This is a genomic window from Streptomyces sp. NPDC102258 (assembly GCF_055584685.1).
Genome location: NZ_JBVJLO010000029.1, coordinates 1 through 57,671, shown reverse-complemented (window position 1 = coordinate 57,671; position 57,671 = coordinate 1). Strand labels below are relative to the sequence as shown.

General features: G+C 74.7%; 13 protein-coding genes (1 of these 13 running past the window's edge). 6 read left to right on the top strand and 7 right to left on the bottom strand.

Going from position 1 to position 57,671, the window contains the following annotated elements; all coding sequences use genetic code 11:
• From ACZ6ZT_RS32380 to ACZ6ZT_RS32370, 3 genes are all read left to right on the top strand, one after another.
• Positions 1-4,756, top strand: partial view of a type I polyketide synthase gene (locus ACZ6ZT_RS32380; RefSeq protein WP_469723846.1) — the 3' end only. It extends 4,889 nt beyond the left edge of the window; the window shows 4,756 of its 9,645 coding nt (coding positions 4,890-9,645); its start codon lies off the left edge, out of view; the stop codon is at positions 4,754-4,756.
• Positions 4,757-4,792: 36 nt separating this feature from the next.
• Positions 4,793-27,220, top strand: coding sequence for an SDR family NAD(P)-dependent oxidoreductase (locus tag ACZ6ZT_RS32375; protein ID WP_469723845.1), 22,428 nt, complete (start codon positions 4,793-4,795; stop codon positions 27,218-27,220).
• A 67-nt stretch (positions 27,221-27,287) separates the two neighbouring features.
• On the top strand, positions 27,288-44,090 hold the full coding sequence (locus ACZ6ZT_RS32370) for a type I polyketide synthase (protein ID WP_469723843.1): 16,803 nt from the start codon (positions 27,288-27,290) through the stop codon (positions 44,088-44,090).
• A 104-nt stretch (positions 44,091-44,194) separates the two neighbouring features.
• On the opposite strand, the gene ACZ6ZT_RS32365 is transcribed toward ACZ6ZT_RS32370, so the two are convergent.
• The 3 genes from ACZ6ZT_RS32365 to ACZ6ZT_RS32355 all read right to left on the bottom strand — a co-directional run bounded on the left by ACZ6ZT_RS32365 (position 44,195) and on the right by ACZ6ZT_RS32355 (position 47,291).
• Positions 44,195-45,247 carry an ACP S-malonyltransferase gene (locus ACZ6ZT_RS32365; protein ID WP_469723841.1) on the bottom strand — a complete coding sequence of 351 codons (1,053 nt, stop codon included), beginning with the start codon at positions 45,245-45,247 and terminating at the stop codon, positions 44,195-44,197.
• A 152-nt stretch (positions 45,248-45,399) separates the two neighbouring features.
• Positions 45,400-46,272 carry an ABC transporter permease gene (locus ACZ6ZT_RS32360; RefSeq protein ID WP_469723840.1) on the bottom strand — a complete coding sequence of 291 codons (873 nt, stop codon included), beginning with the start codon at positions 46,270-46,272 and terminating at the stop codon, positions 45,400-45,402.
• Positions 46,269-47,291, bottom strand: coding sequence for an ABC transporter ATP-binding protein (locus ACZ6ZT_RS32355; RefSeq protein WP_469723839.1), 1,023 nt, complete (start codon positions 47,289-47,291; stop codon positions 46,269-46,271). Before ACZ6ZT_RS32355 ends, ACZ6ZT_RS32360 begins: the two co-directional genes overlap by 4 nt.
• 313 nt (positions 47,292-47,604) lie before the next feature.
• Between ACZ6ZT_RS32355 and ACZ6ZT_RS32350 the strand changes: the two genes are divergently transcribed.
• The 3 genes from ACZ6ZT_RS32350 to ACZ6ZT_RS32340 all read left to right on the top strand — a co-directional run bounded on the left by ACZ6ZT_RS32350 (position 47,605) and on the right by ACZ6ZT_RS32340 (position 50,513).
• Positions 47,605-48,252 carry a sugar phosphate nucleotidyltransferase gene (locus ACZ6ZT_RS32350; RefSeq protein WP_469723838.1) on the top strand — a complete coding sequence of 216 codons (648 nt, stop codon included), beginning with the start codon at positions 47,605-47,607 and terminating at the stop codon, positions 48,250-48,252.
• Between the two features lie 81 nt (positions 48,253-48,333).
• Entirely contained in the window at positions 48,334-48,978 is a 645-nt protein-coding gene (locus ACZ6ZT_RS32345) for a thioesterase II family protein (RefSeq protein WP_469723837.1), read from the top strand.
• Between the two features lie 125 nt (positions 48,979-49,103).
• Positions 49,104-50,513, top strand: a complete 1,410-nt coding sequence (locus ACZ6ZT_RS32340) for a class I adenylate-forming enzyme family protein (RefSeq protein WP_469723835.1) — start codon at positions 49,104-49,106, stop codon at positions 50,511-50,513.
• Positions 50,514-50,607: 94 nt separating this feature from the next.
• Here ACZ6ZT_RS32340 and ACZ6ZT_RS32335 read toward each other — a convergent pair whose 3' ends face one another.
• The 4 genes from ACZ6ZT_RS32335 to ACZ6ZT_RS32320 form a co-directional block, all read right to left on the bottom strand.
• On the bottom strand, positions 50,608-52,269 hold the full coding sequence (locus ACZ6ZT_RS32335; RefSeq protein WP_469723834.1) for a flavin monoamine oxidase family protein: 1,662 nt from the start codon (positions 52,267-52,269) through the stop codon (positions 50,608-50,610).
• Positions 52,270-52,445: 176 nt separating this feature from the next.
• On the bottom strand, positions 52,446-53,234 hold the full coding sequence (locus ACZ6ZT_RS32330) for a 4'-phosphopantetheinyl transferase family protein (RefSeq protein WP_469723833.1): 789 nt from the start codon (positions 53,232-53,234) through the stop codon (positions 52,446-52,448).
• Positions 53,231-54,151, bottom strand: coding sequence for a metallophosphoesterase family protein (locus ACZ6ZT_RS32325; RefSeq protein ID WP_469723832.1), 921 nt, complete (start codon positions 54,149-54,151; stop codon positions 53,231-53,233). Before ACZ6ZT_RS32325 ends, ACZ6ZT_RS32330 begins: the two co-directional genes overlap by 4 nt.
• Complete coding sequence (locus ACZ6ZT_RS32320; RefSeq protein WP_469723831.1) at positions 54,132-57,065, bottom strand: LuxR C-terminal-related transcriptional regulator; 2,934 nt, start codon at positions 57,063-57,065, stop codon at positions 54,132-54,134. Before ACZ6ZT_RS32320 ends, ACZ6ZT_RS32325 begins: the two co-directional genes overlap by 20 nt.
• Positions 57,066-57,671: the final 606 nt, after the last annotated feature.

Genomic DNA, 57,671 nt, shown 5'->3' with positions numbered 1-57,671 from the left:
CCCGGGCACCTCCTACACCCGCGAGGGCGGCTTCCTCACCGACGCGGCCTCCTTCGACCCGGCGTTCTTCGGGATCTCCCCGCGCGAGGCCCTGGCGATGGACCCGCAGCAGCGGCTGCTGCTGGAGACCTCGTGGGAGACCTTCGAGCGGGCCGGGATCGACCCGGAGACCCTCCGGGGCAGCCAGTCCGGCGTGTTCGTCGGCACCAACGGCTCCGACTACTCCCACCTCGTACGGGGCGCGGCCACCGAGGGCCTCGAAGGCCACCTGGCCACCGGCAGCGCGGGCAGCGTCGTCTCCGGCCGGCTCTCGTACACGTTCGGCCTCGAAGGTCCGGCCGTCACCGTCGACACCGCCTGCTCGGCCTCGCTCGTCGCCCTCCACCTCGCTGTGCAGGCGCTGCGTTCAGGGGAGTGCTCCCTGGCCCTGGCCGGCGGCGTGACGGTCATGTCCACGCCCGGCACCTTCATCGAGTTCAGCCGCCAGCGCGGCCTGTCCACCGACGGCCGCTGCAAGGCCTTCTCCGCCGACGCCGACGGCTTCAGCCCGGCCGAGGGCGTCGGCATGCTGCTCGTGGAACGCCTGTCGGACGCGCGGCGCAACGGCCACCCGGTCCTCGCCGTCATCCGCGGTACGGCCATCAACCAGGACGGTGCCTCCAACGGCCTCACGGCCCCGAACGGCCCCTCCCAGCAGCGCGTCATCCGCCAGGCCCTGGCCAACGCCCGCCTGACCCCGGCCGAGGTCGACGTCGTGGAAGCCCACGGCACCGGGACGACGCTCGGCGACCCGATCGAGGCCCAGGCCCTGCTGGCCACCTACGGCCAGGACCGGCCCGAGGACCGGCCGCTGCTGCTCGGCTCGATCAAGTCCAACATCGGCCACGCGCAGGCCGCCGCCGGCGTCGCCGGTGTGATGAAGGTCGTCCTGGCCATGCGGCACGGCATACTGCCGCAGAGCATCCACATCGCCGAGCCCACCCCGCACGTGGACTGGAGCGCGGGCGAGGTCGCCCTGCTGACCGAGCCGCGGGCCTGGCCCGAGACCGGTGGCCGTCCCTGGCGCGCGGGTGTTTCCTCGTTCGGATTCAGCGGGACGAACGCGCATGCCATCATCGAGCAGGCCCCGGCCGGACAGGGGTCCGGGGACCCCGACGCCCAGGGGACCCCAGTCCCCCCGAAGCCCCACCCCCTACTGGCCGCGACGACCCCCGGGGAGCACGGCACCGAGCACCCGGTCCCGCTGCCCTGGCCGCTGACGGCCAAGACCGACAAGGCGCTCCACGCCCAGGCCGACCGCCTGCTGAACCACCTTGCCACCCGCCCTGACCTGCGCAGCAGCGATATCGGCCACTCCCTGGCCACCACCCGCACGGCCCACGACCGCCGTGCGGTACTGATCGGCCGGGGCCGCGAGCAACACCTCGCGGGCCTGGCCACCCTGACCGCCGGGGGCACCGCCCCCCTGCTCGTCCAGGGGTCGGTCATCGGGGGCAGGACCGCCTTCGTGTTCCCCGGACAGGGGTCGCAATGGGTGGGAATGGCGGAAGCGCTGTTGGACGCTTCACCCGTGTTTGCAACCCGGGTGGAAGAGTGCGCGAAGGCCCTGGAGCCGTTCACCGACTGGTCGTTGGTGGACGTGCTCCGGGCCGTCGACGGCGCGCCCTCCCTCGACCGGGTGGATGTGGTCCAGCCGGCGCTGTTCGCGGTGATGGTGTCGCTGGCCGAGGTGTGGCGGGCGGCCGGTGTCCGGCCGGATGCCGTGATCGGTCACTCGCAGGGCGAGATCGCTGCCGCGTGCGTGGCGGGGATCCTGTCCCTGGAGGACGCGGCGCGTGTGGTGGCGCTGCGCAGTCAGGCCATCGGCCGGGTGCTGGCGGGGCTGGGCGGGATGGTGTCCGTACCGCTCCCGGCCGCCGAGGTACGCGAGCGGATCGCGCCGTGGGGTGAGGAGCGGATTTCCGTCGCCGCCGTGAACGGCCCGTCCTCTGTGGTGATTTCGGGCGCGGCGGAGGCGCTGGACGAGTTCATGGCCGCGTGTGAGGCGGACGGGACGCGCGCCCGGCGGATCGCGGTGGACTACGCCTCGCACTCCGCGCAGGTGGAGTTGCTGCGCGAGGAACTCGACGCGCTCCTCGCCCCGATCGTCCCGCGCGATGCGGAGGTTCCCTTCCTCTCCACCGTCACCGGCGAGTGGGTCAAGGGACCCGAGCTGGACGCGGGTTACTGGTTCCGCAACCTGCGCCAGACCGTCGAGCTGGAGCAGGCCACCCGCACGCTGCTCGACCAGGGCTGCGGCGTCTTCATCGAGTCCAGCCCGCACCCCGTCCTGACGGTCGGCCTTCAGGAGAGCGTGGAGGACGCGGGCCGCGAGGCCGCCGTCCTCGGGTCCCTGCGCCGGGGCGAAGGCGGCCTGGAGCGCTTCTGGCTCTCCCTCGGCGAGGCCTACGTACGCGGTGTGACCGTGGACTGGGACGCGGTGTTCGCCGGAACCGGCGCCCAGCGCGTCGACCTGCCCACGTACGCCTTCCAGTCGCAGCGGTACTGGCCCGAGGCGGCACCCGCCGAACCCGGGGCGCGCCCGGCCGAGAGCGCCTTCGACGCCCGGTTCTGGGACGCCGTCGAACGCGAAGACCTGGCGGCTCTCACCACCGAGCTGCACATCGAGGGCGACCAGCCCCTGACCGCGCTGCTCCCCGCGCTGTCCTCCTGGCGGCGCGAGAGCCGCGAGCAGTCCACCTCCGACGCGTGGCGCTACCGCGTCACCTGGAAGCCGCTGGCCGAACCCGGTGCCGGTCGGCCGTCGGGGGACTGGCTGGTCGTCGTACCCGAGGCCCTCACCGGTCCGGCCGGGGACACGGCCGCCGCCGTGCTGCGTACGCTCGCCGAGCGCGGCGCGGAGGTCCGTACGGTCACCGTGACCGCCGCCACCGGCCACCGCGACGCGCTCACCACCGCCCTCAAGGCCGCCATCGACGGGGCCGCCGCCCCCGCCGGCGTGCTCTCCCTCCTCGCCCTCGGCGACACCGACGGCGCCGCGCTCCGCGCCCACACCGGACTGCTCCACACCGCCGCGCTCGTCCAGGCCCTAGGCGACGCCGAGGCGTCCGCACCGCTGTGGTGCGTCACCCGGGGCGCCGTCGCGGTGACCCGCTCCGAGCGGCTCCAGGATCCGGCGCAGGCACTCCTGTGGGGCTTCGGCCGCACCGTGGCCCTGGAGTTCCCCGACCGCTGGGGCGGCCTCGTCGACCTGCCCGCGCAGGCCGACGAGCGGACCCTCGAACGGCTCGTCGCGGTGCTGGCCGGTGACGGGGCCGAAGACCAGGTGGCGCTGCGCCCCGCCGGAGCGTTCGGCCGGCGCCTGGCGCACGCCTCGCTCGCGGACGCGCCCCCCGCGCCCGCCTGGAAGCCGCACGGCACCACGCTCGTCACCGGCGGTACGGGCGCCCTCGGCGCCCATGTGGCCCGCTGGCTCGCCGAGAACGGCGCCGAGCACCTGATCCTGACCAGCCGCCGCGGCGACGGCGCCCCCGGCGCCGCCGAACTCCGTACGGAACTGGCCGCGCTCGGCGCCCGGGTCACGATCTCCGCCTGCGACATGGCCGACCGGGACGCCGTGGCCGCGCTCCTCGCCTCCGTTCCCGCCGACCTTCCCCTCACCGCCGTCGTGCACACCGCCGGCGTCCTGGACGACGGGGTCATCGACGGGCTGACGCCCGAGCGGTTCGCGACCGTACTCGCCCCCAAGGCGGACGCGGCGCTCACCCTCCACGAACTGACCCGCGATCTCGGCCTGTCGGCGTTCGTCCTGTTCTCCGGAGTCGCCGGCACCCTCGGTGACGCCGGACAGGCCAACTACGCCGCCGCCAACTCCTACCTGGACGCCCTCGCCGAGCAGCGGCACGCCGACGGCCTGCCCGCCACCTCGGTGGCCTGGGGCCGATGGGGTGACAGCGGTCTGGCCGCCGGCGGCGCCATCGGCGAGCGGCTCGACCGCGGCGGTGTCCCCGCCATGGCGCCGCGCACCGCGATCCGGGCGCTCCAGCAGGCCCTGGACCACGGCGACCCGGCCGTCGCCGTCGCCGACATCCAGTGGGAGCGGTTCACGCCCGGCTACACCGCCGTGCGGCCCAGCCCCTTCCTCGGCGACCTGCCCGAGGTGCGCCGGCTCGCGCAGGCGGCCCCGGCCGCCGGTGACGGGGACGCGGGCGCGCCCGGGGCTCCGGGCGAGGCGCTGCGCCGACGGCTGTCGGTGATGCCGCAGACCGAACAGGCGCTGGCCGTACTGGAACTGGTGCGCTCCCACGCGGCGACCGCGCTGGGCCACGCCGGTACCGACGAGGTGGGCGCGGGACGTGCGTTCAAGGAGCTCGGCTTCGACTCCCTGATCGCCCTGGAACTGCGCAACCGGCTGAACGCCGCCACCGGACTGAAGCTGCCGGCCACGCTGGTCTTCGACCACCCGACCCCGGCCGTCCTCGCGGACTTCCTGCGGGCCGAGATCGTCCAGGACGGCAGCGCCGCGGCCGCTCCCGGCATCGCGGAGCTGGAGAAGCTCGAATCCGCGCTCTCCGTCCTCGACCCGGACGACCCGGACGGCCGGACGCGCACCGACATCGCCGTACGCCTCCAGGCCCTCCTGGCGAAGTGGGGTGAACCCCAAGACCGTTCGAGCGGCGAAGCCGTGGCCGAGAAGCTCCAGGAAGCCACGCCCGACGAGCTCTTCGACTTCATCGAGAACGAGCTCGGTATCTAGCACAGCGGACAGCAGGCAGTAACAGCACAAGGGTTTGTGACGAGCATGGGTGAGGTTCCAATGGCGCAGCAGGCAGCGGATCAAGACAAGATCATCGGCTACCTGAAGCGGGTGACGGCCGATCTGCACCAGACGCGGCAGCGCCTGCGCGAGGTCGAGGACCGGGAGCCGGAGCCGATCGCGATCGTCGGCATGGCCTGCAGGTTCCCCGGCGGCATCCAGTCGCCGGAGGACCTGTGGGAGCTGGTCGCGGGCGGCCGGGACGCCGTCACCGACTTCCCGACCGACCGCGGCTGGGACATCGAGTCCCTGTACGACGCCGACCCCGACCAACGGGGCACCTCGTACACCCGCGAGGGCGGATTCCTCGACGGCGTCGGCGAGTTCGACGCCGGTTTCTTCGGGATCAGCCCGCGCGAGACCCTCGGCATGGACCCGCAGCAGCGCCTGCTGCTGGAGACCTCCTGGGAGACCTTCGAACGCGCCGGCATCGACCCGGCGACCCTGCGGGGCAGCAAGGCCGGCGTGTTCATCGGCACCAACGGCCAGGACTACCCCGACCTGCTGCGCGACGGGGTCCCCCAGGGCGTCGAGCAGTACCTCCTCACCGGGAACGCCGCCAGCGTCGTCTCCGGCCGGCTCTCCTACACCTTCGGTCTCGAAGGCCCCGCCGTCACCGTCGACACCGCCTGCTCTGCCTCGCTCGTGGCCCTGCACCTCGCGGTGCAGGCGCTGCGCGGCGGCGAGTGCTCCCTCGCCCTGGCGGGCGGTGTCACCGTCATGTCCAGCCCGCGCGCCTTCGTGCAGTTCAGCCGGCAGCGCGGGCTCGCCCCGGACGGGCGGTGCAAGCCCTTCGCCGACGGCGCCGACGGCACCGGCTGGGGCGAGGGCGTCGGCATGCTCCTCGTGGAGAAGCTCTCCGACGCCCGCCGCAACGGCCACCCCGTCCTCGCCCTGGTGCGGGGCTCCGCGATCAACCAGGACGGCGCCTCCAACGGTCTGACCGCCCCCAACGGTCCGGCCCAGCAGCGCGTCATCCGCCAGGCCCTGACCAACGCCGGGCTCACCCCGGCGCAGGTCGACGTGGTGGAGGCGCACGGCACCGGCACCACCCTCGGCGACCCCATCGAGGCCCAGGCCATCCTGGCCACCTACGGCCAGAACCGGCCCGACGGCCGGCCGCTGTGGCTGGGCTCCATCAAGTCGAACATCGGCCACACCCAGGCCGCCGCCGGTGTCGCGGGCATCATCAAGATGGTCGAGGCGATCCGCCACGGCGTCCTGCCCGAGTCCCTGCACATCGACCGGCCGTCCGGCGCCGTCGACTGGAACACCGGCGCCGTCGCCCTGCTCGACCGGGCCGTCCCGTGGCCCGAGACCGGTCAGCCGCGCCGCGCCGGCGTCTCCTCCTTCGGCGTCAGCGGCACCAACGCCCACACCGTCATCGAGCAGGCCCCGCCCGTCGAGGCACCGGCCGAGGAGGACGGGCCCGGCGGCGCGGACGCGGCGACCGGCCCCGTCCCGCTGCTCGTCTCGGGCCACGGCGACGAGGGCCTGCGCGCCCAGGCGGCCCGGCTCGCCGCCCACCTGCGCGCCCACCCCGCACTCGCCGCCGACGCCGCCTCCATCACCGACCTCGGCCTCTCCCTCGCCACCGGCCGCTCCGCGCTGGACCGCCGGGCCGTCCTCTTCGCCACCGACCGCGACCGGCTCCTCGCCGACCTCGACGCGCTCGCGGCCGGCGAGCAGCCCGCGACCGCGCTCGTCGGCGCCGTCGGCGAGGGCAACACCGCCTTCCTCTTCACCGGTCAGGGCAGCCAGCGCCCCGGCATGGCCCGCGAGCTGTACGCCACCCACCCCGGCTTCGCCCGTGCCCTCGACGCGGTCCGCGACGCCCTGGACCCGCACCTCGAACGGCCCCTCTACGAGGTCCTGTTCGCCGCCGAGGGCAGCCCCGAGGCCGCCCTGATCGATGCCACCGCCCACACCCAGGCCGCCCTGTTCGCCGTCGAGGTCGCCCTCTACCGGCAGCTCGAACAGTGGGGCGTGAGCGCCGACTTCCTCATCGGGCACTCCATCGGCGAACTCGCCGCCGCCCATGTCGCCGGCGTCCTGACCCTCCCCGACGCGGCCGCCCTCGTCGCCGCCCGCGGCCGCCTGATGCAGGCCCTGCCCGCGGGCGGCGCCATGATCGCCGTGGAGGCCACCGAGGACGAGGTCACCCCCCTCCTCACCTCCCGGGTTTCCCTGGCCGCCGTCAACGGGCCCCGCTCCGTGGTCGTCTCCGGCGACGAGGACGCCGCCACGGAACTCGCCGAGACCCTGCGCGCCCGCGGCCGCCGCGTCAAGCGGCTCACCGTCAGCCACGCCTTCCACTCGCCGCTCATGGACGGCATGCTCGACGCCTTCCGCGAGGCCGCCGAAGCCGTCGCCTACGCGCCGCCCGTCATCCCGATCGTCTCCAACCTCACCGGCGCCTCCGTCACCGCCGAGGAGATCTGCACCGCCGACTACTGGGTCCGCCACGTCCGCGAGGCCGTCCGCTTCCACGACGGCGTACGCGGCCTCGCCGCCCTCGGCGTCACCACCTTCATCGAGGTCGGCCCCGGCGGGGTGCTCACCGCCCTCGCCCAGGACTGCCTGAGCGGCCAGGACGGCGAGGACGCCCCCGAGGGCCTCGTCTTCGTTCCCGCCCTGCGCGCCGACCGCCCCGAGCCCGCCGCGTTCGCCGCCGCCGTCGCCCGCGCCCACGTCCACGGCGTCGCGGTGGACTGGTCCGCCGTCTTCGCCGGGCGCGGCGGCAGCCGCGTCGAGCTGCCCACGTACGCCTTCCAGCGCCGGCTGTACTGGCCCGAGCCGCCCACCGCCTGGGCCGGCGACGTCACCGCCGCCGGCATCGGCTCCGCCGACCACCCGCTGCTCGGCGCGGCCATCACCCTGGCCGACGGCGACGGCTTCCTCTTCACCGGCCGGCTCTCCCTGGCCACCCACCCCTGGCTCGCCGACCACACCGTCATGGACACCGTGCTGCTGCCCGGCACGGCCTTCGTGGAACTCGCCCTGCGGGCCGGCGAGCACGCCGGCTGTGAACTCCTCGACGAGCTCACCCTCCAGGCGCCCCTGGCCCTGCCCCCGCACGGCGGCATCCAGATCCAGCTCGCCGTCGGCGCCGCCGACGCCGACGGACGGCGCTCCCTGACCCTGCACTCCCGGCCCGAGGACGCCGCCGACGACACCTGGGGCGAAGGCGCCTGGACCCGGCACGCCACCGGCTTCCTCGCCCCCGCCGCGCGGGACACCGCAGGCACCGGCGCCGACCTCGCCGTCTGGCCCCCGCAGGACGCCACCGCCCTGCCCGTCGACGGCCTCTACGCGCACCTCACCGCCTCCGGCTTCGCCTACGGACCCCTCTTCCAGGGCCTGACCGCCGCCTGGCAGCGCGCCGACGAGGTCTTCGCCGAGGTCCGCCTGCCCGAACAGGGGCACGCCGAAGCGGCCCTCTTCGGCCTGCACCCGGCCCTCCTCGACGCCGCCCTGCACGCCGTCGGCATGGGCTCCCTGCTGGAGGACACCGAACACGGCCGATTGCCGTTCTCCTGGAGCGGCGTCGCCCTGCACGCCGTCGGCGCCCGCGCCCTGCGCGTCCGCCTCGCCCCCGCCGGCCGGGACACCGTCCGCGTCGACCTGGCCGACGAGACCGGCGCGCCCGTCGCCACCGTCGGGGCGCTGCTGCTGCGTCCCGTCACCCCCGACCAGGTACGGGCCTCCCGCACCGCCTTCCACGACGCCCTGTTCCGCGTCGAGTGGACCCCCCTGACCCTGCCGGCCGCGACCACCGTCACCCCCGGCCAGTGGGCCCTGCTCGGCGCCGGGCAGGGGATCGACCCGCGCTTCACCGCCGTGCTGCCCACGGCCGCCGCCCACACCGGGCTCGCCGCTCTCGCGGCCGCGATCGACGCCGGCGGCCCCGTGCCGCAGGCCGTCGTCGTCCCGCTGCCCGCCACCGCGGGACCCTCCCGGACCCCTGTCGACGCCGCCCTGCCCGGCGCCGTCGCCGAAGCCCTCCATCACGCCCTCGGCCTGGCGCAGGACTGGCTGGCCGACGACCGCTTCGCCGCCTCCCGGCTGGTGTTCGTCACCCGGGGCGCCGTCGCCACCGGCCCCGGATCCGACGTGTCCGACCTGGCGCACGCCCCGCTGTGGGGCCTGCTGCGCTCCGCGCAGAACGAACACCCCGACCGGTTCGTCCTGATCGACCTGGACGAGCGCGAGGAGACCCCGCGCGCCCTGCCCGCCGCCCTCGCCACCGGCGAGCCGCAACTCGCCCTGCGCGAGGGCCGCGCCGTCGTCCCCCGCCTCGGCCGGATGCCCGTCCTGCCCGCCGCCGAGGACCACGAGGGCCGCCCGCTCGACACCGAGGGCACCGCCCTGGTCACCGGCGCCACCGGCACCCTCGGCGGGCTCGTCGCCCGCCACCTCGTCACCGCGCACGGTGTGCGCCGCCTGCTGCTGACCAGCCGCCGCGGCGAGGCCGCCGCCGGCGCCGCCGAGCTGCTGGCCGACCTGCGCGCCCTGGGCGCCGAGGTGACCCTCGCCGCCTGCGACGCCGCCGACCGCGAGGCGCTGGCCGCGCTGCTGGCCTCCGTACCGGCCCGGCACCCGCTGACCGCCGTCGTCCACACCGCCGGCGTCCTCGACGACGGCATCCTCGAAGCGCTCACCGCCGAACGCGTCGACCACGTCCTGCCCGCCAAGGTCGACGCCGCCGTTCACCTCCACGAACTGACGAAGGACCTCGACCTCGCGGCGTTCGTCCTGTTCTCCGCCGCCGCCGGCACCCTCGGCGCGGCCGGCCAGGCCAACTACGCCGCCGCCAACGTCTTCCTCGACGCCCTCGCCCACCGCCGCCGCGCCGAAGGCCTCCCCGCCACCGCGCTCGCCTGGGGCCTGTGGGCCGAACGCAGCGGCATGACCGGCGAGCTCGCCGACGCCGACCTGGAGCGCATCTCACGCGCCGGCGTCGCCGCCCTCTCCTCCACCGAGGGCCTCGCCCTCATGGACACCGCCCGCGCCTGCGGCGAAGCCACCGCCGTCCCCATGCACCTCGACCTGGCCGCCCTGCGCCAGGCCGACGCGAGCATGGTCCCGGCGCTGCTGCGCGGCCTGGTCCGGCCCGCCGCCCGCCGCACCGCCGCCGAGCGGAGCGCCGCCCCCGCCGACGGCCTCACCGAGCGACTGCTGCCGCTGACCGCCACCGAACGCGACCGGCTCCTGCTGGCCACCGTCCGCGTCCAGGTCGCCGCCGTCCTCGGCTTCCCCGGCCCGGACGCCGTCGACCCCGGCCGCGCCTTCAAGGAACTCGGCTTCGACTCGCTCACCGCCGTCGAACTGCGCAACCGCCTCGGCTCCGCCACCGGCGTCCGGCTGCCCGCCACCCTGGTCTTCGACTACCCCACCCCGAACGCCCTCGCCGCGTTCCTGCGCACCGAACTCCTCGGCGACCTGGCCGCCCCCGCCGCACGCGCCGCCGCCACCGGCCCCGCCGTCGCCGACGAGCCCATCGCCATCGTCGCCATGGCCTGCCGCTACCCGGGCGGGGTCACCACCCCCGAGGAGCTGTGGCAGCTCGTCGCCGGCTCCGTCGACGCGATCACCCCCTTCCCCACCGACCGCGGCTGGAACCTCGACGGGCTCTACGACGCCGACCCCGGCCGCGCCGGCACCTCGTACACCCGCACCGGCGGCTTCCTGCACGACGCCGCCGACTTCGACCCGGACCTCTTCGGCATCAACCCGCGCGAGGCCCTCGCCATGGACCCGCACCAGCGGCTCCTGCTGGAGACCTCGTGGGAGGCCTTCGAACGGGCCGGCCTCGACCCCTCCTCGCTGCGCGGCAGCCGCACCGGCGTCTTCGCCGGTGTCATGTACCACGACTACCTGACCCGCCTACCCGCCGTCCCCGAGGGCCTGGAGGGCTACCTCGGCACCGGCACCGCCGGCAGCGTCGCCTCCGGCCGCATCTCCTACACCTTCGGCCTGGAGGGCCCGGCCGTCACCATCGACACGGCCTGCTCCTCCTCGCTCGTCGCCCTGCACCTGGCCGCCCAGGCGCTGCGCAGCGGCGAGTGCGACATGGCGCTCGCCGGCGGCGTCACCGTCATGTCCACCCCGGACACCTTCATCGACTTCAGCCGCCAGCGCGGCCTGTCCACCGACGGCCGCTGCAAGTCCTTCTCCGCCGACGCCGACGGCACCGGCTGGGCCGAGGGCGCCGGCATGATCCTCGTCGAACGCCTCTCCGACGCCCGCCGCAACGGCCACCCCGTCCTCGCCGTCGTCCGCGGCACCGCCGTCAACCAGGACGGCGCCTCCAACGGCCTCACGGCCCCCAACGGCCCCTCCCAGCAGCGCGTCATCCGCGAAGCCCTCGCCCACGCCGGCCTGACCCCCGCCGACGTCGACGCCGTCGAGGCCCACGGCACCGGCACCACCCTCGGCGACCCCATCGAAGCCCAGGCGCTCCTCGCCACGTACGGCCAGGACCGGCCCGGGGACCGGCCGCTGCGCCTGGGCTCCATCAAGTCCAACATCGGCCACACCCAGGCCGCGGCCGGCGCCGCGGGCATCATCAAGATGGTCCAGGCGATGCGCCACGGCGTCCTGCCCGCCTCCCTGCACATCGGGGAGCCGTCCCCGCACATCGACTGGACCGCGGGCGCCGTCGAACTGCTGACCGAGGCCGCCGCCTGGCCCGAGACGGACCGTCCCCGCCGCGCCGGCATCTCCTCCTTCGGCGTCAGCGGCACCAACGCGCACGTCATCATCGAGCAGCCGCCGCTGGAAGAGGACACCGCACCGGCCCCGGCCCCCACCACGGCCCCGCTCCCGTTCGTCCTCTCCGGCCGCACCCCCGACGCACTGCGCGCCCAGGCCGCCCGCCTGGCCGGCCACCTCGCCGCGCACCCCGACGCCGCCCCCGCCGACGTGGCGTTCTCCCTGGCCACCACCCGCACCGCCCTGGACCGCCGGGCCGCCGTCATCGCGGCCGACCGGGACGAGCTGCTCACCGGGCTCGCCGCCCTCGCCGACGGCGGAGAGAGTGCCCGGCTCGTCCGGCACGAGACCGGCGACGGCCGGCTCGCCGTCCTCTTCACGGGCCAGGGCAGCCAGCGCCCGGGCATGGGCCGCGAACTGTACGCCGCCCACCCGGTCTTCGCCGCCGCCCTCGACGAGGTCTGCGCCGCGCTCGACCCACACCTCGAACATCCCCTCAAGGAGGCGCTGTTCGCCGAGGACGGCGACCGCCTGAACCGGACGGGCACCACCCAGCCCGCCCTGTTCGCCCTGGAGACCGCGCTCTACCGCCTGGTCGAATCGTGGGGAGTACAGCCCGACTTCGTCGCCGGCCACTCCATCGGCGAGATCACCGCCGCGCACGTCGCGGGCATCCTCACCCTGCCCGACGCGGCGGCCCTGGTCGCCGCGCGCGGGCGCCTCATGGAGGAACTGCCGGCCGGCGGCGCGATGATCGCGCTGAGCGCCACCGAGGACGAGGTACGGCCGCTGCTGTCCGGCCACGAGGACCGGATCGGCCTCGCCGCCGTGAACTCCGCCGACGCCGTCGTCATCTCCGGCGAGGAGAGCCTGGCGCTGGAGATCGCCGCGGAGTTCGAGCGCCGCGGCCGGCGCGCCAAGCGGCTCACCGTCAGCCACGCCTTCCACTCCCCGCTGATGGACGGCATGCTCGACGCCTTCCACGGCGTCGCCGCCTCCCTCACCTACCACGCGCCCACCCTGCCCGTGGTCACCCTCCTCACCGGCGCCCTCGCGGGCGAGGAGCTGCGCACCCCCGAGCACTGGGTCGCCCACGTCCGCGAAGCCGTCCGCTTCCTCGACGGCATCCGCACCCTGGACGCCGAACGCGTCACCACCTACCTCGAACTCGGCCCGCAGGGCGTCCTGTCCGGCCTCGGCGGCGCCTGCCTGGCCGACGCCGGGGCGGGCACCGACGCCGTGTTCGTCCCGGCCCTGCGCCGCGACCGCGGCGAGGCCGAGGCGCTGGTCGCCGCCGTCGCCGCCCTCCACACCCGGGCCGTCCCGCTCGACTGGACCGCCTACTTCACCGCGACCGGTGCCTGCCGCACCGCCCTGCCCACGTACGCCTTCCAGCGGCGCCGGTTCTGGCTCGAAGCGCCCGCCGGATTTATCGGGGACGTCGAATCGGCGGGTCTGGGCGCCGCCCACCACCCGCTGCTCGGCGCCGCCGTACCGCTCGCCGACGGCGAGGGCTTCCTCTTCACCGGCCGGCTCTCCCTCGACACCCACCCCTGGCTGGCGGACCACGCCGTCATGGGCACCGTCCTGCTGCCCGGCACCGCCTTCGTGGAACTCGCCATCCGGGCCGGCGACCAGGCCGGCTGCGACGTCCTGGAGGAACTCACCCTCGAAGCCCCCCTGATCCTGGCCCCGCACACCGCCGTACGCCTCCAGATCGTCGTCGGCGCCCCCGACCGGGACGGCCGCCGCACCCTCGACCTGTACTCCGGCGACCCGGACGCCGCCGACGACGAGCCGTGGACCCGGCACGCCGCGGGCGTCCTCGCCTCCGGCGCCCCGCGCCCGGCCTTCGACCTCACCGCCTGGCCCCCGCCCGGCGCCGAGGCCGTCACCGTGGAGGGGCTGTACGAGCACCTCGGCCAGGGCGGCTTCGCCTACGGGCCGGTCTTCCAGGGGCTGCGCGCCGCCTGGACCCTCGGCGAGGACGTCTACGCCGAGGTGGCCCTGCCCGAGGAACTCCAGACGGAGGCCACCCGCTTCGGCCTGCACCCGGCCCTGCTGGACGCCGCCCTGCACGCCACCTTCGTCCAGCCGTCCGGCGACGGCGAGCGCCCGGCCGGACTGCCGTTTTCCTGGCGCGGCGTCCACCTGCACGCCGTCGGCGCGTCCGCGCTGCGCGTCCGCCTCACCACCGACGGCGCCGACACCCTCTCCCTCCAGCTGGCCGACACCTCCGGTGCGCCCGTCGCCGTCGTCGAGCGGCTGATCGTGCGGCCCGTCTCCGCCGACCGGCTCGCCGGCGCCCCGCGCACGGTCCACCACGAGTCGCTGTTCCGCGTCGACTGGGCCACCCTGCCGCTGCCGTCCTCGCTCACGGAAGAGACCCCGGGCACCTGGGCGGTCATCGGCACCGACACCGTCACCGGCGGCGCCGTTCCGGCCGGCCCGGTCCACGCCGACCTCGCGGCCCTCGCCGCCGCCCTCGACGCGGGCGCCCCGGCCCCCGCCTACGTCCTGGTCCCCGCCCCGGCCGCGGCGGGCCCGCTCACCCCGGACGCCGTCCGCGCCGCCACCCACCGGGCCCTCGCCCTGGTCCAGGACTGGCTCGCCGCCGCCGACCGGTTCGCCGACTCCCGCCTGGTCTTCGTCACCCGGGGCGCCGTCGCCACCCAGGGCGACCGGGACCTCGCCGACCCGGTCCACGCCCCCGTCTGGGGCCTGGTCCGCTCCGCCCAGTCGGAGAACCCCGACCGCTTCGTCCTGGCCGACCTCGACGCCGACACCACCCCCGCCGTCCTCACCGCCGCCCTCGCCACCGGCGAGCCGCAGTTCGCGGTCCGCCGCGGCACCGTCCACGCCCCCCGCCTCGCCCGGGTCCCCGCCACCACCCCGCTGACCCCGCCCGCCGACGGCGCCGCCTGGCGCATGGACATCGAGGACAAGGGCACCCTCGACCACCTCACCCTCCTCCCGAGCCCCGAGTCCGAGGCACCCCTGGAGCCGGGCCAGGTCCGGGTCGCCGTACGGGCCGCCGGCCTCAACTTCCGCGACGTGCTCAACGCCCTCGGCATGTACCCGGGCGACCCCGGCCTGATGGGCAGCGAAGGCGCCGGCACCGTCGTCGAGACCGGCCCCGGCGTCACCGACCTCGCCCCCGGCGACCGCGTCATGGGCATGCTGCCCGGCGCGTTCGGCCCGCTGGCCGTCGTGGACCGCCGCATGATCGCCCCGATGCCCGGCGGATGGACCTTCGCCGAGGCCGCCGCCGTACCGATCGTCTTCATGACGGCCCACTACGCCCTGCACGACCTCGCCGGCCTGCGCGAGGGCGAGACCCTCCTCGTGCACGCCGCCGCCGGCGGCGTCGGCATGGCCGCCGTCCAGCTCGCCCGCCACCGGGGCGCCGAGGTCTACGCCACCGCCAGCCCCGCCAAGTGGGACACCCTGCGCGGACTCGGCCTGACCGACGACCGGATCGCCTCCTCCCGCACCCTCGACTTCGAGGACACCTTCCGCACGGCCACCGACGGCCGCGGCGTCGACGTGGTCCTGGACTCGCTCGCCCGCGAGTTCGTCGACGCCTCGCTGCGCCTCCTGCCGCGCGGCGGCCGCTTCGTGGAGATGGGCAAGACCGACGTCCGCGACCCGCGGGACGTCGCCGAGGCCCACCCCGGCGTCTCCTACCAGGCCTTCGACCTCACCGAGGCGGGCCTCGACCGCATCCAGGAGATGCTCACCGAACTGCTCGGCCTCTTCGAGTCCGGCGCCCTCAGCCCCATCCCGGTCTCCGCCTGGGACCTGCGCCAGGCGCCCGAGGCGTTCCGCTACCTCAGCCAGGCCCGGCACACCGGCAAGATCGTGCTGACCATCCCGGCCGAGTGGAACCCCGAGGGCACCGTCCTCATCACCGGCGGCACCGGCACCCTCGGCGCACTCGTCGCCCGGCACGCCGTCACCGCCCGGGGCGCCCGCCACCTGATCCTGACCAGCCGCCGCGGCGAGAAGGCCGCCGGCGCCGCCGAACTCGCCGCCGACCTGCGCGCCCTGGGCGCCGAGGTCACCGTCGCCGCCTGCGACGCCGCCGACCGCGAGGCGCTCGCCGCGCTGCTGGCCTCCGTACCGGCCGGGCACCCGCTGACCGCCGTCGTCCACACCGCCGGCGTCCTCGACGACGGCATCGCCGAGGCCCTCACCCCCGAGCGGCTCGACCGCGTCCTGCGGCCCAAGGCCGACGCCGCCCTCCACCTGCACGAACTCACCCGTCGGCTCGACCTGGCCGACTTCGTCCTCTTCTCCTCCGCCGCCGGCACCTTCGGCGGCGCCGGCCAGGCCAACTACGCCGCCGCGAACGTCTTCCTCGACGCCCTCGCCCGCCACCGCCAGGCCCAGGGCCTGCCCGCCACCTCCCTCGCCTGGGGCCTGTGGGCCGAAGCCAGCGGCATGACCGGCGAGCTGGACACCGCCGACAAGGACCGCATGACGCGCTCCGGCGTCCTCGGCCTCTCCTCCGAGGAGGGCCTCGCCCTCCTCGACACCGCCCACCGCACCGGTGACGCCCACCTCGTCCCCATGCAGCTCGACCTCGCGCCGCTGCGCCAGGCCGACGCGAGCATGGTCCCCGCCCTGCTGCGCGGCCTCGTGCGCGCCCCCGCCCGCCGGGCCGTCGAGGGCACCGCCGCGCGCACCGGAACCCCCCTCGTGGAACGGCTCGTACGGCTTCCCGAGCAGGAACGCGACGCGCTCCTCCTCGACCTCGTACGCGACCAGGTGGCGGCCGTCCTCGGCCACGCCACCCCGGACGCCGTCGAGCCGGGCCGCGCCTTCAAGGACCTCGGCTTCGACTCGCTGACCGCCGTCGAGTTCCGCAACCGCCTCGGCGCCACCGCCGGCGTCCGGCTGCCCGCCACCCTCGTCTTCGACTACCCGACCCCGACCGTCCTCGCCGGCTACCTCAAGGACGAACTCCTCGGCTCCGAAGCCGCGGCCGCCATCCTGCCGAGCCGGTCGGCCGCCGCCGAGGACGACGACCCCATCGCCATCGTCGCCATGAGCTGCCGCTTCCCGGGCGGCGTCCGCAGCCCCGAGGACCTGTGGGAGCTGCTGGCCGAAGGCCGCGACGGGATCGCCGACCTCCCCGCCGACCGCGGCTGGGACACCGAGGCGCTCTACGACCCCGACCCGGACAGCCCCGGCACCTCGTACGCCCGCGAAGGCGGCTTCGTCTACGACGCCCACCACTTCGACCCGTCCTTCTTCGGGATCAACCCCCGCGAGGCCCTCGCCATGGACCCGCAGCAGCGCCTGCTGCTGGAAACCTCCTGGGAGGCGTTCGAGCGGGCCGGGATCGACCCGACCGGCCTGCGCGGCCGGCAGGTCGGCGTCTTCGTCGGCCAGATGCACAACGACTACGTCTCCCGCCTGAACACCGTCCCCGAAGGCGTCGAGGGCTACCTCGGCACCGGCGGCTCCAGCAGCATCGCCTCCGGCCGCGTCTCCTACACCTTCGGTTTCGAGGGACCGGCGGTCACGGTGGACACCGCCTGCTCCTCCTCGCTGGTCGCCCTGCACCTCGCGGCCCAGGCCCTGCGCGCGGGCGAATGCACCCTCGCCCTGGCCGGCGGCGTCACGATCATCACCACGCCCGACGTCTTCACCGAGTTCAGCCGCCAGCGCGGCCTCGCCGCCGACGGCCGCTGCAAGCCCTTCGCCGCCGCCGCCGACGGCACCGCGTGGGGCGAGGGCATCGGCATGCTGCTGGTCGAGCGGCTCTCCGACGCCCGCCGCAACGGCCACCAGGTCCTCGCCGTCGTCCGCGGCACCGCCGTCAACCAGGACGGTGCCAGCAACGGCCTGACCGCCCCCAACGGCCCCGCCCAGCAGCGCGTCATCCGCCAGGCCCTCGCCAACTCCGGCCTCACCGCGGCCGACGTCGACGCGGTCGAGGCGCACGGCACCGGCACCCGGCTCGGTGACCCCATCGAGGCCCAGGCCCTGCTCGCCACCTACGGCCAGGACCGGCCCGAGGACCAGCCGCTGTGGCTGGGCTCCATCAAGTCCAACTTCGGCCACACGCAGGCCGCCGCCGGCGTCGCCGGCATCATCAAGATGGTCCAGGCCATGCGCCACGGCGTCCTGCCCAGGACCCTGCACGTGGACGAGCCGTCCCCGCACGTCGACTGGTCGGCGGGCGCCGTCTCGCTGCTCACCGAGCAGCGCCCCTGGCCGGCGACGGACCGTCCGCGCCGCGCGGGCGTCTCCTCCTTCGGCATGAGCGGCACCAACGCGCACGCCATCGTCGAACTCCCCGAGGCCGAGGCACCGGCCGGCCCGCCCGCCACTCCGGCTGCCCCCCGCACCGCCCTCCCGTGGCACCTGAGCGGCCGCACCCCCGAGGCGCTGCGCGCCCAGGGCGAGCGGCTCCTGGCCCACCTGGACACCCACCCGGACGCCGAACCCGCCGCCATCGGCAACGCCTTGGTGACCACCCGGGCCGTCTTCGAGCACCGCGCCGGCATCGTCGCGGTGGACCGGGACGGCTTCCGCGCCGCGCTGACGGCCCTCGCGGAGGGACGCGCTGCGGCGGGCCTGACCACGGGCTCGGCGGCGATGGCCGGGAAGCTCGCCTTCCTCTTCACCGGGCAGGGCAGCCAGCGCCTCGGGATGGGGCGTGAGCTGTACGACGCCTTCCCGGTGTTCGCGCAGGCACTGGACGCGGTGTGCGAGCGGCTGGAACTGCCGCTGCGCGAGGTGCTGTTCGGGTCGGACGCGGAGCTGCTGGACCGTACGGAGTACACCCAGCCGGCGCTGTTCGCCCTCGAAGTCGCCCTGTTCCGGCTGGTCGAGTCGTGGGGGGTGGAGCCGGACTTCCTGTCAGGCCACTCGATCGGCGAGATCGCCGCCGCCCACGTGGCGGGTGTGTTCTCTCTGGAGGACGCGTGCACCCTGGTGGCGGCCCGTGGCCGGCTGATGCAGGCGCTGCCCTCCGGTGGCGTGATGGTCGCGCTGGAGGCCTCCGAGGAGGAGGTCCTGCCGCTGCTGACGGACCGGGTGAGCATCGCCGCCGTCAACGGTCCTCGGTCGGTGGTCATCGCCGGTGACGAGGACGCGGCGACCGCGATCGTGGCGGCCCTCCCGGACCGCAAGTCCAAGCGCCTGTCCGTCTCGCACGCGTTCCATTCGCCGCACATGGACGGCATGCTGGACGACTTCCGGCAGGTGGTGGAGGGACTGTCCTTCGCCGCCCCGCGCATCCCGGTCGTCTCCAACCTGACCGGCGCCCTCGTCTCCGACGAGATGGGCGAGGCGGACTTCTGGGTCCGCCACGTCCGCGAGGCCGTCCGTTTCCTCGACGGCGTCCGCGCCCTGGAGGCGGCCGGGGTGAGCACGTACCTCGAACTCGGCCCCGACGGTGTCCTGTCGGCGATGGCCCAGGCCTGCCTGGCCGACGACACCGGCACCGCCGCCTTCGCCCCCGCCCTCCGTTCCGGCCGCGACGAGGCCGAATCGCTGCTCTCGGCGCTCTCCACCGCCTCCGTGCGCGGCACCACCGTCGACTGGCCGGCGTTCTACGCCCCGCTCGGCGCCCCGCGCGCCGACCTGCCGACGTACGCCTTCCAGCGCGCCGTCTACTGGCTCGACGCCGGCCGCGCGGACGGCGACGTCACGGCGGCCGGGATCGGCACCGCCGACCACCCGCTGCTCGGCGCCGAGGTCCAGCTGCCCGACTCCGACGGCCACCTCTTCACCGGCCGCCTCTCGCTGACCACCCACCCCTGGCTCGGGGACCACCGGGTCGCGGGCGCGGCCCTCCTGCCCGGTACGGCCTTCGTCGAGCTGGCGCTCCGCGCCGGTGAGCACGTCGGCTGCGACCTCGTCGACGAGCTCACCCTCGAAGCCCCCCTGGTCCTGCCCGAGCTGGGCGGCGTACAGCTGCGGCTCGCCGTCGGGGCCGCCGACCCGTCGGGCCGGCGCCGTAACCTCGCCCTCCACTCGCGCCCCGAGGGAGTGGACCCGGACGCGCCGTGGACGCGGCACGCCGTCGGTGTGCTCGCGGTCGGGGCCGAACCGGCCCCGCAGGGTCTCGCCGAGTGGCCGCCCGCCGGAGCGGAGAGCGTTCCGGTGGAGGGCCTGTACGAGGGCCTCGCGGACTCCGGCTTCGGCTACGGGCCCGTCTTCCAGGGCCTGCGGGCCGCCTGGCGCCACGACGGCGCCGTCTACGCCGAGGTCGCGCTCCCGCAGGAAGCCGCGGAGGAGGCCGCCCGCTTCGGGCTGCACCCCGCGCTCCTCGACGCGGCGCTGCACGCGCTCGGACTGCGCGGGACCGAGGCGGGCGGCGGCGAAGGACGCCTTCCGTTCTCCTGGTCCGGTGTCTCCCTGCACGCGGTCGGCGCCACCGAGCTGCGCGTCCGCCTGACCACCGCCCGCAACGGCGAGGTGGCCCTCGTCATCGCCGACGCCGCCGGAGCCCCGGTGGCCTCCGTCGCCGGCCTGGCCCTGCGGGGCGTGAGCCGCGACCAGCTGATGACCACGGCCCCCGACGCGACCCGTGACGCCCTGTTCCGGGTGGAATGGACGCGGACGGCCGCGCCGGCCGGCTCCGTCGCGGACTGGGCAATGTGGGGCGAGGGTGACGGGACCGCCGCCGCGACGGTGGTGTCCTGCCTGGAGCCGAGTGGGCCGGACGGCGAGGCCGCCGCCCATGCCGCCGCCGCCGTACACGCCGCGACCGGGCGGGTACTCGGCCTGCTCCAGGAATGGCAGACGGCCGAGCAGCCGGCGGACTCCCGCCTGGTGTTCCTGACCCGGGGGGCCGTGGAGGCCGTACCGGGCGAGGGTGTGCCGGACCTGGTCCATGCCCCGGTACGGGGCCTGGTGCGCTCGGCGCAGTCCGAGAACCCGGGGCGCATCGTCCTGGTGGACGTGGACGTGGACGCCGCCACTGACATCGAGCAGGCACTGTCGGCCGCCCTCGCCTCGGGCGAGTCCGAGGTGGCGGTACGCGAGGGCGCGCTGCTGGTCCCGCGACTGGCCCGCGCCCTCCCCGAAGGCTCCGCGCCCGAGTGGGACGCCGAGGGCACGGTCCTGATCACCGGTGCGAGCGGTTCGCTGGGCGCTCTGTTCGCCCGGCACCTGGTCACCGAGCACGGCGTACGGAACCTGCTGCTGGTCAGCCGGCGCGGTGACGCGGCGGACGGCGCCGGTGAACTGGCCGCTGAGCTGGGCGCCTTGGGCGCCGAGGTGACGTGGGCGGCCTGTGACGTGGCCGACCGGGACGCACTCGCCGCCGTACTGGCCGCCGTCCCCGCCGAACACCCGCTCACGGCAGTCGTGCACACGGCCGGTGTCCTGGACGACGGCATCGTCGGCTCCCTCACCACCGAGCGGCTGTCGGCCGTGCTGCGTCCGAAGGTGGATGCCGCCTGGAACCTGCACGAGCTGACGGCCGGACTGGACCTGTCCGCGTTCGTCCTGTTCTCCTCCGCCGCCGGTGTCTTCGGTGGCGCGGGCCAGGCCAACTACGCGGCCGCCAACACCTTCCTCGACGCCCTGGCCGCCCACCGCCGGGCCCAGGGCCTCGCCGCCACCTCCCTGGCGTGGAGCCTGTGGACCGGCGTCGGCGGCATGGGCGGCGACCTCGCCGACGGCGACCGCGAACGCATCAACCGCGGCGGCATCGGCGTCCTGTCGCCGGAGACGGGCCTCGCCCTCTTCGACGCGGCCCGCCGTACGACCGAACCGCTGCTCGTGCCCGTCCCGCTCGACCTCGCCGCCCTGCGCGCCCAGGCTCGTACCGGCCAGGTCCCCGACCTGCTGCGCGGCCTGGTCCGCGTACCGGCCCGCCGGGTGGCGGGCGGACACGGCGCCACGGCCGACGGATCCGCCCTGCGCGACCGGCTCGCGGCGCTGTCCGCCGCCGAGCGCGAGCCGGCGCTGCTGGACATGGTCCGCACCGAGGTGGCCGCCGTACTCGGTCATGCCTCGATCGACCAGGTCTCGGCCGACCGGGCGTTCAAGGAGCTGGGCTTCGACTCCCTGACCTCCGTCGAACTCCGCAACCGCCTCGGCGCCGCCACCGGCGAACGGCTGCCCGCCACGCTCGTCTTCGACTACCCGACGCCGAACGCCCTCGCCGCGTACCTGCGCACCGAGGTCCTGGCGCTGACCGGGGACGGCGAACAGGCCGACGCCGCTCCCGCCCTGCCGGTCACCGTCGGCGCCTCCTTCCAGGACGACCCGATCGCGATCGTCGGCATGAGCTGCCGTTACCCCGGAGGGGTCGAAAGCCCCGAGGACCTGTGGCGCCTGGTGCTCGGCGGCATCGACGCCATCTCGGAGTTCCCGCAGGGCCGCGGCTGGGACCTGGAGTCGCTGTACGACCCGGACCCGGACGGCAAGGGGACCAGCTACACCCGCTCGGGCGGCTTCCTGCACGACGCGGGCCGCTTCGACCCGGCGTTCTTCGGGATCTCGCCGCGCGAGGCCGTGGCGATGGACCCGCAGCAGCGGCTGCTGCTGGAGACCTCGTGGGAGGCCTTCGAGCGGGCCGGCATCGACCCGGCGTCGATGCGGGGCAGCCGCACCGGCGTGTTCGCGGGCATCATGTACCACGACTACGCCACCCGCATCACCTCCGTGCCCGACGGCGTCGAGGGCTACCTCGGCACCGGCAACTCCGGCAGCATCGCCTCGGGCCGCGTCTCGTACGCCTTCGGTCTGGAGGGCCCGGCGGTCACCGTCGACACGGCCTGCTCGTCCTCCCTCGTCGCCCTGCACTGGGCGATCCAGGCCCTGCGCAACGGCGAGTGCACGATGGCGCTGGCCGGCGGTGTCACCGTCATGTCGACGCCGGGCACCTTCACCGAGTTCAGCCGCCAGCGCGGTCTCGCCGCCGACGGCCGCATCAAGTCCTTCGCCGCCGCGGCCGACGGCACCAGCTGGGCCGAGGGAGCGGGCATGCTGCTCGTGGAGCGGCTCTCCGACGCCCGCCGCCTCGGACACCCGGTGCTCGCGCTGGTCCGCGGCTCGGCGATCAACCAGGACGGTGCCTCCAACGGCCTGACCGCCCCGAACGGCCCCTCGCAGCAGCGCGTCATCCGCCAGGCCCTCGCGTCCGGCGGGCTGACCAGCGACCAGATCGACGTGGTCGAGGCGCACGGCACGGGCACGACGCTCGGCGACCCGATCGAGGCACAGGCCCTGCTGGCCACGTACGGCCGGGAGCGCGCGGCGGACGAGCCGCTGCGACTGGGCTCGATCAAGTCGAACATGGGTCACACGCAGGCCGCGGCCGGTGTCGCCGGAGTGATCAAGATGATCATGGCGATGCGGCACGGGGTCCTGCCCAAGACCCTGCACGTGGACGAGCCCACCCCGCACGTGGACTGGGAGGACGGCGCCGTCACCCTGCTGACCGAGTCCGAGCCGTGGCCCGAGACCGGCCGCCCGCGCCGGGCCGGCGTGTCCTCGTTCGGCATCAGCGGCACCAACGCGCACACGATCATCGAACAGGCCCCGGCCGAGAAGGCGGCGGCCCCCGCCGCCGGGCCGGACGCGGCCCCCGTGCTGCCGTACGTCCTGTCCGCGAAGTCGGTGGACGCGCTGCGCGCCCAGGCAGCCCGCCTGCGCTCCCACCTGGAGGAGACGCCCGAGGCCGGGGCGTTGGACGTGGCCTACTCGCTGGCCACCCGCCGCGCCGCCTTCGACCACCGGGCGGTGCTCGTGGCGGGGGAGCGGGAGGAACTGCTGCGCTCCCTGGCCGCGCTGGAGGACGGTGACGTCTCCGCGGCCGGCGTCACGACCGGCGCCGTGGGCGCCGCCGGGGCCGGGAAGCTGGCCTTCCTGTTCACCGGGCAGGGCAGCCAGCGCCTCGGCATGGGGCGCGAACTGTACGAGACCCAGCCGGTGTTCGCCGCCGCGCTGGACGCGGTGTGCGACCGACTGGAACTGCCGCTCAAGGAAGCCCTGTTCGGGGCGGACGCGGAGCTGCTGGACCGTACCGAGTACACCCAGCCCGCACTGTTCGCGGTCGAGGTCGCCCTCTTCCGGCTGGTCGAGTCCTGGGGCGTGAAGCCCGACTTCCTGGCCGGTCACTCCATCGGCGAGATCACCGCCGCGCACGTCGCCGGGGTGCTGACCCTGGACGACGCGTGCACGCTCGTGGCCGCCCGGGGCCGCCTGATGCAGGCGCTGCCCACCGGCGGCGTGATGATCGCGCTCCAGGCGGCGGAGGACGAGGTCCTGCCGCTGCTGACGGAGCGCGTGAGCATCGCCGCGGTCAACGGCCCGCAGGCGGTCGTGATCGCGGGCGACGAGGACGCGGCGACCGCGATCGTGACGGCCTTCCCGGACCGCAAGTCCAAGCGCCTCACCGTCAGCCACGCCTTCCACTCCCTGCACATGGAGGGCATGCTCGCCGACTTCCGCAAGGTCACCGAGAGCCTGACGTACGCCACCCCCCGCATCCCGGTCGTCTCGAACCTGACGGGCGCCCCCGTCACCGACGAGATGGGCTCGGCGGACTTCTGGGTCCGCCACGTCCGCGAAGCCGTCCGCTTCCTCGACGGGATCCGCGCCCTCGAAGCCGCCGGGGTGACCACGTACCTCGAACTCGGCCCCGACGGCGTCCTGTCCGCCCTCGCCCAGGACTGCCTGACCCAGGACGGCACGGCCCGCTTCGCGCCCGCCCTGCGCTCCGGCCGCCCCGAGGCCGAGACGCTGCACACCGCCCTCGCCGCCGCCCACGCCCGCGGCGCGGCCGTGGACTGGGAGGCCTACTTCGCCCCGACCGGCGCCCGCGCCACCGAACTGCCCACGTACGCCTTCCAGCGCGACTGGTACTGGCTCGACTCGGCCACGGGCGGGTACGCCCCCGGTGACGCCGCCGGCTTCGGCCTCGGCACCACCGACCACCCGCTGCTCGGCGCGGCCGTCGAACTGCCCGACTCCGACGGGTACCTCTTCACCGGCCGGCTGTCGACCGCCTCCCACGCGTGGCTCGCGGACCACGCCGTCCTGGGCTCCGTCCTGCTGCCCGGCACGGCCTTCGTGGAACTGGCCGTCCGCGCCGGTGACCAGGTCGGCTGCGACGTCCTGGAGGAACTGACCCTGGAAGCGCCGCTCGTCCTCCCCGAGCGCGGCGGCGTCCAGCTGCGGCTCTCCGTCGCCGCCGGCGACACGACCGGCCGGCGCGCCCTGTCCCTGTACTCCCGTGACGAGGACAGCCCCGCCAACGAGCCGTGGACCCGGCACGCCACCGGCGTCCTCACCACCGGCGACACCCCGGCCCCGGCGGCCGACCTCACGGCCTGGCCCCCGGCCGGAGCCGAACCGGTGGACCTCGACGGCCTGTACGACGGCCTCGCCGCCGCCGGGTTCGACTACGGCCCCGCCTTCCAGGGCCTGCGCGCGGCCTGGCTCCACGGCGACGCCGTGTACGCCGAGGTGGGCCTCGACGAGGACACCGCCGCCGCGGCCGACCAGTTCGGCCTGCACCCGGCCCTCCTCGACGCCACCCTGCACGCGGCCGGACTCGGTTCCCTCGTGGAGAACACCGGCCAGGGGCGCCTGCCCTTCGCCTGGACCGGAGTACGGCTGCACGCGGCCGGCGCCTCCGCCGTCCGGGTCCGGCTGGCCCCGGCCGGCCGGGACGCGGTGTCGCTGGCGCTCGCCGACCCGTCGGGCGCACCGGTCGCCTCGGTCGAGTCGCTCGCACTGCGGGCCGTCTCGCCCGAGCAGATCGGCGCGGCCCGCGGCGGACGCCCGCAGTCCCTGTTCCAGGTCGACTGGGCGGCGCTCCCGCAGACCCCGGTACCCGCGGCCGAACAGCGGCCCTGGGCCCTGCTCGCCGACGGCCACCCCGGCCTCGACGCGGTGGGCGTGCGCTACCAGGCCCACGACGGGCTCGCGGACCTCGCGGCCCCGGCGGCGCTGGTCTGCGTACCGCTCACCGCGCAGACCGGCCCGGGGGACGTGGCGGGGGCGGTGCACGCCGAGACCGGGCGGGTGCTCGCGCTGCTCCAGGAGTGGCTGGCCGAGGACCGCTTCGCGGACTCGCGCCTGCTGGTCCTGACCCGGGGTGCGGTGGCCGCCGCTCCGGGCGAGGACGTCACGGACCTGGTCCACGCTCCGGTGTGGGGTCTGCTGCGCTCCGCGCAGTCGGAGAACCCGGGCCGCATCGTGCTGGCCGACACGGACGGGACCGACGCCTCCTACCGGGCCCTGCCCGGAGTCCTGGCCTCGGGCGAGTCCGAGGTGGCCGTACGCGGCGGGTCGGTGCTGGTGCCGAGGCTGGCCCGCGCGAACGCCGACGGCCCCGCGCCGGAGTGGGACGCCGAGGGGACGGTCCTGGTGACGGGCGCGAGCGGTTCGCTGGGCGGCCTGTTCGCTCGGCACCTGGTCGCCGAGCACGGTGTACGGAACCTGCTGCTGGTCAGCCGTCGCGGTGAGGCGGCCGCCGGTGCCGCCGAGCTGTCGGCGGAGCTGGCCGGTCTGGGGGCCGAGGTGACGTGGGCGGCGTGCGATGTGGCCGACCGGGACGCGCTGGCGGCCGTACTGGCCGCCGTGCCCGCCGAACACCCGCTGAGGGCGGTCGTCCACACGGCCGGTGTCCTGGACGACGGCATCGTCGGCTCCCTGACCCCCGAGCGGCTGTCGGCCGTGCTGCGTCCGAAGGTGGACGCGGCCTGGAACCTGCACGAGCTGACGGCCGGGCTCGACCTGTCCGCGTTCGTCCTGTTCTCCTCGGCCGCCGGTGTGTTCGGTGGCGCGGGTCAGGCCAACTACGCGGCGGGCAACGTGTTCCTCGATGCCCTGGCCGCCCACCGCCGGGCCCAGGGCCTGGCCGCCACCTCGCTGGCCTGGGGCCTGTGGGCCGAGGCGGGCGGCATGGGCGCCGCCCTGGACGCCGAGGAGACCGCGCGCCTGGGCCGGGGCGGCGTGAACGCGCTGACCGCCGCCGAGGGCGTGGCCCTGTTCGACTCCGCGTCGGCGGCCGGGCAGTCGCTGCTGGTGCCGGTCAAGCTGGACCTGGCCGCGCTGCGTGCCCAGGCCGGCACCGGAATGCTCCCGCCCCTGCTGTCGGGCCTCGTCCGTACGCCCGCCCGCCGGGCCGCGGGCGGCGCCACCGCCCCCGGCGCGGACGGCGGAGCGCAGCTGCGCGAGCGCCTCTCCGCGCTCACGCCGGCCGCGCGGGACGAAGCCCTGCTGGAGCTGGTCTGCGCGTACGTCGCCGGAGTCCTCGGCTTCGCCGGACCCGAAGCGGTCGACCCGGCACGGTCGTTCAGCGAGGTCGGCTTCGACTCGCTGACCGCCGTCGAACTGCGCAACCGACTCGGCGCCGCGACCGGCGTGCGGCTGCCCGCCACCCTCGTCTTCGACTACCCGACGCCGACGGCGCTGGTGGAATACCTGCGCGGCGAACTCTGGCAGGACGGCGCGGCCGCCGTGCCGCCGCTGCTCGCCGAACTCGAACGGCTGGAGCGGACGCTCGTCACCTCCACGCCCGATCCCGCCGGCCGCGACCGCGTCACCGAGCGCCTCCAGGCGCTCCTCGCGGCCTGGAACGAGGCCGGAGACGAAGCGGCGGCCTCGGCCGCCGACGCCGAAGGCGCCCAGGTCGCCGAGGCGCTGGAGAGCGCCACCGACGACGACCTCTTCGACTTCATCGGCAAGGAGTTCGGCATCTCATGACGCGGCAGCTCCACCCCGCCCCTTCCCACCACTCTGACTTTCCGGCTTCTGTACGAGGGATGCACGCATGAACGAGGAAAAGCTCCGGTACTTCCTGAAGCGGGTGACGGCCGATCTCCACGAGACGCGCCGTCGGCTCCAGGAGGTCGAGTCGGAGGAGCAGGAGCCGATCGCGATCATCGGAATGAGCTGCCGCTACCCGGGAGACGTCGAGTCCCCCGAGGACCTGTGGCGACTGGTGTCCGAGGAGACCGACGCGATCTCGCCCTTCCCGACGGACCGGGGCTGGGACACGGGGAGCCTGTTCGACGAGGACCCCGACGGGCGGGGCACGAGCTACGTGCGGGAAGGCGGCTTCCTGCACTCCGCCAACCGTTTCGAGCCGGAGTTCTTCGGCATCTCGCCCCGCGAGGCCGTGGCGATGGACCCGCAGCAGCGCCTGCTGCTGGAAATAGCGTGGGAGTCCTTCGAGCGGGCCGGCATCGACCCCCACTCGGTACGGGGCAGCCGCACCGGCGTCTTCACCGGCGTCATGTACCACGACTACGCCTCGCGCCTGCGGGCCGTACCGCCGGAGGTCGAGGGCTACCTCGGCACCGGCGGGTCCAGCAGCATCGCCTCCGGCCGCGTCTCGTACACGTTCGGCCTGGAGGGCCCGGCGCTCACCGTCGACACGGCCTGTTCCTCCTCCCTCGTCACCCTGCACCTGGCCATGCAGGCCCTGCGCAAGGGCGAGTGCTCGCTGGCCCTCGCGGGCGGCGTCACCGTCATGCCGACGCCGGGCACCTTCACCGAGTTCAGCAAGCAGCGCGGCCTGTCCTTCGACGGCCGCTGCAAGTCCTTCGCGGACGCCGCCGACGGCACCGGGTGGGGCGAGGGCGCGGGCATGCTGCTCGTGGAGCGGCTCTCCGACGCCCGCCGCAACGGCCACCGCGTCCTCGCGGTCGTCCGCGGCTCCGCCGTCAACCAGGACGGCGCCTCCAACGGCCTGACCGCCCCCAACGGCCCCTCCCAGCAGCGCGTCATCCGCCAGGCCCTCGCCGACGCCCGGCTCACGGCCGCCGAGGTCGACGTGGTCGAGGCGCACGGCACCGGTACGACGCTCGGTGACCCGATCGAGGCGCAGGCGCTGCTGGCCACCTACGGCCGGGAGCACACCGAGGACCGCCCGCTGTGGCTCGGCTCGGTCAAGTCGAACATCGGCCACACGCAGGCCGCCGCCGGTGTCGCGGGCGTCATCAAGATGGTCATGGCGATCCGCCACGGCCGGATCCCGAAGTCGCTGCACGTGGACGAGCCCTCGACCAAGGTCGACTGGTCCGCCGGAGCCGTGTCGCTGCTGCGCCGGACCGTGGACTGGCCGGACACCGGCCGCCCGCGCCGCGCCGCCGTGTCCTCGTTCGGCATCAGCGGCACGAACGCGCACACCATCATCGAGCAGGCCCCCGCCGAGATCCCCGCCGAAGAGGCCCCGGCCGACGCCGGCTCCGGCTCGGACGCCGGCGCCGAGACCGAAGCCCCCGAGGCGGCGGCTCCGCAGCGCCGCACCGTCGTGCCCCCGGTCCTGCCGTGGCCCGTCTCCGCCCGTACGGAAGACGCCCTGCGCGCCCAGGCCGAACGCCTGCTCACCCACCTGCGCGCCCACCCCGGCCAGTCGGCGCAGGACGTCAGCCGCTCCCTGGCCACCGGCCGCGCCGCCCTCGAACACCGTGCCGTGATCGTGGCCGGCGACCGCGAGCGGGCCCTCGCCGACCTGGCCGCACTGGCCTCCGAGGACGCGACCGCCGCGTCGCGGCTCGTCCGGGGCACGCCCGCGGGGCGCGGCAAGACGGCCTTCCTGTTCACCGGACAGGGCAGCCAGCGCCTCGGCATGGGGCACGAGCTGTACGAGGCTTACCCCGTGTTCGCAGAGGCGCTGGACGCGGTCTGTGCGCAGCTGGAACTGCCGCTGCGTGACGTGCTGTTCGGGTCGGATGCGGAGCTGCTGGACCGTACGGAGTACACCCAGCCGGCCCTGTTCGCCGTCGAGGTGGCGCTGTTCCGGCTGGTCGAGTCATGGGGCGTGAAGCCGGACTTCCTGTCCGGGCACTCCATCGGCGAGATCGCCGCCGCGCACGTGGCGGGCGTGTTCTCCCTGGAGGACGCGTGCACCCTGGTGGCGGCGCGCGGCCGGCTGATGCAGGCATTGCCCTCCGGTGGCGTGATGATCGCGCTGGAAGCCTCCGAGGAGGAGGTCCTGCCGCTGGTGACGGACCGGGTGAGCATCGCCGCCGTCAACGGTCCTCGGTCGGTGGTCATCGCCGGTGACGAGGACGCGGCGACCGCGATCGTGGCGGCCCTCCCGGACCGCAAGTCCAAGCGCCTCACCGTCTCGCACGCCTTCCACTCGCCGCACATGGACGGCATGCTGGATGACTTCCGCCAGGTGGCGGCGGGTCTCACATACGAGAGCCCGCGCATCCCGGTCGTCTCGAACCTCACCGGCGCCCTCGTCTCCGACGAGATGGGATCGGCGGATTTCTGGGTCCGCCACGTTCGCGAGGCCGTCCGCTTCCTCGACGGCGTCCGCGCCCTGGAAGCGGCGGGCGTCACCACGTACCTCGAACTCGGCCCCGACGGCACGCTGTCCGCGCTGGCCGAGAGCTGCCTGGCCGACGACACCGGCACCGCCGCCTTCGTCCCCACCCTCCGCAAGGACCGTCCCGAGGCCGAGGCCGCCGTCACGGCCCTCGCCCAGCTCCACGTCCGGGGCATCGCCGTCGACTGGCAGGCGTACCACCGCGACACCGGAGCCGAGCACGTCGACCTGCCCACGTACGCCTTCCAGCGCGCCCACTACTGGCTCGACGCCGGAACCCTCGGCGGCGACGTCACCACCGCCGGCCTCCGCTCCGCCGAACACCCCCTGCTCGGCGCCTCGGTGACCCTGGCCGACGCCGACGGCCTGCTCCTCACCGGACGGCTCTCGCTGCCCACCCACCCCTGGCTCGCGGACCACCGCGTCATGGGCTCCGTCCTGCTCCCCGGCACGGCCTTCGTCGAGCTCGCCCTCCAGGCCGGTGAGCGCGTCGGCTGCGACCTGGTCGACGAACTGACCGTCGCCGCCCCCCTGGTCCTGCCCGAGGACGGCGGCGTCGAGCTCCAGATCACCGTCGGCGCACCCGACGAATCGGGCCGCCGCTCCGTCGTCTTCCACTCGCGCGACGGACTGGCGGCCGACGACGAGCCGTGGGTCCGCAACGCCACCGCCACCCTGGCGAAGGGCGCGGAGGACAACCAGGCCTTCGACCTCACTTCCTGGCCGCCGGCCGGCGCGGAGCCCGTCGACATCGAAGGCCTTTACGAGGGCCTCGCCGATTCCGGCTTCGGCTACGGCCCGGTCTTCCGGGGCCTGCGCGCCGCCTGGCGGCACGGCGAGGACGTGTTCGCCGAGGTCGGCCTGGCCGACGACACCGTTCCGGGCGCCGAACAGTTCACCCTCCACCCGGCGCTCCTGGACTCCGCGCTGCACGCCATCAACCTCGGCTCCCTCGTGGAGGACACCGGCCGCGGCCAGCTGCCGTTCTCCTGGTCCGGGGTCGCCGTCCACTCCACCGGAGCGGACACCCTGCGCGTACGCCTCTCCAAGGCGGGGCAGCAGACCGTCCGGCTGGACATCGCCGACTTCGACGGCGCGCCCGTCGCGACGGTGGACGGCCTGGCCCTCCGGGCCTTCTCGCCCGGGCAGTTCGGCCGTCCGGCCGGCGGCCACGGGGACTCCCTGTTCCGCGTCGAGTGGACCGCGGCGGCCTCGACGGCGGCCGGTTCCTCCGACGCCTGGATGATGCTCGGCGAGGGCGCGCAGGTCTTCGCCGACCTCGCCGGACTGGGCGTGGCCGTGGTAGAGGGCGGCGAGATCCCGTCCGCGCTGGTGGTGCCGTGTATGGAGCCGATCACCGGTGACGCCGCCGACGCGGTGCACGCCGAGACGGGCCGGGTGCTCGCCCTGCTCAAGGAGTGGCTGGCCGACGACCGGTTCGCCGGCTCGCGCCTGGTGTTCCTGACGCGGGGCGCGGTGGAAGCCGTCCCCGGCGAGGGCGTCTCGGACCTGGTCCACGCCCCGGTACGGGGCCTGGTGCGCTCGGCGCAGTCCGAGAACCCGGGCCGCATCGTCCTGGTGGACGTCGACGCCGACGGCGATGTGGAGCGCGCCCTGTCGGCCGCCCTCGCTTCGGACGAGCCCGAGGTGGCGGTGCGCGATGGCGCCCTGCTGGTGCCGAGGCTGGCCCGTGCCACGGCAACGGCCGAGGCGGATCCCGCATGGGACGCCGAGGGCACGGTCCTGGTGACGGGTGCGAGCGGTTCGCTGGGCGCTCTGTTCGCCCGGCACCTGGTCACCGAGCACGGCGTACGGAACCTGCTGCTGGTCAGCCGTCGCGGCGAGGCCGCCGCCGGTGCCGCCGAGCTGTCGGCGGAGCTGGCCGGTCTGGGCGCCGAGGTGACGTGGGCGGCCTGCGATGTGGCCGACCGGGACGCGCTGGCGACCGTACTGGCCGCGATCTCTGCCGAACACCCGCTCACGGCGGTCGTCCACACGGCCGGTGTGCTGGACGACGGCATCGTCGGCTCCCTCACCACCGAGCGGCTGTCGGCCGTCCTGCGTCCGAAGGTGGACGCGGCCTGGAACCTGCACGAGCTGACGGCCGGGCTCGACCTCTCCGCGTTCGTCCTGTTCTCCTCGGCCGCCGGTGTGTTCGGTGGCGCGGGTCAGGCCAACTACGCGGCGGGCAACGTGTTCCTCGATGCCCTGGCCGCCCACCGCCGGGCCCAGGGTCTGGCAGCCACCTCGCTGGCCTGGGGCCTGTGGGCCGAGGTGGGCGGCATGGGCGGCGCCCTGGACGCCGAGGACGTCTCGCGCATGGGCCGGGGCGGGGTGAACGCCCTGTCGGCCGCCGAGGGCGTGGCCCTGTTCGACACCGCCTGCGCCTCCGGGCAGCCCCTGCTGGTGCCGGTCAAGCTGGACCTGGCCGCGCTGCGTGCCCAGGCCGGCACCGGAATGCTCCCGCCGCTGCTCTCCGGGCTCGTCCGCATGCCCGCCCGCCGGGCCGCCCGGGGAGCCGGCGGCGCGTTCGCGCGGCAGCTCACCTCGCTGCCGGGGGAGAAGCGGGCGGGTGCCGTCCTCGGGCTGGTCCGCGGCCAGGTCGCCGCCGTACTCGGCTTCGCCGGACCCGAAGCGGTCGACCCGGCGCGCTCGTTCAGCGAAGTCGGCTTCGACTCACTGACCGCCGTCGAACTGCGCAACCGGCTCGGCGCCGCGACCGGTGTGCGGCTGCCCGCCACCCTCGTCTTCGACTACCCGACGCCCGCCGCCCTGGCGGAGTACCTGCACGCCGAACTGCTCGGCGGCCAGGAAGCGGACGCGGCCCCGGTCGCCGTCGCCGCCGCGCACGACGACGAGCCGATCGCCATCGTGGCGATGGCCTGCCGCTTCCCCGGCGACGTCCGCTCGCCCGAGGACCTGTGGCGCCTCGTCGCGGACGGTCGCGACGCCATCTCCGACATGCCCGCCGACCGCGGCTGGGACCTGGAGGCGCTCTTCGACGCCGACCCGGACCGCGAGGGCACCAGCTACAGCACGGCCGGCGGCTTCCTGCACGACGCCCACCACTTCGACCCCACCTTCTTCGGGATCTCCCCGCGCGAGGCCCTCGCCACCGACCCCCAGCAGCGACTGCTGCTGGAGACCTCGTGGGAGGCCTTCGAGCGGGCCCGCATCGACCCGGCGTCGATGCGCGGCAGCCGGACCGGCGTCTTCGCCGGCGTCATGTACAACGACTACGGCACCCTCCTCCACCGGGCCCCCGAAGGCCTGGAGGGGTACATGGGCACGTCCAGCTCGGGCAGTGTCGCCTCGGGCCGCGTGTCCTACACCTTCGGCCTCGAAGGGCCGGCGGTCACGGTCGACACGGCCTGCTCCTCCTCCCTCGTCACCCTCCACCTGGCCGTCCAGGCGCTGCGCAACGGCGAATGCGACCTCGCGCTCGCGGGTGGCGTCACCGTGATGGCCACGCCGGGTACGTTCATCGCCTTCAGCCGGCAGCGCGGTCTCGCGACGGACGGCCGCTGCAAGCCCTTCGCCGCCGCCGCCGACGGCACGGCCTGGGGCGAGGGCGTCGGCATGCTGCTGGTGGAGCGGCTCTCCGACGCCCGCCGCAACGGCCACCCGGTCCTCGCCGTGGTCCGGGGCTCGGCGATCAACCAGGACGGCGCCTCCAACGGCCTGACCGCCCCCAACGGCCCCTCCCAGCAGCGCGTCATCCGCCAGGCCCTCGCCAACGCGGGCCTGACCTCCGCCGATGTCGACGTGGTCGAGGCGCACGGCACGGGTACGACGCTCGGCGACCCGATCGAAGCCCAGGCGCTGCTGGCCACGTACGGGCAGGGCCGGCCGCAGGACCGCCCGCTCCTGCTCGGGTCCATCAAGTCGAACATGGGCCACACCCAGGCCGCCGCCGGTGTCGCGGGCATCATCAAGATGGTGCAGGCCATGCGGCACGGCACGGTGCCCAAGACGCTGCACGTGGACGAGCCCTCCCCGCACGTGGACTGGTCCGAGGGCGCCGTCGAGCTGCTGACGGAGCCGGTGGCCTGGCCGGAGACCGGCCGTCCGCGCCGCGCGGCCATCTCGTCGTTCGGCATCAGCGGCACCAACGCCCACACCATCATCGAGCAGGCCCCGGACGAGGTCGTGGTGACCGCCGCCGAGGCCGAGTCCGCGCCGGTCCTGCCGTACGTGCTGTCCGCGAAGTCGGCGGACGCGCTGGGCGCCCAGGCGGCCCGGCTGCGCACCCACCTCCAGGAGACGCCCGAGGCCGGGGCGGTGGACGTGGCCTACTCGCTGGCCACCCGCCGCGCCTCCTTCGCCCACCGCGCGGCGGTCGTGGCCGGCCCCCGGGACGAGCTGCTGCGCGGCCTGACCGCGGTGGAGAACGGCGAGGTGACCGCCGCCGGGATCACGAGCGGCACCGTCGGCGCCGCCGGTGCCGGGAAGCTCGCCTTCCTGTTCACCGGACAGGGCAGCCAGCGCCTCGGCATGGGGCGTGAGCTGTACGAGGCCCACCCGGTGTTCGCCGCCGCGCTGGACGCGGTGTGCGAGCGCGTCGGACTGCCCCTCAAGTCCGTCCTCTTCGGGTCGGACGCGGAGCTGCTGGACCGTACGGAGTACGCCCAGCCGGCCCTGTTCGCCCTCGAAGTCGCGCTGTTCCGGCTGCTGGAATCGTGGGGCGTGGAGCCGGACTTCCTCTCCGGGCACTCGATCGGTGAGATCGCCGCCGCGCACGTGGCGGGTGTGCTGTCGCTGGAGGACGCCTGCGTCCTGGTGACGGCGCGTGGCCGGCTGATGCAGGCGTTGCCCTCCGGTGGCGTGATGATCGCGCTGGAGGCCTCCGAGGGCGAGGTCCGGCCGCTGCTGACCGACCGGGTGAGCATCGCCGCGATCAACGGTCCGCGCGCGGTCGTGATCGCCGGTGACCAGGACGCGGCGACCGCGATCGTGGCGGCCCTCCCGGACCGCAAGTTCAAGCGTCTGGCCGTCTCGCACGCGTTCCACTCGCCGCACATGGACGGCATGCTGGACGACTTCCGGCAGGTCGCGGCAGGTCTCACGTACGAGAGCCCGCGCATCCCGGTCGTCTCCAACCTGACCGGCGCCCTCGTCTCCGACGAGATGGGCGAGGCGGACTTCTGGGTCCGCCACGTCCGCGAGGCCGTCCGTTTCCTCGACGGCGTCCGCGCCCTGGAAGCGGCCGGGGTGAGCACGTACCTCGAACTCGGCCCCGACGGCGTCCTGTCCGCGATGGCGCAGGCCTGTCTGACGGGTGAGGACGCGCCGGGTGCGGCGTTCGTCCCGGTCCTGCGCAGGGACCGGCCCGAGACGGCCACCCTCACCACTGCCGTCGCCCAGGCCCACGCCCACGGCGCCCCCGTCGCCTGGGAGGCGTACTTCGCGGGCACCGGTGCCCGGAGCATCGACCTGCCGACCTACGCCTTCCAGCACGAGCGGTACTGGATCGACCTCCCCGTCGGATCCTTCGCCGACGCGGCCGCCGCCGGCCTGCGGCCCGCCGACCACCCGCTGCTCGGCGCCTCGGTGATGCTCGCCGACGCCGACGGCCTGCTCCTCACCGGGCGGCTGTCCCTCGCCACCCACCCGTGGCTCGCCGACCACGTGGTCATGGGGTCGGTGACCCTGCCCGGCACCGCCTTCGTCGAGCTGGCGCTGCGCGCCGGTGAGCAGGTCGGCTGCTTCCTGGTGGAGGAGCTGACGCTCGCCGCCCCCCTCGTCCTCTCCGAGGACGGCGCCGTCGAGCTCCAGATCGCCGTCGGCGCGGCCGACGAGTCGGGCCGTCGGCCCCTCGCCTTCCACTCGCGCGACGGCCTGGCGGCGGACGACGCCCTCTGGCTCCGCAACGGCACCGCGACCCTCGCGGCGGGCGCCGAGCAGCCCCCGGGCTTCGACCTCGCGGCCTGGCCGCCGGCCGGCGCCGAACCCGTCGACATCGAGGGCCTCTACGCCGGGTTCGCGGAGTCGGGCTTCGGCTACGGCCCGGTGTTCCAGGGCGTCCGGGCGGCTTGGCGCACGGGCGAGGAGGTCTACGTCGAGGTCGGCCTCGGTGACGAGACCGGCCCGGACGCCGAGCAGTTCACGATCCACCCGGCGCTCCTGGATTCCGTGCTCCACGCCATCGGCCTCGGCTCCCTCGTGGAGGACACCGGCCAGCCGCGGCTGCCGTTCTCCTGGTCCGGGGTCGCCGTCCACTCCACCGGAGCGGACACCCTGCGCGTACGGCTCTCACGGGCCGGCCGGGAAGCGGTGCGGCTGGAGATCGCCGACAGCGAAGGCGTCCCGGTCGCCTCCGTCGACAGCCTCGCGCTGCGGGCCTTCTCGCCCGAGCAGCTCGGGCGGCAGGTCGGCGGCCACGGCGATGCGCTGTTCCGGGTCGAATGGCGCGAACTGGCCCCGTCCGACGCGGTGTTCGGCGACCGGGTCCTGTGGCTCGACGGCGAGGTGCGGGTACTCGCGGATCTCGACGCGATCCCGGCGGCGCTGGTGCTGCCGTGCCCTGAGCCCGACGGCACGGACACGGCCGAGGCGGTGCACGCCGAAACGGGCCGGGTACTGGCGCTGCTCCAGCAGTGGCTGGCCGACGAGCGGTTCGCGGACTCGCGGCTGGCGTTCCTGACGCGCGGCGCCGTGACCGTGGTCCCGGGTGAAGCCCCGGCGGACCTGGTGCACGCCGCGGTGTGGGGTCTGGTGCGCTCGGCGCAGTCCGAGAACCCGGGCCGGATCGTCCTGGTGGACGTCGACGCCGACGGTGACGTCGAGCAGGCCCTCTCGGCGGCGCTGGCCTCCGGCGAGCCCGAGGTGGCGGTGCGCGAGGGCGTACCGCTGGTGCCGAGGCTGGCGCGGGCGTCGGTCGGCGGCTCCGATCCGGAGTGGGGCGCCGGGGGCACGGTGCTGGTGACGGGGGCGAGCGGTTCGCTGGGCGGGCTGTTCGCACGCCACCTGGTGACCGAGCACGGCGTACGGAACCTGCTGCTGGTCAGCCGGCGCGGCGAGGCCGCCGCCGGTGCGGCGGAGCTGTCGGCGGAGCTGGCCGGTCTGGGCGCCGAGGTGACGTGGGCGGCCTGCGATGTGGCCGACCGGGACGCGCTGGCGACCGTACTGGCCGCGATCCCCGCCGAGCACCCGCTGAAGGGTGTGGTGCACACCGCCGGTGTGCTGGACGACGGAATCATCGCCTCCCTCACCACCGAGCGGCTGTCGGCCGTCCTGCGTCCGAAGGTGGACGCGGCCTGGAACCTGCACGAGCTGACCGCCGGGCTCGACCTGACGGCCTTCGTCCTCTTCTCCTCCGCCGCCGGTGTCTTCGGCGGCGCGGGCCAGGCCAACTACGCGGCCGCCAACACCTTCCTAGACGCCCTCGCCGCCCACCGCCGGGCCCAGGGCCTGGTGGCGACGTCCCTCGCCTGGGGCCTGTGGGCGGAGGCCGGCGGCATGGGGCACACCCTGGCCGCCGGGGACGTCTCGCGCATGGGCCGGGGCGGGGTGAAGGCCCTGTCGGCAGCCGAGGGCGTGGCGCTGTTCGACAGCGCCTGCGCCTCGGGACAGCCCCTGCTGGTGCCGGTCAAGCTGGACCTGGCCGCGCTGCGCGCCGCCGCCGGCAGCGGGATGCTCCCGCCGCTGCTCTCCGGCCTGGTCCGCATGCCCTCGCGCCGGGCGGCCCGCGGCGGCACGCCCGCCGGCGGCGCCTTCGCGCGGCAGCTCGCCGCCCTGCCGCAGGCCGACCGGCCGGCGGCCCTGCTGGAACTGGTCCGTGGCCAGGTGGCCGCCGTGCTCGGCTTCGCCGGGCCGGAGGCGGTGGATCCGGCGCGCTCGTTCAGCGAGGTCGGCTTCGACTCGCTGACCGCCGTCGAACTGCGCAACCGCCTCGCCGCGGCGACCGGTGTGCGGCTGCCCGCCACCCTCGTCTTCGACTATCCGACGCCCGCCGCCCTGGCGGAGTACCTGCACGCCGAACTGCTCGGCGGTCAAGGCGCGGACGCCGCTCCGGCCGCCGTCGCCGTGCGCGACGACGAGCCGATCGCCATCGTGGCGATGGCCTGCCGCTTCCCCGGCGACGTCCGCTCGCCCGAGGACCTGTGGCGCCTCGTCGCGGACGGCCGCGACGCCATCTCCGAGATGCCGGACGACCGCGGCTGGGACCTCACCGGGATCCTCGACCCCGGCCAGCCCGGCGCCGACTTCAGCCCCACCGGTGGCTTCCTCCACGACGCACACCACTTCGATCCCACCTTCTTCGGGATCTCCCCGCGCGAGGCGCTGGCCACCGACCCGCAGCAGCGGCTGCTGCTGGAGACCTCGTGGGAGGCCTTCGAGCGGGCGGGCATCGACCCGGCGTCGATGCGCGGCAGCCGGACCGGCGTCTTCGCGGGCGTCATGTACAACGACTACGGCACCCTCCTCCACCGGGCCCCGGAGGGCCTGGAGGGGTACATGGGCACCTCCAGCTCGGGCAGTGTCGCCTCGGGCCGGGTGTCGTACACCTTCGGCCTGGAGGGTCCGGCGGTCACGGTCGACACGGCCTGCTCCTCCTCCCTCGTCACCCTCCACCTGGCCGTCCAGGCGCTGCGCAACGGCGAATGCGACATGGCTCTGGCCGGCGGGGTGACGGTGATGGCCACCCCCGGTACCTTCATCGCCTTCAGCGTGCAGCGCGGCCTGGCGAGCGACGGGCGTTGCAAGCCCTTCGCCGCCGCCGCCGACGGCACGGCCTGGGGCGAGGGCGTCGGCATGCTGCTGATCGAGCGCCTCTCCGACGCCCGCGCCAAGGGCCACCCGGTCCTGGCCGTGGTCCGGGGCTCGGCGGTCAACCAGGACGGCGCCTCCAACGGCCTCACGGCCCCCAACGGCCCCTCCCAGCAGCGCGTCATCCGCCAGGCCCTCGCCAACGCGGGTCTGACCGCCGCCGACGTCGACGCCGTCGAGGCGCACGGCACCGGCACCACCCTCGGCGACCCCATCGAGGCACAGGCCCTCCTGGCCACCTACGGGCAGGAGCACACCGACGAGCAGCCGCTGTGGCTCGGCTCGATCAAGTCCAACGTGGGCCACACGCAGGCCGCCGCCGGTGTCGCGGGCGTCATCAAGATGGTCCAGGCGATACGGCACGGCGTCCTGCCGAAGTCCCTGCACGTGGACGAGCCGACCCCGCACGTCGACTGGTCGGCCGGAGCGGTCTCGCTCCTGGAATCGTCCCTGCCCTGGCCGGAGACCGGCCGTCCGCGCCGTGCGGCCGTGTCCTCGTTCGGCATCGGCGGCACCAACGCGCACACGATCATCGAGCAGGCCGCCGCCGAGGACGCCGTGGCCGTGTCCGAGGCCGGCGAGGCCCCGGTGCTCCCGTACGTGCTGTCCGCGAAGTCGGCGGACGCGCTGGGCGCCCAGGCGGCCCGGCTCCGCACGCACCTGGAGAACACGCCCGAGCTCAGGTCCGCCGATGTGGCACTCTCCCTGGCCACGACCCGGGCCGTCTTCGACCACCGCGCGGTGGTCGTGGCCGGCGACCGCCAGGAGCTCCTGCGCGGGCTGATCGCACTGGAGGACGAGGCCGCGGCCACCGGAGTGACACGCGGCGCCGTGAGCACCGGCAAGACGGCCTTCGTCTTCCCCGGCCAGGGTTCGCAGTGGCTGGGCATGGCGGCGGGCCTGCTGGAATCGTCCTCCGCCTTCGCCACGCGGATCGACGCGTGCGCGAAGGCGCTGGAGCCGTTCACCGACTGGTCGTTGACGGACGTGCTGCGCGGCGTCGACGGCGCGCCGTCGCTCGACCGGGTGGATGTGGTCCAGCCGGCGCTGTTCGCGGTGATGGTGTCGCTGGCCGAGGTGTGGCGGGCGGCGGGTGTCCTCCCTGGTGCCGTGATCGGTCACTCGCAGGGCGAGATCGCCGCCGCGTGTGTGGCGGGGATCCTGTCCCTGGACGACGCGGCCCGGGTGGTGGCGCTGCGCAGCCAGGCCATCGGCCGGGTGCTGGCGGGGCTGGGCGGGATGGTCTCCGTACCGCTCCCGGCCGCCGAGGTACGCGAGCGGATCGCGCCGTGGGGTGAGGAGCGGATCTCCGTCGCCGCCGCCAACGGACCGTCCTCGGTGGTCGTCTCCGGCGAGGTCGTGGCACTGGACGAGTTCCTGGCCGGCTGCGAGGCCGACGGGATCCGCGCCCGCCGGATCGCGGTGGACTACGCCTCGCACTCCGCGCAGGTGGAGCTGCTGCGCGAGGAACTGGCCGAACTGCTGGCCCCCATCGCCCCCCGGACGGCGCAGGTCCCCTTCCTGTCCACCGTCACCGGCGAGTGGGTGAACGGCCCCGAGCTGGACGCCGGTTACTGGTTCCGCAACCTGCGCCAGACCGTCGAGCTGGAGCAGGCCACCCGGACCCTGCTGGACCAGGGCTTCGGCGTCTTCATCGAGTCCAGCCCCCACCCGGTGCTGACCGTCGGCCTTCAGGAGACCGTCGAGGACGCGGGCCGCGAGGCCGCCGTCCTCGGGTCCCTGCGCCGGGGCGAAGGCGGACTGGAGCGCTTCTGGCTCTCCCTCGGCGAGGCCTACGTACGCGGTGTGGCCGTCGACTGGGACGCCGTGTTCGCCGGAACCGGCGCGCAGCGCGTCGACCTGCCCACGTACGCCTTCCAGCGCGACCGCTACTGGATCGACGTACCGGTGTCCCCGGTCGGCGACATGGCCTCCGCCGGAATCGGCAGGGCCGAACACCCGCTGCTGGGCGCGGCCGTCGAACTGCCGGACTCCGACGGGTTCCTGTACACGGGCCGGCTGTCCCTCCAGACCCACCCCTGGCTGGCCGACCACCGGGCCGCCGGCACCGTGCTGCTCCCCGGCACGGCCTTCGTGGAGCTCGCGCTGCACGCCGCCCAGCGGACCGGCAGCACCTTCCTGGAGGAACTGACCCTGGAGGCGCCGCTCGTGCTCCCCGAGCGCGGTGCGCTCCAGCTCCGGCTGTCGGTGGCCGCCCCGGACGCGGACGGGCGCCGGGCACTGCACGTGCACTCGCGCCCGGAGTCCCGGGACGGCGAGGACACCCGCGGCTCGGACGAGCCGTGGACCCGGCACGCCGCCGGTGTGCTCGGCGCGGCGGACACGCCGGCCGCGCAGCCGGCCGCCGTGGGCGCCGTCTGGCCCCCGGCGGGGGCCGAGGAGCTCGACGTGGCCGACCTGTACGAGCTGTTCGCCGCCGGCGGGTACGCGTACGGTCCGGCCTTCCGCAACCTGCGGGCCGCCTGGCGGCGTGGTGACGAACTGTTCGCCGACCTCTCGCTGGCCGAGGGCCCGCAGGCCGACGCCGCGCACTTCGGCGTGCACCCGGCGCTGCTGGACGCGGGCCTGCACGGCCTCGCACTGGGCTCCTTCCTCACCGCCGACGACGAGGAGCCGGGCGCGGAGGCCCGGATGCGGCTGCCCTTCGCCTTCACCGGCGTCGGCCTGCACGCCGTCGGGGCCGATGCCCTGCGGGTCCGGCTGGCACCGGCGGGCCCGGGAGGCGTCTGCCTCACGGCCTTCGACGAGCGGGGCGAGCCGGTCGTCTCGGTGGAGTCGCTGCTGCTGCGGACGCTCGACCCGGCCGCGCTGCGCTCGGCCCGGCCCGCGTTCCACGAGTCGCTGTTCCGGCTGGAGTGGCCGGCCGTGGCCGCCGCCCCCGCCGCCACGGCCGGGCGCTGGGCGCTGATCGGGCCTGACCCGCTCGGCCTGGAAGCCGCCCTGAGCGGCGCGGGCGTCACCGCCGACGTGTACGGAGACCTCGACGCCCTCGGGGGCCTGGTGGCCGCCGGCCGGCCGCTGCCGGACACCGTGCTCGTCACGTACGCCACGCCCGAGGCGGACCGGACGGCGGACACGGCCGGGGCGGCCCGGCAGGCGGCCCGCGAGGCCCTCGCGCTCGTCCAGGCCTGGCTGGCCGAGGAAGCCTTCGCCGGCGCCCGGCTGGCCGTGGTCACCCGGGGCGCGGTCGAGGCACGGCCGGGCGAGGGCGTGCCGGACCTGGCGCACGCCTCGGTCTGGGGCCTGCTGCGCTCGGCGCAGTCGGAGAACCCCGGCCGGTTCCTGCTGATCGACCTCGACGCGGACGCCGATACCGCTCAGGCGCAGCCCGCAGCACTGCTGGCCGCCGCCGTCGCGAGCGGTGAACCGCAGCTCGCCGTCCGCGGCGGAGCCCTGCACGCCGCCCGGCTGGCCAGGGTTCCGGCGGACCGCACCGCACCGCAGGCGCCCGCCGAAGCACCGGCCGAAGCACCGGCCGACGCGGACGCGGACGCGGCACCGGTCCCCGTACTCGACCCGGACGGGACCGTCCTGATCACCGGCGGGACCGGCGTGCTCGGCAGTCTCCTGGCCCGGCACCTGGTGACCGAGCGGGGGGTCAGGCACCTGCTGCTCACCAGCCGCCGCGGACCCCGGGCGGCCGGCGCCGAGGAACTGGTCGCGGAACTGGCCGCCTTGGGCGCAGAGGCGGCGGTCGTCGCCTGCGACGCGTCCGACCGGGCGGCGCTGACGGACCTGCTGGCCGGCATCCCCGCCGACCACCCGCTCACCGCCGTCGTCCACACCGCGGGGCACCTCGACGACGGGCTCGTACCGTCCCTGACCCCGGAGCGGATCGACTCGGTCCTGCGGCCGAAGGTGGACGCGGCGCTCCACCTGCACGAGCTGACCCGGGACCTGGACCTGGCCGCCTTCGTGCTGTTCTCCTCGGCGGCCGGCACGCTCGGCAGCCCCGGCCAGGCCAACTACGCGGCGGCCAACGCCTTCCTCGACGCCCTGGCCCAGAGCCGGCGCGCCGAGGGGCTGCCCGCCGTGTCCCTGGCCTGGGGACTGTGGGAGCAGCGCAGCGAGATGACCGGTGAACTCACGGACGCCGACGTCCAGCGGATGGCCCGCGCCGGTCTGGCCCCGCTCACCTCCGAGCAGGGCCTGGCCCTCTTCGACACGGCGTGCTCCCTGAGCGCGGGCAGTGTCTTCGTCGCCATCCGCCTCGACACCGCCCCGCTGCGGGCCCAGGCGGAGGCCGGGGCCCTCCCGGCCGTCTTCCGCGGGCTCGTCCGCGGCGGGCTGCGCAAGGCCGTCGGCCACGGCGCCGGGACGGTGGCGGCGTCCGCCGCCGCGCGGCGTCTCGCGGGCCTCTCGGCGCTGCCGGAGGAGGAGCAGGAGCGCCTGCTCCTGGAGGTGGTACGGGCCCAGGCCGCCGCGGTCCTGGCCTACCCCTCGCCCGAGGCGGTGGGGGAGTCCCAGGAGTTCCTGGAACTCGGCCTGGACTCGCTGACGGCCGTGGAACTGCGCAACCAGCTGAACGCGGCGACCGGCCTGCGGCTGCCCGCCACCCTGCTCTTCGACCACCCGACCCCGCTCCTCGTCGCGCAGCGGCTGCGCGCCGAGCTCGCCGAGGGCCCGGGCACGCCCGCCGGGGCCGACGGGGCGGCCGGGCCGGACGGGGAAGAGGACGCCGGGGTCTTCGGCGCGATGCTCCAGGAGGCGGGGGCGCAGGGCGCCTCCGGCCAGTTCATGGAACTGCTCATGCAGGCCTCGCGGTTCCGGCCCTCGTTCTCCTCGGCGGCCGGATTGCGCAAGGCGCCCGCCCTGGTGCGGCTCGCCCGGGGCGAGGACGGTCCGGGACTGGTCTGCTTCTCCTCGATCCTGTCGATCTCCGGTCCGCACCAGTACGCCCGGTTCGCCTCGGCCTTCCGGGGCCGGCGGGACGTGCACGCCATGGCGGCGCCGGGCTTCCTGCGGGGCGAGCAGCTGCCCGCGACCGCCGAAGCGGTGATCGAGGCCCAGGCGGAGACCGTCCTGCGGCACACGGACGGCGCGCCGTTCGTGCTCCTGGGGCACTCCTCGGGCGGCATGCTCGCCCACGCGGTGGCCGGACGGCTGGAGGCCGCCGGGGTGTTCCCGGAGGCCGTCGTCCTGATCGACATCTACTCGCACGACGACGACGCCATCCTCGGCATCCAGCCGGGGCTGTCGGAAGGCGTCGACGAGCGGCAGGGCAGTTACGTCCCGGTGGACGACAGCCGGCTGCTGGCGATGGGCGCGTACTTCCGGCTCTTCGGCGGCTGGAAGCCGGAGGCGGTGAAGTCGCCCACCCTGCTGGTGCGGGCCGAGGAGCAGTTCTTCGACTGGGCCCGTGCGACGAACGGCGACTGGCGTTCCTACTGGGACCTGGAGCACACGGTCGTGGACGCCCCCGGCAACCACTTCACGATGATGGAGCAGCACGCCCAGGCGACTGCGGGAGCCGTCGAGCAGTGGCTGGACGGCCACCGCTGAGGGCAGCGCGGACGGTGACACAACGGCAGGGCCCCACCCCCCGGGGGGGTGGGGCCCTGCCCCGTCGGCCGGGCCGGATCGGGCCCGGCCGTGGCTCGCCCGGCTCAGGCGCCGCGCCGGGCCCGCGTCGCGCGGGACCGGTCGAGGGCGCGCTCCCGCTCCCGCTCGCGGGCCCGCTTCTTCGGCAGGCCCACCGCGTGCACCTCGAAGTTGTCCTTGGTGACGTCCAGCCGGTGGAAGAGGCTGTCGGGGCCGGTCACGTACAGGGTGCCCACGCCCAGCCCCTTGAGCGACTCCACCATGGCCGGCCAGTGGATCGGCCGGTCGAAGGTGTCCAGCATCATCGTGCGCATTCCGGCGGCGTCCCGGATGACGCTGCCGTCGTGGTCGACCACCACGGGCAGCGAGGGATCGGCGAACTCGTAAGCGCCGAAGACCTCCTCCCGCGCCTTTTCGCGCAGTGCCGAGAAGGCCGCCGCGTGCACGGGCGGCCGCATCGAGTACATGGAGTAGCCGCCCGCCGCGCTGATGCCGGCGTTGAGCGCGTCGAGGTCCTTCTCCCGTACGGACAGCATGTGGAAGCCCGCGTCGAGCCGGCCGGAGGAGTCGTACCAGGCGCCCCGGTCGTCGAACCCGGCGAGGATCTCGTCCAGCCGCTCCTGCGGGGTGCGGACGAAGCAGTGGGTGACCACGTCCTCGTAGGCGCCCGCGAAGTACTCCTCCTCGCAACGCGCCAGCTCGGCGGTCAGCCGCACGACCTCGGGGAAGGAGAGCGAGCCGACGAAGGCGGCGGTGGCCTTCTGGCCGAAGCTCGGCCCGGCGCAGACGGTCGGGACGGCGCCGAGGGTGTCCACGGCCCGGTCCGCGAGCGCCATCGAGTTCACCAGGAAAGCGATCTGGAAATCGACCGAGTAATCCTCCTCGGCGTCCCGGAACCGGTCGAACACCGAATAGCCGAGCGCCTCGTCGGCCTCAGCCAGACGTATCCGCGCATACGGGTCGAGCAGCAGGAACTTCCCGACCTCGGCGAAAGAGGCGGGCCCCATTCCGGGAAATACGATCGCGGTTCCGTTACGGGAGTCCTCGGGCCCGGCGGTGGGGGAATCGGCCGTGTTCTCGGCGGGAATGTCGGCGGGAATCGCGGCGGAACGAGTCATGATCCGTGAATACCTTTGCTTACGAGAAGGAAGGGGAAGGGAACGGAAGGAAAGGGAAGGGGAGTAAAGAGGAGGGGCAGCGAGAAAGGCCTCGCACCCGGCCGGCGCGCGGTGCGCCGGTCCGGGCACGAGGCCGGAGTCAGGGAACGGGGTCAGTCCTGGGCCCTGCGGTGGAAGCCCTTGATGCCGATCGCCCCGAAGATCAGGATCGCCACGGTCAGCGCCGACACGCACACCCACAGCGGGATCGAGGCGGGGGCGCCCGGCGGCAGCAGCAGCGAGCGGATGCCCTCGGTGACGTAGGTCAGCGGGTTGAGCGTGCACAGCACCTGGAACCAGCGGACCTCCGCCAGCCCGTGCCACGGGAACTGGGTGCAGCCGGTGAACATCAGCGGGGTCAGCGTCACCGCGAAGACGATGCTGATGTGCCGCGGCGGGGCCAGCGTGCCGATGGTCAGGCCCACCGTGCTGCCGGCCAGCGCGCCCATCAGGAGCACGCCCACCGTGGCCGGGAAGCTGTCCATGGGCCACGACGCGTGGTCGAGGACCAGGAAGCCCATCGGGATCATCAGCAGCGAGGCGACGATGCCGCGCAGCATGCCGAAGACCAGCTTCTCGACGGCCACCAGGAAGGTCGGGATCGGGGCCAGCAGCCGGTCCTCGATCTCCTTGCTCCACGAGAAGTCGATGATCAGCGGGAGCGCCGTGTTCTGCAGGCTCACCAGGAAGGCGTTGAGCGCCACCACGCCCGGCAGCAGCACCTGCTGGAAGCCGCCGCCGGTGAAGCCGAGTTCGCCGAGGACCTTGCCGAAGACGAACAGGATGAAGAACGGTTCCACGAGCACCTGGGCCAGGAAGGTCGGCAGCTCGCGGGCCGTGACGAAGACGTCTCGCCACAGGATGAAGAAGAACGTACGGGTCATCGACCGCAGACCGGTGGGCGCGGGCCGCAGCTCGCGCGGGAAACCGGCGACCGGGTCGGGTGTGGACGTGGAACCGGACACGGAGGCGGTGGCGGTGCTCATCGCAGCTCCCGGCCGGTCAGCGCGATGAAGACGTCCTCCAGTGTCGCGGTGCCCACTTTGATGTCCTTGATGTCGCAGTTCGCCGCCGCCAGCGCGGTGATGGCGGCCGGGAGCAGCGCGCCGGTCGGCGCGTCGCTGTAGAGGCGGAGCCGTACGGGGGCGTCCGCGGCGGCGGCGTCGCCCGCCGGCCCGTCCGCCGCCGTGTCCCCGCCGCCCTCGCGGGGCGGCTCGACGCGTTCGACCCGCGTCACCGCCTCGATCTTCTCCAGCAGGCGGACGACCTCGACGGCGCCGGACTCCCCGGGCCGTACGGTGAGGGTGCAGGCCGTCCCGCTCAGGTTCTCCATGAGCGCCTGCGGGGTGTCCAGGGCGAGCAGCCGGCCGTGGTCCACGATGCCGACGCGGTCGCACAGCCGGGCGGCCTCGTCCATGTCGTGGGTGGTGAGCACGGTGGTCACACCGCGCCCGCTCAGCTCGGCCACCCGCTCGTGGATGAACAGCCGCGCCTGCGGGTCGAGTCCGTTGGCCGGCTCGTCCAGGAAGAGCACGTCGGGCCGGTGCATCAGGGCCCGCGCGATCATCACGCGCTGCGCCTGGCCGCCGGACAGCTGGTCGCCGCGGTCCTTGCCGCGGTCGCCCAGCCCCACCCACTCCAGGCACTCGTCGGCGAGCCGGCGCCGCTCGGAGCGGCCCATGCCGTGGTAGCCGGCGTGGAAGGTCAGGTTCTGCCGCAGGGTGAGCGACTGGTCGAGGTTGTTGCGCTGCGGTACGACGGCGAAGGCCCGGCGGGCCTGGGCGGGATGGGCGACGACGTCCACGCCCTGTACGAACGCGCGCCCCGCCGTCGGGGCCACGCGGGTGGTGAGGATGCCGATGGTGGTGGTCTTGCCGGCTCCGTTGGGCCCCAGGAAGCCGAAGACCTCGCCCCGGCGGACCGAGAAGCTCAGGTCGTCCACCGCCGGCCGGTCACGGTCCCGGTACTTCTTGACGAGTCCGTCGACCACGACAGTGGATTCCACGGGTCTTTCAGGTTTCATTTATGCCTGCGAATCAAGCGGGACGCGACAACGGCGGCCGGGGTCCGCGGGGAGAATGGCGCGTGACCGGCCGCGCGCGGGGCGCCGACTGAATAGGACACGGAACTGATCGCGACCTGTCTAGCATGCGGTGTTGGCCGGCGCCTCCGCCGGACTCGCGGCTAGGGGCGCGGGGGCATTGGTTAGGGGGGAATAGGGGTGATCGCGCATTGCCGCCGCGAAATAAGCTCACGACGCCACCGCGTGACCGCGCCGGACATCTCCGTTCGCCTCACCTTTCCCGCGAGGAGACCCCGTGAAAGCACTCGTCCTGTCGGGGCTGTCCGGCACCAGTGCGCGCCCCCTGCCCGCCGCCGCGCCGGGGCGGCCGGGCCCCGAATCCGGCACGCCCGTCCTCTTCGACGTCCTCGAAGGGATCGCCGACGCGGGCATCCTCGACGTGGGCATCCTCCTCGGTGACGGCGCCGACGAGGTCAGGGCGGCCGTAGGTGACGGCGCCCGGTTCGGCGTCAGCGTCACCTACCTCCCCGGGCGCCGGCCGCTGGGGGAGGCCCACGCCCTGCGCCGGGCGCGGGACTGGCTGGGCGACGACGACTTCCTGACGCACCCCGGCGACGTCTTCGTACCGGGCGGGATCGGCGAGCAGATGGAGGAGTTCCGTACCCGGCGCCCGGCGGCGCAGGCGGTTCCGGGCCGGCCCGGCGTGTACTTCTTCACGGACGCCGTCCACCGGGCCGTCGACTGCGCCCCGTCCCTCGCCGACGGCGGGTCCGGCTTCCCCGAGGTCCTGCGCCGGCTGGCCGACCAGGGCCTCGACGTCGTCACCGGCGACGACGCCGCGGCCACCGGAACCGCCGTCGACGACGGCACCGCCACCGGAACCGCAGTCGGCCACGGCACGGCCACCGCCGTCGACCGCGGCGGACCGCAGATCCGTCCATGAAGGCCCTCCGCACGGGAGGCGCCGTTCGTATGCCCGACCACGAGTCGTCAGGGCACCACCCGATGCGGAGTTTCAGGGAGCATGACCCATGCGCACAGCCGGCCCCCCGCCGGGGAGACCACCCCCGACGGGGTCAGCCTGATCCAGATCCGGCAGCCCGCGGTTCCCAGCAGTTACCGGATGATCTGCTTCCCGAGCTCCCGGAACTCGCCGCTCTGCTACCTCGCGATGGCCGAACTCCTGCTCCCGACCGTGGAGTTGCTCATCGTCCAGTACCCCTCCACGCTCACCGGCGATGACCTCGACGGGGAGGCGGCGGCAGTGCTGGCCGACCAGGTGTACGAAGCCGTACGGGGCTGGGCCGACCGCCCGTTCGCCCTGTTCGGCCACCGGCTCGGGTCCGAACTGGCCTACACGGTGGGCTGCCGGCTCGAACGCGAGACGTACACGGCGCCCCTGACCCTCTTCGTCTCCGGCTGGACCGCCCCGGGACACCGCGGCAGCCTCGGTCCGCCGCCCCTCGACTGCCGGGTCGTCGCCCTGGCCTCCCGCCACGACCCGCGCGCCACCCTGTCCGCCGTGCGGTCCTGGCGGCGCACCACCTCGGGCCGGTTCGACCTGGAGGTCTTCCCCGGCGCCCAGGGCTACCTGAAGACCTACCGCCGGGAGGTCGTCAACATCGTGCACGACCAGCTGATCTCCCTCGGTGAACCCGACCCGGACTGACCTCCCCATCTCCGGTGACGCTCACGGATCCGGCGATCCACCCCATGAACGGGCCCGGTTCCGGCCCGGCGGACCGCACGCCGCCCGGCCGGGACACGGCCCAGAGGAAGGACATTGTGCGACCGATGACCGCGAAGATATGTGCAGCCGACTCGGTACGGACCATCGAGGAGTTCGAACAGGACGCCCTCCGGGTGGCCGGCGCGATCCGTGAACGGGGCGTCGGCCTCGGCGACCGGGTCATGCTCAAGGCCGGCAACTCGGCGGGCTACGTGTGCGTGCTGTACGCGCTGATGCACGTCGGCGCCTCGATCGTCCTCGTCGACCAGCAGGAACACCAGGAGGAGACCCGCCGCATCGCCGTCCGCACCGGCGTGAAGGTCACCTTCGTCGACGACGACACCCCCATCTACCAGGACGCCGACCCCGTCCACCTCTACGAGCTGATGGTCGCCGTCACCGACCACGAACCCACCGAACCCGCCCTGGACTTCACCGCCTGGGGCGCGCTTCCCGACGGCCTGATCATGTGGACGTCCGGCTCCACCGGATCCCCGAAGGGAGTGGTGAAGTCCGGTGCCTCGTTCCTGCGCAACCTCCAGCGCAACGCGGACCAGGTCGGACACCGCCCCGACGACGTGCTGATGCCACTGCTGCCCTTCGCCCACCAGTACGGGCTGTCGATGGTGCTCATCGCCTACCTCACCCGCTGCTCCCTGGTGATCGCCCCCTACCGCCGGCTCGACCGCGCCCTGCGCATGGCCCGCGACGCCGGGGTGACCGTCATCGACGCGACCCCCTCCAGCTACCGCAGCATCCTCAGCCTGGTCACCCGCAAGCCCGCGCTGCGCTCCCACCTCGCCCACACCCGCATGTTCTGCGTCGGCGCGGCCCCGCTCGACGCACCGCTGGTCGAGCAGTACCGGACCGAGTTCGGCCTGCCGCTGCTCGACAGCTACGGCTCCACCGAACTCGGCAACATCTCCTTCGCCACCCTCGACAACCCCGTCGCCTGCGGCCGGGCCATGGAGGGCATCCGGCTGCGGATCGTCGACGAGGACGGCCGCGAACTGCCGGCGGGGGAGACGGGCGAGATCGAGGTCGACACGCCCGACGCCCTCGAAGGGCAGGTGTCCGACGACGGCACCGTCGTCCCGGCCCACGCCACCGGCTGGCAGGCCACCGGAGACCTCGGCCACCTCGACGCCGACGCCAACCTGCACGTCCTCGGCCGCAAGTTCGCCGTCCACCGCATGGGCTACACCCTCTACCCCGAACTGATCGAACGGAAGGTGGCCGCCGAGGGCTGCCCCACCCGGATCGTGCCGCTCCCCGACGAACTGCGCGGCTCGCAGCTGGTGTTCTTCGTCGAGGACGAGGAGCTGCGGGACGCCGGCCACTGGCGGGAGCGGCTGTGCGGCCTGCTGCCGACCTACGAACAGCCCAACAAGGTCGTCGTGCTGGAGCAGTTCCCGCTGAACCGCAACGGCAAGCCCGACAAGAAGGCGCTGGCGGTGCTCGCCGCCGAGGCGTGAGCGACCCGACGGCAGCGTGAAGGCGCCCCCGCGATCCCGCGGGGGCGCCTTCGTACGCGTCCCGGCCGGTGCTCCCGGCCGGGACGGGCCCGGCTCACTCCTCGTACGGCAGCTCGACGGGGGCCAGCGCGTCGAAGAGGTCACCCGGTCCCGGGTTGTCCGGGTGGCTCGCCCCTCCCAGGTGGTCCACGACCCCCCACACCGCGTTCAGCGCCGTGGTGACGGCGCCCTCCGCGAACCCGCCCGTCCACGACACGTCGTCACCGCACAGGAAGAACCCGCGCTGCGCGGCGGGCAGTCCGCGCTGCATGAACTGGGTGAACAGCCGCCGCTGGTAGCGGTACTGGCCCGGCAGGTTCGCCTTGAAGGCGCCCATGAAGTGCGGTTCCGTCTCCCAGGTGATGGTGAGCGGATCGCCGATCACGTGCGAGCGGACGTCGACCCCGGGATAGATCGCCGCCAGTTTCCCCAGCAGCGCGTCCAGCCGCTCCCGCGGGCTCAGCGTGGCCATCTTCAGGGAGTCGTCGTTCCACGTGTACGACAGGCACATCACGCCCGGCCGGTCCGGGCCGTCGTCGAAGAGGTAGACCCCGCGCGGCATCCGGTCGGTGAGCGTCATGCTCATCACCGGCAGGCCCGTCCGCGGGTCCACGTCCGTCCAGAACGGCCGGTCGGTCAGGACGAACAGCTTCGACGAGCCCATGTAGTGGGTCCGCTCCACCGCCGTCCACAGCGGCGCGCTCAGCAGCGCCGGATCGGCTTCCACCCGGTTCAGCAGCGTCCAGACGTGCGGGGTGTACACCACGGCCGGGAACCGCTCGGCGCGCCCCTCGGTGTCGGTGACGGTGAACTCCGCCCCCGCGCGGGTGACGGCGCGCACCCCGGGCCGCGCCACCCCGCCGTGCAGGGAGGCCAGGGAGGTGCCCGCCGGCCAGTGGGCGCACTGCGCCGGCCGGTGCTCCCACAGCCCGCGCGGTATCCGCTGGGAGCCGCCGGCGATGGCCATCTGGTGGTCGTCGGCCTCGGTGTAGACCACGCGCAGGATCTCCAGCAGCGAGTTCGGGAAGTCGGTGTCCCAGCCGCCCGTGCCGAAACCCACCTGCCCGAAGATCTCCCGGTGCCGGAAGGAGCGGAACGCCGAACTGGTGGCGAGGAACCCGTGGAAGGACTGGTCGTCGAACTCCCGTACCAGCCGGTCCCATACGTGCTTGAGCGTCTCGACGTCGCGCCGCCGGACGGCGTCGCGCATGGTGGCCAGTTCGGCCCGCTCCTGGAGGGCCTTCTCCCAGGCGGCGGCCACCTCCTGGTAGACGTCGGGCAGTTCCCCGGCGCCGCGGACGGTGTGGCGTACGCCGCCCAGGTCGATGAGGGTGCTCGGGGTGTGCGGGGCCAGCGGGTTGGGGAACGGGCTGGTGCGCAGCCCCAGCAGCTCGATGTAGTGGAACAGCGAGCGAGCCGACAGCGGGAAGCGCATCGCGCCCATCTCCGCGACACAGTCCGGCCGTCCCGGAAAGGCCACCGAGCGCATCCGGCCGCCCAGCTGGTCGGCCTCGTAGACGACCGGGCGCAGGCCGAGCCGCATCAGCTCGTAGGCGGCGGTCAGCCCCGCCATCCCGCCGCCGACCACGGCCACCGGCGTACCGGCGCGGTCGGGCGGCAGGGAGCCCAGGCCCGCCGGATGGCGCAGCCAGCCGTCGTAGGAGAACGGGAAGTCCGGCACGAGCATGGTGGTGGGAGCCGGGCTTGCTGATGTCATCTGGAGTACCTCTCGGGCCGGTGCGACATCGCTTCCAGGGGAACCGGAGCGAGCCGGCGCGGCCGGGGACGCGGCAGCGCGGCGGGCCCGGACGGCGGGAGGGTCACGCGCCGTACGCCGTGCACGCTCGGTCCGGTCCTCGCACGCTACGCAGCGGCCCCGGCGGCGGACAACCCCTACCGACCCGGGTGCTCCGCGCTGCCCGCGGCGCCGTACGGGGTGGTGCCCCCGCCGGCCGCGGCCCGCCGGGCCGGGACGGTGATCACGGTGACGACGAGACCGCGCCGGGCGAGCCAACGGCCGGTGAACGCCGTCACCGGCCGGCCGTCGGGGGCGGTCCCCGGGCGCAGGATCCGCGCCCGGAACGTGCCCTGCCGCAGACCGCCGTCCGGGACGTGCTGCGGCCCGTGCCCAAGCCCGGACCCCGGCCCGTCGGCGTCGGTACGGAAGGCGATGTCGGCGTCCTCGAAGTCCAGCTCGGTGCCCATCAGGGGGTACCAGGTCTTGTACACGGCCTCCTTGGCGCTGAACAGCAGCCGGTCCCGGCACAGCCGGCCCGCCCCCGTCACCGGCGTACGGGCCCAGGCCAGCTCCCGGGGCAGGGCGATCGACTCCAGGACGCCCCCGGGCAGCGGCCGGTCCGGCTCGGCGTCGATGCCGACCGCCGTCAGATCGGTGTCCCGGGCCAGGACGGCGGCCGCGTAACCGGCGCAGTGGGTCATGCTGCCCACCACCCCGGCCGGCCACTGCGGCACGTTCCGCTTGCCCGGCAGCACCGGCGCCGCGGGGAGCCCGAGCGCGCCCAGCGCGCGGCGGGCGCAGCCCCGTACGGTGGTGAACTCCTCGCGGCGGCGGTCCGTCGAGGTGGCGACGAGCGCCGCCTCCTCGGGGTACAGCACGGCCGAGCCGTCCGGCTCGAAGGCCTCGCCCGCGGCCACCCCTTCGGGCAGCAGGGTCTCGATCACGGTGTGTCCTCTCCACCGGTGTAGGGGAGGATCTGCCGCAGCAGACCCCTGGGGTGGCCCCGGCGCCGCCACTCGCGCGGGTAGCCGATCGACACCTCCTCGAAGCGCACCCCGTCGTACCAGGTGGTCCGGGGGATGTGCAGGTGCCCGTAGACCACGGCGGCCGTACGGAACCTGCGGTGCCAGTCGGCGGTGAGCACGGTGCCGCACCACTGCGCGAACTCGGGGTGCCACAGCACGTCCGTGGGCTCGCGGACCAGCGGGAAGTGGTTGACGAGGACCAGCGGCACCGCCGGGTCGTGCTCCTCCAGCCGGCGCAGGGTCAGCGCCACCCGCTCCCGGCACCAGGCGTCCCGGCTCGGGTGCGGGTCGGGGTGCAGCAGGTACTCGTCGGTGCAGACCACCCCGGCCTCGTGCGCCCGCGCCAGGGACTCCTCCTTGGTCCGCGTCCCCGCGACCCGGAAGGTGTAGTCGTACAGCAGGAACAGCGGGGCGACGGCGACCGGGCCGCCGGGCCCCCGCCACACCGACCACGGGTCCTCGGGGGTGACCACGCCCAGCGAACGGCACAGGTCCACCAGGTGCGCGTAGCGCTTCTCGCCGCGGGCCTGGACCGTGTCCTCGCGCGGGGTCCACAGCTCGTGGTTGCCCGGGGCCCACACCACCTTGGCGAAACGTTCCGCCAGCAGGCGCAGCGCCCACTCGATGTCCTCGGTGAGCTCGCCGACGTCACCGGCGACGATCAGCCAGTCGTCGGGGTGGGCGGGCCGCAGGGACTCGGTGATGGGCCGGTTGTCGGCCATCCCGATGTGCAGGTCGCTCACCGCGAGCAACCGGGGCGCGGGTGGCGCGGGGGCGGCGGCGGGGCCGCCCGCGCCACCGGTCCGGGCGGAGGGGTCAGGCGGTGTGTGCGACATCGGATTCCCAACTGGCGGGCAGGTCTTGCCGGCGCGTGATGTTGATCTTGCGGTAGACACGCGTCAAATGCTGTTCGACGGTGCTGACGGTGATGAAGAGTTTCGCCCCTATCTCCCGGTTGGTGTAACCGTGCGCGGCCAGCGCCGCCACCCGCCGCTCGGCGTCCGTCAGGACGGCGGCCGCGCTCGGCCGCGCCGGCCGGGCGGGGGTCGGCAGCGGTGCGGTGACGGGCCGCGGGAGCACGACCCGCTGGGGCGCGGTCGGCTCGGCCTGGACGTGGTGCGCGCCGTCCCGGGCGCCGCGGACCTCGGCGATCCGCCAGGCCCGCCGGGTGCAGTTCCTGCCCTGGGCCGCGTCGCCCAGCCGCTCGTACGCCCTTCCCAGGTCGGTCAGCGTCCGGGCCAGCTCGTGCGCGTCGCCCTCCTCCTGGAGCAGGGCCACCGCCCGGTCCAGCAGCGCGGGCCGGTCGTTCAGCGGCCGGGCGGCCGCCAGGACGCGCAGGGCCAGGCCGCGCACGCGGGACCCGGCCCCCCGGGCGAGCTGCTCCCGGGCGAAGCGCTCCGCCTGGTCGCGGTGGCCGAGGGCCAGGGAGGCCTCCGCGACCCCGACCCGCCAGGGCACCAGCCCCTCGCGGTCCATGTTCCACTCGCGCATCAGCCGCCCGCAGGTCATGAAATCGGTCAGCGCCGCGTGCAGACGTCCGGTGGCGAGCCGGTGGCCTCCACGCGCGTAGAGGTAGTGCAGTCCGTAGCGCGTCAGCAGCATCTGCTCGGGCACCGGGTGGTCCACCAGGGCCGCCGCCGCCTCGTGGTCGCCCATGGCGGTGCGCGCCTCGATGAGGGCCGACAGCGGTATGCCGATGCCCACGCCCCAGCCGTGCGGGGTGAGCTGGGCCAGCGCCTCCTCCGCCAGCTGCCGCGCCAGCGCGGGCTCGCCCCGGCGCAGCGCCATGTGGGCGCGCATCGCCTGCATGACGGCGGTCCAGCCGGGCGCGTCGTGCCCGGCGGCCTCGTCCAGCAGCCGGTCCGTCCACAGGGTCGCCTCGGCCAGCCGCTCCGTATACAACAGGGTCAGCAGGCAGGCCCGGATCGTGACGTGGCTCTCGTCCGTGAGCCGGGTGCCGGCCAGGATCCGTTCGGCGCGCCCGGCGAACTCCTCGTCCGCCGCCATCCGCTCCCGGGGGCCCGCAGCCGCGGTGTTACCCGCGCTCAGGGCGCCGTGCAGCACCCGGATCCCCGCCATCGCCCCGTCCTCGGGGGAGTGCGCCGACACCGCCGGACCGGCCGGGAGCGGCCCCAGCGCGCCGTCCAGCCCGGTCAGCAGCGTGGGGTAGGTCGAAGCCAGCAACAGGCGTACGTCGGCCAGTTGGGCGCTCACCGCCGGGTCGGGCGGCTGCGGCATGCCGTCGAGGGCGTGCCGTATCGCGCTCGCCGCGTCGTCGATCCAGCCGTTCCACAGCAGATCGCCGACCAGCCGCAGCGAGTCGCCGACCGGCAGCGTCCCCTCGCGCAGCGCCGCGTTGAGCGGCTGGAGCTCCTGCGCCCAGGTGGACGGCTTCACCCGCCAGATGAATTTGGCCATGCTCGCTCTCAGTTGAAAGCGCTCTCTTTCGTCGCGCGAGCACTCCTCCGCCAGCCGCAGGCAGCGCACGGCGAACTCCACCCGCTGGGAGGCCAGCGCCGTGTGCGCGGCGGCCGCCAGCACGCCCGGCACCCATTCCTCGTCGGGCAGACCCGGCCCCTGGCCCAGCAGATGGGCGGCGACGACCATCGGTGCCGCCCCGGCTTCGTACGACAGCCGCGCGGCGCGCCGGCGCAGCTCGGCCACGGCGTCGTCGGCGAGGCTCTCCAGCACCGCGGTGCGGACCGCGCCGTGCCGGAAGCGGTCGCCCTGCAGGATGCCCGCGTCCGCGAGGGCCTCCACCACCTGCTCCACCGTCCGCTCCTCGGTCCCTACGAGGCGGGCCAGCAGCGGACGCGGAGCGGCGCAGCCCAACAGGGCGATGCCCTGGGCGACCCGCAGACCCGCGGCTCCCGTGCGGTGGACGCAGATCAGCGCGTTCTGTACGAACTGTTCACCCGCGGGGAACGATCCGTCGGCCGCCTCTCCGGCCCGCACCCGCGGAATCCGGTCGTCCAGCAGGCTGTGGACCAGCAGGGGGTTGCCCCCGGTGGCCGTGTGCAGGGTGGCGGCCATCCGGGCGGTGCGCGACGGGCCGGGCCCGGCGCCGGCCGGCCGGGCGCTCTCCCCGGTCCGGTGGACGAGCAGCTCCTCCACGCCCCGCGCGCTGAGCGGGCCCAGGCGCAGGTGCGGTCCCTCGGCCTGGCGCAGCAGTTCGTCCAGGACGCGCGAGGCCGGTGCGCCCGCGTCGGGGCCGCGCGTCACGACCAGCGCGAGGCCGCCCGCCGTCGAGCGGGAGCGGCCGAGGGCGTAGAGGAGGCAGTGCAGGGACTGGGGGTCGGCGTACTGCACGTCGTCGATGGCGATGAGTACGGGCCCGCGCGCCGCGAGGCCGGCGAGCCGGGCGTGGAAGGCCATGAGGGTCTGCGCGGGGACGAGTTCCCCGGTGCCGGACGGCCCGTGGAGCGGGAGGGGCCCCGCGGAGTCCGCGGTGTCCCGCAGCAGCTCCTCCACCACCCCGAAGGGGATGTGCTGTTCGGAGGCGGAGGTCACGGCGCTGAGCAGGCGCACGCCGCAGTCGGCGGTCCGCTCCAGCACCCGGTGGAGCAGCGCGGTCTTGCCGGCCGCGACGGGACCGCTGACCACGGCTGTCCGGCCCGCCTTGGCGGGATCGTCGGGGGCGGTGCGGCGCGCGGCTCCCTGGCTGGTTCCGGGAGCGGCAGCGCGGGCCCGGGCCACGCCGGTCACCCACGCGGTCAGCTTGGCGATCTGTTCATCCCGCTCGACCAACATGGCTGTGGGAGCCTCCCCCTGGGATTCGGAGCGACACGACTCGGTCCTGTGCATGGCATGGCTATTGCGTGGAGTACCCGCCAGGAAGGCGGTGCCCGAGGAGCGCATGGAATTCTGCGCTCACCGTTGGTCAAACGGCAGGCCGGTTCTTCCCGTTCGGCAGGTCCCGATCGAACTCTAGCAACTTTCGACCGGCCCCTGACCGGCCGCCGACCGGGCCTCCATTCTGAATGACACGCAGTCCGGGCCCTGTTGGTTCACGCGATCGGCGTGTTCTTCTCGCGGAAGGGTTCGGTAACCTCCCCGAAACCTCATGGGAATCTCATATGGGCGGCTACCGGCCTTTTGCGCTAGGGGTGTGCGCGCGGAGATTAGGGGTCGGGGGTGGTGGAGGAGCGGTGAAGGTGGCTCGTTTAATGGCTGGGTGCGGGCCTTTGGCGGTCCGTCGGAAGCGATGAGCCGCCCGCCACGCGGGGACGGGGCCGAGAGGGCACATGACGACGAACCTCACCGGGAAAGTGGCCGAGCTGCACGCCCTGCGGGAGCGGGCGCGGCGCGGGCCGAGCGACCGGGCGACCGAGGCGCAGCACGCCAAGGGCAAGCTGA

Coding starts and splice junctions, on each gene's coding strand:
- ACZ6ZT_RS32370 (WP_469723843.1), top strand. CDS start 27,288: ATGAACGAGGAAAAGCTCCGGTACTTCCTGAAGCGGGTGACGGCCGAT.
- ACZ6ZT_RS32365 (WP_469723841.1), bottom strand. CDS start 45,247: ATGACTCGTTCCGCCGCGATTCCCGCCGACATTCCCGCCGAGAACACG.
- ACZ6ZT_RS32360 (WP_469723840.1), bottom strand. CDS start 46,272: ATGAGCACCGCCACCGCCTCCGTGTCCGGTTCCACGTCCACACCCGAC.
- ACZ6ZT_RS32345 (WP_469723837.1), top strand. CDS start 48,334: ATGACCCATGCGCACAGCCGGCCCCCCGCCGGGGAGACCACCCCCGAC.
- ACZ6ZT_RS32340 (WP_469723835.1), top strand. CDS start 49,104: ATGACCGCGAAGATATGTGCAGCCGACTCGGTACGGACCATCGAGGAG.
- ACZ6ZT_RS32335 (WP_469723834.1), bottom strand. CDS start 52,269: ATGACATCAGCAAGCCCGGCTCCCACCACCATGCTCGTGCCGGACTTC.
- ACZ6ZT_RS32325 (WP_469723832.1), bottom strand. CDS start 54,151: ATGTCGCACACACCGCCTGACCCCTCCGCCCGGACCGGTGGCGCGGGC.
- ACZ6ZT_RS32320 (WP_469723831.1), bottom strand. CDS start 57,065: ATGTTGGTCGAGCGGGATGAACAGATCGCCAAGCTGACCGCGTGGGTG.